Here is a 57,671-nt window from a genome sequence, read left to right on the forward strand (position 1 = left end):
CCTACATTGCCGAGGGATTAGGCCGGGGATGCACGCTGTACACCGACACCACCATGGCGATGTCGGGTATTAACAAAACGCTGCTGAAGCAAATGGGATGCGAATGCCGCTGCTATATCAGTGACCCGCGAGTGGTGGAAACTGCGCCCGCGCAGGGCATTACCCGCTCGATGGCGGCGGTGGATGTGGCGCTGGAGGAACCGGGCGAAAAGTTGTTTGTGTTCGGCAATGCCCCGACCGCGTTATTCCGTTTATTAGAGCGGCAAGCTGCACCCGTGGCGGTCATCGGCGTGCCAGTGGGGTTTGTTGGCGCGGCAGAATCCAAAGAGGCGTTGGCCGAAAGTCATTTGCCGTGCATTGCTGCATTGGGGCGCAAAGGGGGCAGCAATGTGGCGGCGGCGATTATCAACGCCATCCTCTACCAGTTGCGAGGTGCGCAGTTGTGAAGGGAGAAGTGGCGAGGCGAGCTATGAGTGACGGTCGGGTCAGTGATGATATTGCGCGGCAAAACCAGCAATTAGACAGCATTTGGCATAACGGCAAGCAATACCGCAAAGGCTATACCACTGGCTCCTGTGCCACGGCGGCGGCCAAAGTAGCGGCGCTGATGGTGCTGCGGCAACAAGTGATTGACCAGATTTCCATTGTCACTCCGTCTGGCATCACCTTGTGTCTGAATGTCGAGCAGCCGCTAATTGAAGGCCAGCAAGCCACGGCGGCGATTCGCAAAGATGGTGGCGATGACGTCGATGCTACCCACGGCATGCTGATTTTTGCTCGTGTAACTCTCACTGAACAGGCTGAAATCACCTTGCGTGGCGGCGAGGGGGTTGGAACTGTCACCCGCAAAGGCATTGGTCTGCCGATCGGCAGCAGCGCCATTAATCGCACACCGCGCCAGACCATCGAGGCCGGCGTGCGCGAGGTTATTGGCCCGTTACGCGGTGCAGAAGTCGAAATCTTCGCGCCGGAAGGCGAGGAGCGAGCAAAGAAAACTTACAACGGGCGGCTGGGGATTTTGGGCGGGATTTCCATCATCGGCACCACCGGCATTGTCACGCCGATGTCTGAAGAGAGCTGGAAACGTTCGTTGGCGTTGGAGTTAGAGATGAAACGGGCAGCCGGTGAGGATCGCGTCATTCTGGTACCGGGTAATCACGGCGAGCGCTTTGTCCGCGACCATTTGGGGCTGGATAGCCAGCAGGTGGTCACGATGAGTAATTTTGTCGGCTATATGCTGCAAGAAACCGTGCGATTGGGATTCCGCCAGGTCTTGTTGGTCGGGCACCCCGGTAAGTTAGTCAAAGTGGCCGCCGGTATCTTCCACACTCACAGCCACATTGCCGATGGGCGCATGGAAACGCTGGTGGCGAATTTAGCATTAATGGGCGCGCCGCATGCGCTATTACTCGAAGTTAATCAGTGCGATACCACTGAGGCGGCAATGGAACTGATTGCTGAGCAGGGGTGGCAGGGCGTGTATTCGCGTATCGCGGAGCGCATTTGTGAGCGTATTAGCGAAATGATGCGCTTTTCGGTTAATCCGCCCCAGTGCGATGCCATTTTATTCTCTTTTGATAATCAGGTGCTGGGTAGCAGCCGAGCACTGGATGAGATTGTGGAGGTATTTCGATGATAACTGTGGTGGGCATCGGCCCCGGTAATACTGATTATCTGACGCCAACAGCACAAAGAGCGATTGAGCATGCCGAGGTGCTGGTGGGGGGCAAACGCCATCTGGCGACATTGAGCTGCGGTATCAAAGAGTCGCGCTTGTTGGATGCCGACCTACTGGGGCTATTAGAGTGGCTGGATAACAATAAAAACCGCGCCATTGTGGTGTTGGCTTCGGGCGACCCTCTGCTATACGGCATCGGCAAATTGCTGGCGGCAAACTTCAGCGCCGATGAATTGCATATCGTCCCCGGCATCAGCGCGATTCAATATCTGTGCGCCAAAGTGGCGTTGGACATGAATGACCTTTTCCTCACCAGCAGCCATGGTCGAGAACCCGATTTTGACTGGATCTTCCAGCACGACAAAGTGGCGATGGTGACCGACAACATTATTGGCCCACGGGCTATTGCGGATGCGCTCCAGCAACGCGGCCTCGCGCGCACCTTGATTATTGGTGAAAACCTTTCGCAACCCGACGAACGAATTCATCGCCTGCCCGTTGAGTGCGTGGCGGCGAGTTATAACATGAATGTGGTGGTGATCCTCAATGAAAGATGAGCTGTTTATTCGTGGGCAAAATACGCGCGGACAAAAAGTCCCGATGACCAAAGAAGCGGTGCGAGTGTTAGCGCTGGAGCGGCTGGATTTGTCGGATGCGACTCACCTGATTGATGTTGGCGCGGGTACCGGCAGCGTGGCATTGGAAGCGGCGTTGCGTTTCCCTCATTTACGCGTCACTGCCATTGAACGCAACCCGGCCGCCCTTGAGTTGATTAATGAAAACTGCCAGCGGCTAGGGTGCAGCAATGTGAACATCGTCGCCGGTGTAGCCCCTCTTCCTCTGCCCGATAAAGCCGATGCCATTTTTATTGGCGGCAGCGGCGGCCATTTAACTGATCTTATCGACTGGTCGCTGAAGACGCTTAACCCCGGTGGTCGTCTGGTTCTGACCTTTATTTTGCTCAATAACCTCAATGAGGCGCTAAGCCATTTACAGACCTGTGCCGTTAGTGAATTGGATTGTGTGCAATTGCAACTCTCCACTCTGACCCCTTTGGGTAGCGGGCACTATTTTAAGCCGAATAATCCTACTTATCTTATTTCCTGCCACATGGAGGCGAGCAATGTCCGAGCATCCTAATACCGTATCGACACCGGTTATCCCTACCTCTGCTATACCCTCCTGGGATACGCAAAAGGTCTGGTTTGTTGGTGCCGGGCCGGGTGACAAAGAGCTGATTACGCTAAAAGGCTACCGCTTGCTGCAACAGGCGCAGGTGGTCATTTATGCCGGGTCGCTTATTAATACCGAGCTGTTGGCGTATTGCTCCCCCCAAGCGGAATGTCACGACAGTGCGGGCTTGAATCTGGAGCAAATCATCACCCTGATGGTGGATGGTGTGCGCGCGGGCAAGTTGGTAGTGCGGTTGCAAACCGGGGATCTCTCTTTGTACGGTTCTATTCGTGAACAGGGAGAAGTGTTGGGCGAGCACGGCATAGGCTTTGTTTCCGTACCGGGCGTCAGTGCTTTCTTGGGGGCCGCTGCTCAACTGGGGGTGGAATATACCGTGCCGGAAGTGGCGCAGAGCTTGATTATCACCCGTATTGAGGGGCGCACCCCGATGCCACCCTTGGAGCAACTGGAAGCTTTCGCCGCTCACCAAACCTCAATGGCGATTTTCTTGTCGGTACAAGAAATGGACAGAGTTGCCGAGCGCTTAATCGCTGGTGGCTATCCTGCCAATACGCCGGTTGCAGTGGTGTACAAAGCCACTTGGGCTGAAAGTCGCACGGTACACGGCACGCTGGCAGATATCGCCGAGTTGGTGCGGACAGCAGCCATTCATAAAACGGCGCTGATTTTGGTGGGGGCGTTCCTCGGCGATGAATACCACTATTCCAAACTGTATGACGCGGGGTTTAGCCATGAATATCGTCAAGCCTGAATCAATCGCGGTATTTTGTCTGACCCCCGGCGGAGTGCGGCTGGCGCGGCGCTTGCAGACCCACTTACCGCTGACTTGTTTTACCAGTGACAAGCTATTGGAAGCGGGTTTTTTGCCCTTCAACGGCAGCTTTGGCAATACCCTGCGCGAGGCATTCAAGCAATATTCAGCGCTGGTGGTGGTGGGGGCAATTGGCCTGACAGTGCGCGTTATTGCACCGCTGGTGAATGACAAAATGACCGATCCTGCGGTGGTGGTGATTGATGAGCGCGGGCAACACGTCGTCAGTTTGCTGTCGGGTCATGTGGGCGGGGCGAATACCTTAACCCGCTATTTGGCAGGAATTTTGGGGGCCGATCCGGTGATAACCACCGCCACGGATGTTAACGAAATGGCGGCGCTGGACACACTGGCGACCCAATTGGATGCTGAAATGCAGGATTTCCGCCACGCGGTCAAAGTGGTCAATCAAATGTTGGTCAGCAGCCAAAAAGTCGGGCTGTGGTGGGATGCACCGCTGTTGGCGGAGCGGGATCGCTGTGACACGCGAGGGTTCGTGCCGGTTGACTCTTTGGATCAATTGCCCGCGCTGGATGCATTGGTGTGCATCACGCTGCGCGATATTTTGCCGCTGCCCGCCGAGCAACTCGCCGCCTTACCGGTTTATAAGCTGGTGCCGCGCCGGGTGGTAGCAGGGATTGGTTGCCGCCGCGCGACCTCGCTGCAAACACTGGTTGAATTACTGCAACAGCAAATGGCTGAAAATCACTTCGATATCATGGCATTGAGAGCCATCGGCAGTGTCACTATCAAAAAAGATGAGCCGGCGCTGCATCAGTTGGCGAAATGCTGGCGGGTGCCTTTCGAACTGTTCAGTGTCGGCGAACTGAGCCGCCACGAGCAACGTTTTCCTGCTTCTGATTTTGTCCGCCAAACGGTGGGTGTCGGCAGCGTTTCACAACCGGTCGCCTGGCTGATGAGCGACGGTAAATTGGTTGGCAATACTCTGCGCCAGCAGGGCGTCACCATCACTCTGGGAGTATCGCATTAATGTTAACCGTGATTGGCATCGGGCCGGGCAGTGAATCAATGATGACGCCGGAGGCTATCGCCGCTATCCGCGAGGCGGAAATTATTGTCGGCTACAAAACCTATACCCATCTGGTCAAGTCCATGACCCTGGATAAGCAAGTGATCAAAACGGGTATGTGTAAAGAAATTGAGCGCTGTCAGGCGGCGATTGATCTAGCACTGGCCGGTCATAAGGTGGCGCTGATCAGCAGCGGTGACGCCGGCATTTACGGTATGGCGGGCTTGGTGTTGGAACTGGTCACCCAGCAACAGTTGGATTTGGAAGTGCGACTGGTCGCCGGTATCACCGCCAGTATTGCAGCCGCCTCTTTACTCGGCGCGCCGCTGATGCATGACTTTTGTCATATCAGTCTGAGTGATTTGATGACGCCGTGGGCCGTGATTGAAAAACGCATTATCGCGGCGGCGCAGGCGGATTTTGTTATTTGTTTCTATAACCCGCGCAGCCGTGGCCGCGAAGGGCATTTGGCGCGGGCGTTTGAGCTGATGCAGCCGTGGAAGAAAGCCGCAACACCGGTGGGTGTGGTGAAAGCGGCGGGGCGCAAAAAACAGGAAAAATGGCTCACTACATTAGGTGACATGGATTACGAGCCGGTGGACATGACCAGTTTGGTGATTGTTGGCAATCAGGCCACTTATTGCCGTAACGGGCTAATGATTACCCCCCGGGGCTATTCATTATGACGGATTATTCATTATGACGGATTATTCATTATGACCAAGGGCTATCCGCCTATTCATATTTTCGGTGGAACCAGTGATGCACGGCTGATTTGCCAATTGCTGGATGAAGCTGGCGAGCGCTACAGCCTGTCGGTCGCCACTGATGCAGGTAAACAACTGGCGGGTGATATTGGTGGCGAGATATTAGTCGGGCGGATGGATGCGGCGGAAATGGCCGATTTTCTTATCAATCGGCAAGTGCGGTGGGTGGTCGATGCTTCACATCCCTACGCCGACCTGCTCAGTGACAATGTTGCCGCCGCCTGCGGGCAATCTAAAGTGGCGCTGACACGTTATCAGCGCCCGAGTGAAATTGCAGCGCTCAATCACCCACTGCTCTACAAAGTCGACAGTGCAGCGGCAGCTTGTGCCGTGGCGCAAGACTTGGGGCCTCGAGTGTTATTGACCACGGGCAGCAAACAGTTGGCGGAGTATCAACAGGGGCTGACCGGTAAAACCCTATTAGCGCGAGTGTTACCGACGGCGGCAGTGCTGAGTCAATGTGAGGCTCTGGGGCTGGGGGTGGACAATATTATTGCGCTGCGCGGGCCATTTAGCGCGCAATTCAATCACGCGCTGTATGAGTTTTGTCAGCCTGATGTGGTCATCACCAAGGAGTCTGGCGCGCAAGGTGGCTATCAAGAAAAAGTGGCTCCCTGTCTGGCCCTGAATATTCCCTGCATTGTGGTGCGCCGCCCGGCTGCCGTGGTGTTGGGCAGTTTTGGGCAACAAGTGACTTCATTGGATGAATTCACCCAACATCTGATGCACTGGCAGCAATCTGACCCACTGACAAGAACAACGAGGACAATAAAATGAAAAAAGCACTGTTGGTGATCAGTTTCGGCACCAGTTATGAACACACCCGGCAAAAGAATATTGATGCTTGCGAGCAGCAATTAGCGGCGGCTTACAGCGATCGCGATGTGTTCCGCGCATTTACCTCAGAAATGATCATTCGCAAGCTACGCAAACGCGATGGCTTGCAGATCAATAATCCGCGAGAAGCGCTGAAACAACTGGCTGAGCAAGGTTATCAAGATGTCGCCATCCAATCATTGCATGTGATTAATGGTGATGAATACGAAAAAATCACCAATGAAGTGCGCAGTTTTAACGACTCTTTTCGTCATCTGGTGCTTGGTACGCCGCTGTTGAGCAGTTTTGCCGATTACCAGCAATTGCTGGTGGCGCTGCAAGCGCAAATGCCCCCACTGGCGGTGGATGAGCGGGTGGTATTTATGGGCCACGGAGCCAGTCACTATGCTTTCTCAGCTTATGCCTGTCTTGACCATTTAATGACCTCGCTGAACTTCCCTGCCTTGGTTGGTGCGGTCGAAAGTTACCCGGAAATCAGCCACATCATTACCCGCTTACAGCAGCAGGGGGTGCGCAAAGTGCACTTAATGCCATTGATGCTGGTGGCGGGCGATCACGCCATCAATGACATGGCTTCTGACGAGCCAGATTCATGGCGCACACAACTGGAGTCCGCCGGTATCAGTGCTCAGTCATGGTTGCAAGGATTGGGGGAAAACCCGTTGATTCGGCAGATGTTTGTCGGGCATTTGGGCCTCGCTTTACAGCAGAAACAGCAGGAGGCAGCGTAATGAGCGGCAGACTTTATGCATTGGGCGTCGGCCCCGGAGCCAGTGATTTAATCACGGTGCGGGCCTCCCGGTTGATAGCCAAACTGGATGTGCTGTATGCCCCGGCGGGGCGCAAAGGCGGCGATAGTCTGGCGCTGTCCATTGTGCGCGAATATTTATCGCCAAATACTGAAATTCGCACCTGCCATTTCCCGATGAGTGCGGATAACAATGAAAAACAAGCGGTCTGGGATGAAGTGGCGCAGCAGTTACAGGCGGAAGTCGCCAAAGGCCGTCAGGTGGGCTTTATCACCCTCGGTGATGCCATGTTATTCAGCACCTGGGTATTTTTGCTAGAGCGTATTGGTCGGCCAGATTGGTTGGAAATTGTGCCGGGTGTAACTTCTTTTGCTGCCATTGCCGCCCGCGCTGCATTGCCATTGGCGATGGAGCAACAATCGCTGGCGATTATGTCTTGCACCGCCCCAGAAGCAGCGCTGGAGCGCGCGCTGCAAGACCACGACTGCGTGGTGCTGATGAAAGTCTATGGCCGCTTTGCGCAAATTCAGGCGCTATTGGGCCGGCTCAATCTGTTCCCACACGCGCTGTTGATGTCAGAAGCCTCATTGCCGGGAGAAGTGTGTTGGCGGCAGTTGGATAGTATTGCCGCTGATCAGCCATTGCCCTATTTCTCGACCATTTTAGTGAATAAGCAGCAGAGAGTTATTTAAAAACAAATGATTATCTGATTCTACTTAGATGCTCAACGTGATGGGAGTCACTCATGGAAATGGAAAAAGAGTTAAAAAAACTTTCGTACACCGGGGTTGTTATGGCAATCCTGCTAACGATGGCCCCGAATGATGTTTTCGCCATGCACATCATGGAAGGTTTTTTACCGCCGATGTGGGCGCTGGCCTGGTGGGTGCTGTTCCTGCCGTGCTTGTTTATGGGGTTGGTGCGCTTAAAGCAGATTGTCTCCGAAGACAGCAATCAAAAAGTGCTGCTGGCGCTGTGCGGGGCGTTTATTTTCGTGTTATCGGCGCTGAAAATCCCATCAGTGACCGGCAGTTGTTCACATCCGACCGGTGTCGGGCTGGCGGTTATTCTGTTCGGGCCGGTGGTGGTGGCGGTACTGGGGGCCATTGTGCTGCTGTTCCAGGCGTTATTACTGGCGCACGGCGGCTTGACGACTTTAGGCGCTAACGGCATGTCAATGGCGGTTATTGGGCCGGTAGTGGGTTACATGGTATGGAAACTGGCCTGTAAAGCGGGGTTGCGCCGTGATGTCGGGGTGTTCCTTTGCGCCATGCTGGCGGATTTAACCACTTACTTTGTCACCTCGGTGCAGCTTGGTTTGGCCTTCCCTGACCCGCAATTTGGTGTCAGCGGTTCGATTATCAAATTTATGGGTGTGTTCTGCATTACCCAGATCCCGATTGCCATTGCTGAAGGTTTATTGACGGTGATGATTTATGACCAATTAACCAAACGGCAGTTAATTCCCGCAGGGAGTCACTAACATGAAAAAGACACTTATTTTGCTGGCGATGGTTATCGCGCTGGTCATATTGCCATTCTTTATTGACCACGGCGGCGAATTCGGCGGCTCAGACGGTGAAGCTGAAGCCCTGATCCAGGTGACGGCTCCTGATTATCAGCCGTGGTTCACGCCGCTGTATGAACCGGCCAGTGGTGAAATCGAAAGTCTGCTGTTCACCTTACAAGGTTCCATTGGCGCGGCGGTGATCTTTTATATCTTGGGCTATTACCGGGGGAAACGCGGTGAGCATGCTGGGGATTGATAAACTAAGTTATCAAAGCCGCTGGCGACAGGCCGACCCAATGGGAAAACTGGTGCTATATGCCGTTTTCCTCTTGTTGGCAATGCTTAGCCCGCCGATGTATCAGGCGCTGTTATTGGTGTTTATCGCCGGGCTGACATGTTATCTGCTGCGAGTGGGGCCGCGCCGCTATTTGCGCTGGCTGGCAATACCACTTTCTTTCCTGTTGGTGGGATTGGTGACCATTGTGCTATCCCTCTCGCGCCAACCGGAGAGTTTGTGGTGGGGCGTGCAGATCGGTCATTGGTGGTTTGGGCTGGATAGAGTCGGTTTAACCACCGCCAATCAAACCCTGTGGCGCAGTTTGGCGGCATTGGCAGCCACCTTCTGGTTTGTGCTGAATACGCCTTTCCCGCAGCTTATTCAGATACTTAAGCGCTGTCATGTGCCGCGTTTGTTGACCGAGCAAATTCTGCTGACCTGGCGTTTTATCTTTATTCTGATTGAAGAGGCGGCCGCGATTCAACAGGCGCAGTCTTTGCGATTTGGTTATATCTCATTGCGTACCGGCTACCACTCGCTGGCAATGTTGGTTGGTATGCTATTTACCCGCGTGATGATTCGCTATCAGCAGATGGTCATCTCGCTGGATATGAAACTCTATCAGGGCGATTTCCACCTGTAAGGCAGAATGTAATGTTAGCCACCCGGCAGCTAGGTTTCAGCTATCAAGATGAGCAGGTATTGCATGACCTGACACTGGATTTCAGTCAGCATGCGGTCACCGGTGTCTTGGGGGCCAATGGTTGTGGTAAATCCACGTTATTTATGAATCTGACCGGTATTCTGCAACCCCAGCAAGGTGCGGTATTGTGGCAAGGCGAGCCGCTTAATTATAAGAAAGCTAGCTTACGTGAATTGCGCCAGCGAGTGACGACGGTATTTCAAGACCCAGAGCAGCAGATTTTTTATACTGATATTGACAGCGACATCGCGTTCAGCCTGCGTAATTTGGGCATGCCAGAAGATATTATTGCCCAGCGGGTTGACCGGGCATTGACCTTGGTTGATGCACAGGGATTTCGCCATAAATCTATCCAACATTTGAGCCATGGGCAGAAAAAACGGGTAGCCATTGCTGGTGCGTTGGTGATGGAGGCGGAGTATCTGTTGCTGGATGAACCCACCGCAGGGCTAGACCCGGCAGGGCGGCAGCACATGATTACTCTCATTGAGCGTATTGTTGCAGAGGGAAAACGGGTTATTCTCTCCAGCCATGATATTGATTTGATTTATAAGGTTTGTGATTACCTTTATGTCTTATCCCATGGCCACCTGATGATTGCCGGTGAAACCACCGAGGTATTCCTGCAACAAGATAAACTGCAAGCCGCTGGGCTGGTTCAGCCGTGGTTGATCAAAATGCACACTGAGCTGGGTTTGCCGCTGTGTAAAACGGAAGAGCAACTTTTTGCGCTGATGCGTCAGCGGGAAACGGAGGAAGTGCGATGAGTCGCCCAGTGATGAATTTATCGATAATGGTGCAAGGCACCGCCTCTGACGTCGGTAAAAGTGTATTAGTGGCAGGGTTATGCCGCATTTTTATGCAAGATGGCTATCGCTGTGCGCCGTTTAAATCGCAGAATATGGCGCTCAATTCGGGCATTACACCGCAAGGTGAAGAGATGGGGCGGGCGCAGATTTTTCAGGCCGAAGCCGCTGGAATAGCGCCGGATGTCCGCATGAACCCAGTGTTGCTCAAGCCCACCAGTGACCGCAAGGCACAAGTGGTTTTAATGGGTAAAGTGGCCTGCAATATGGATGCGGTGGAATATCATCAATACAAGCCGCAATTACAACAGCAAATCAGCGAGGTTTACCACAGTCTGGCGCGCGAATATGACGTCATGGTGCTGGAAGGGGCGGGCAGCCCGGCGGAAATTAATCTGCGCGACCGTGATATCGTCAATATGGGTATGGCTGAAATGGCCGATGCGCCAGTATTGCTGGTGGCCGATATTGATCGCGGCGGTGTTTTTGCGGCTATTTATGGCACTTTGGCCTTGCTGCATCCACATGAAAAAGCGCGAGTCAAAGGGGTGATAATCAATAAGTTTCGCGGTGATATCGCGCTGCTGACTTCCGGCCTGGAACAGATTGAAGCCCTGACAAATGTCCCGGTGTTGGGGGTGATGCCGTGGTTAGATATTGATTTGGAAGATGAAGATGGTGTCGCGCTACAAAAGGGTAAATATCAGGATACGGCAGAAAAGGCACTGGATATTGCGGTAATCCGCTTGCCACATATCGCCAACTTTACCGATTTTAATGCACTGGCCGCTCAGCCCGATGTGCGCCTGCGCTATGTTTCGCAGCCATCGGCGCTAGGCCAGCCAGACCTGATTATCCTGCCCGGCAGCAAGAATACTCTGGGGGATTTGCAATGGTTGCACCACAGCGGGCTAGCGGCGGCGTTACTGGCGCAACATCAGCATAATGTGCCAGTGATAGGGATTTGCGGCGGTTATCAAATGCTCGGGAAACGCATTATTGACGGCGTGGAATCGGGTCTTGAGCAGATGGATGGCTTGGGGTTATTGGATGTAGAAACTGAGTTCGCGTCAGAGAAAGTGACCACGCGAGTGAGTGGCTATTGCCAAACTAACCTGCCGGGAATACTAGAAAATTGCGCTGATAACTCACTTGAAGGCTATGAAATCCACATGGGTGTTTCCTTGTTGGGCAGCGGCGCGATCCCTTTTGCGCGCTTAACCTTACGCAATGGGCAAGCCGAGCAGTGGGGGGATGGCGCGGTGAATTCTGAGGGCAGCGTCTTGGGCAGCTATATCCACGGGCTGTTTGACAGCCACCATTTTACCCGCGCGTTATTGGATAGCTTGCGCCAACGCAAAGGGCTGACCGCCTTCGACGGCGTAACAGTGAATTATGCTGAACATAAACAACAACAGTTCGATATTCTGGCATCAAGCATGCGGGAAAATATTGATATAGATAGAATTATTAAACTAATGGCAGCACATCAACAGGAGCGCGTGCAGTGATTTTAATTACCGGCGGAGCGCGCAGTGGCAAGAGTTCATTAGCCGAACGTTTGGCAGCGCAAGCTGCCGATCGCGTGTTTTACATTGCCACCTCGGTGGTGACGGATGCGGAAATGGCCGAGCGGGTTGCATTACATCGCGCCAGCCGCCCAGCACACTGGCGAACTTGGGAAGGTTATCAGGATTTGGGTGCGGTACTGGAGCAGCAGGTCGAACCCGGCGAAGCTGTGATGTTGGAATGCATTACCACACTTATCACCAATTTATTGTTTGAGCTGGCGGGCGATACGCCGCCGGAGCAGATGGATTTTGCGGCGCTTGAAGTGAATATTCAGCAGCAAATGACTGAGTTGCTGGCCGCTTGCACCCGTAGCCATGCACCCATTTATTTGGTCACCAATGAATTGGGCATGGGGATAGTGCCGGAAAACCGGCTGGCGCGGCATTTCCGCGACATCGCTGGCAGAGTCAACCAGCGCCTGGCCGCCGCCGCTGATGAGGTGTATTTAGTGGTGTCGGGCATCGAGGTAAAGATTAAATGAGCCTGCGTTTATTTCTCGCAACATTGCAGTTTATGACCCGCATTCCAGTGCCAGAGCGCTGGACTCAAGGGCTGGCGATGGATAACTATGAGCGCGGAATTATTGGTTTCCCCCTCATTGGCCTGATTGTCGGGGTGCTCGGCGCGATAGTTTTTAGCGTGCTGTCACCTTGGTGTGGCATACCACTGGCGGCTTTGGGGTATGTGTTGGCGCTGGCGCTCATTACCGGTGCTTTTCATCTCGACGGGCTGGCCGACACCTGTGATGGGGTGTTTTCTGCCCGCAAACGCGAACAAATGTTGGAGATCATGCGCGATAGCCGCCTCGGCACCAATGGCGGTTTGGCGCTGATATTTATCGTGGTGGCAAAAGTGCTGGTGGTCAGTGAGCTGGCCCTGCGCGATGCGCCTATGCTAATGATGCTCACCGCGGCTTCAGTGGCCGGGCGCACGGTGATTGTGCTGCTGATGTATCGCCAGCGCTATGCCCGTGAAGGCAACGGGTTGGGCAATATTTATATCGGCAAAGTGACGGGGAAACAAACGGCCGTCACATTGGTGGCTGGCGCGATATTAACCCTGTTACTCGGCAAAGGTGCGGCGCTATTAGCGTTGGTGATCAGCATGATGGTGGTGCTGTTATTGGCCGCTTATCTGCACCGCCGTTTAGGTGGGCAAACCGGTGACACGCTGGGCGCAGCGGCTGAAGTAGGCGAGTTGGTATTCTTACTGGCGCTGCTATGACATTGCCGATTTCTGGGAACTCTTAATGAGCCATTCTATGCGACTTTTTCTAGTGCGCCATGGGCAAACTGAAGCTAATTTACGCGGTGTTTTTTGCGGGCTGACCGATGTGCCGTTAACCCCATTGGGGGTAGAGCAGGCCGGTAATGTCGCGGGTTGGTTGGCGGAGGTGGAGTTTGCCCACGCTGCTAGCAGCCAATTGCTGCGCGCCCGCCATACCGCCGATATCGTGCTGGCGGGGCATTCACTCAATGCGGAAGTTGATAATAAATCAGTTGATAACAAATCAGTTGATAACAAATTAGTTGATGACCAATTAAATGAAATGAATTTCGGTGAATGGGAAATGCGCCATCATCATGATTTACAACATGAAGATCCTGATGCGTGGGCGGCATGGGTAGCTGACTGGCAACAGGCCAGCCCCACCGGTGGGGAGTCTTTTCCACAATTTTCAACCCGAATAGAAAGTGTGGTTCAGTCACTGCTTTCAACCAAAGATAACGAAAAAAATCAGTTAGTGGTGGCCCATCAAGGGGTCTTAAGCTTGATGCTGGCGCGCTTATTGGCTATGCCAGCGGTCGCCATGTGGCATTTTCATTTTGAGCAAGGGGCATACAGCGTGTTGGAAATCCATGATGGATTTGTCACTCTGCGTGCGTTCAACAGCCGGGCTGTTTGGCAGCCCGCAACACGAGGTTAAAGGCATGCAAACACTTTCATCCATTCTGCGCAGGATTGGGCCGTTGGATAGTAGGGCGATGAGCCGAGCAAAAGTGCGGCTAGATGGCCTGCTCAAACCCTGCGGCAGCTTAGGCCGTTTGGAGCAATTGGCTATCCAATTGGCAGGAATGCGCGGTTTATACGGCCATCAAGTTGATCGCAAGCAAATCATTGTCATGGCGGCCGACCATGGGGTTTTCGATGAGGGAGTGGCTATCTCACCGCGGGCCGTGACGATGATTCAGGCATTGAATATGGTGAAAGGCGTAACCGGTGTTTGCGTGTTGGCGACTAACGCGGGTGCGGAAGTGAAAATAGTGGATGTGGGCATCGATAGCGATACACTCCCCGGCGTGATCGATATGAAAGTGGCGCGTGGCAGTGGCAATATTGCACGTGAAGCGGCCATGACTCGCCAACAGGCCGAAGAGTTACTGGTTGCCAGCGCCACGTTAGCATTACAGCAGGCGGCGGACGGAGTGAAAGTGTTTGGCGTCGGTGAGCTGGGTATAGCGAATACCACCCCCGCAGCGGCGATGGTTAGTGTGTTTACCGACAGCGACCCACAATTAGTGGTAGGCATCGGCGCGAACTTCCCCAGCGAGCAATTACATCACAAAATCGCCGTAGTGCGGCGCGCGATTGAAACCAATCAACCGGACGCCAATGATGGTATTGATGTACTGGCGAAAGTGGGGGGGTTTGATCTGGTGGGCATGGCCGGGGTGATGTTAGGCGCGGCGGCGGCGGGTTTGCCGGTAGTGCTGGATGGTTTTCTCTCTTATGCTTCCGCATTGGCAGCTTGCCGTATCGAACCCAAAGTGCGTGATTACCTGATTCCGTCTCATTTGTCGGCCGAAAAAGGCGCGGTTATTGCTCTAAATCATTTGCAATTGGAACCTTATTTACAAATGGACATGCGGTTAGGCGAGGGCAGCGGCGCAGCGCTTGCTATGCATTTAGTGGATGCGGCCTGTGCGATGTATAACAATATGGGTTCGTTGGCGGAGAGTAATATCGAATTGCCCGCGCCCCCGTCGCCCTAAACATTGCAGGGGTGTTAGCTATATCTATCTGAAAATCCAATGGCTTTGAATCATTCGGGTGGTTTTTTAGTCATTGGGTAATCAGATAATGTTAGTATCAAAAACATAATGCAGGTTAAGCAGTAAAATAATTGGATATAATGCATGCAGAAGCTTCTTTTTTCCGGCCGTATCAATTTAAAAATGATTCGCTATTTTTTAGTCGTTTCAGAAGAATTGCACTTCGGAAAAGCCGCTGAACGCCTACATATCTCTCAGCCGCCACTCAGTTTACAAATTAAAGAATTAGAAGATGCCTTAGGATTCCCTTTGTTTATACGGGATAGCCGCAATGTTGTATTAACCCTTGCTGGCGAAATGATGCAGGCTGAAATGAAAGAAGTTTTCGAGAATATTGAAAATTCATTAAGCCGTGTCTCTTATATTGCTCGCCATGAACAAAGCCACCTTAATATCGGTATCATTGGTTCAGCTCTTTGGCATCAGCTATTAGAGAAGTTTAATAACTTCAATACACTTAATCCTAATACCACGTGGTCTTTGCATGAATTCCCGCCGAGTAAGCAGTATGAAGCATTATTAAATAAGAAACTTGATATCGGATTTTGGCGCTGTGCTGATTTGGAACAGAATCCTGCGCTAGTCTATCAGCGGGTCGAAAAGCAACGCGTAGCGGTGGCGGTATCTCATGAGAGTGAACTGGCCGAGAGTGAAATACTTTCTCTAAAAGACTTATCGGGTCAGAACTTAATCTTTCTCACCTTTACTAACTCCGGTTACTCAAAAAATATATATAATAGCTGCCTTAGTGCTGGCTGTAAGCCGCGGACTATTTACCAATTTGATGAGCCACAAACCCAATTGGCTTTTGTAAACAGCAATCTGGGTATCGCCTTAGTTCCTGAAAGCATGCAGGAAATTCCTTGGCCAAATATTAAATTTATCCCACTGAAAGAAAATCTCTCTGCCGATTTGTTTGCCGTTTATCATCCTGGCGCGATGACTCAGGCATTAGAGCAGCTGCTTGAGTTATTTTAAATGCGGGCTGAGTCAATATCACTTAGCCTTGACCAAAATAGCCATCGCGATAATGACTAAAACGGCTCCAACGGCTATCTCCTGCCAATTTATTACCTGTCCTAACATCACATTTGTCGCAATAACTGACAGCGGAATCAGATACACATAACCGGAGACTTTGGCTGGAGACAGCACAATACAGGCTTTTTGGAACAAAAAGAAACTTAATGCGGTAGCAAAAGTGGCAAGGTAAAAAACGCCACTCCAGGTTATTACGCTGATATTGCGCCATTCAATCTTAGGAAGTTGATAAACAACGATCGCCGTCAATAATAACGTGGCGCAAATTAAGCTCCAGCCAGTCAAAACCAGTGCGGGTTCACCTCGATGTAATTTTTTCACCACGATAGGATTCAGTGCCATACCCAGGCAACCAAATAGAAATAGATAATCAGATGGAATTAATGACAATTGCAATAACTGGGACAAGTCGCCTTTAAAAATGATGAGTAATGCCCCCAAAATACCCATTAATAAAGCTGTAAATACTGACCATGTGGATCTTGCTTTCAGTAATACCCCGCTCATTATCATGCTCATTAAGGGCACCGTGGTGTATAACGCACTTGAATTTAATGCACTGGTCGTCTGAAGTGAAAATATCATACAAGCAAAATAGAGCAGCGGTGGCAGGCTAATGAGAGTATAGCGGCCTAAGTCGCGATAGTTAGGTCGCTTTAGTAAACCCTGGCTTACCAGCAAAACAATAAAAAGCAGGCTGGCGATGGCATATCTCAGCCAAGTAATAACCATGGGCGGTAATGCATTACTGATGGTTGCGCTGGCAATAAAGGAACCGCCGAGTAGCGCGGTAAATCCCAGCATTTGTAAATGTGCTTTAAGTATCCTGGTTGTCATGTCTATCCCTATTACCATCTTGTGATCGACGATAATTACGTGGAAACAGACACTGAACCATTACCTTTTAAGTATCGATAAGCAGGTTTTTAGTATTGGTTACGTCATAACCCACTACGATAGATTACCTATGTCTCTACAATATTTATTATTTAACATGCTTATTTGATAGACATTAAATGAAAATAATTAAGGGTTATTATTATGACAACAGTAAATTCAAATATTGATGCTGATTTCAGTGAATTACCATTTCAAGCTGTCGATGTTATTCAGAAAATAAAACCCGGATTTAAGCCCCGAATTGCATTTATTTTAGGTTCAGGACTCGGTGATTTAGTCGCCCAAATTAGCAATGAAACCACCATTAGCTACGCTGATATCCCCGGTTTCCCCGTAAGCTCAGTTCACGGTCATGCCGGTGAATTAGTTTTAGGCACCCTATTTGGTGTTCCTGTGATGTGCATGAAAGGCCGTGGCCACTTTTACGAAGGTAAAGGCATGAGTATCATGATCAACCCAGTGCGCACATTTAAACTCATGGGTTGCGAATTCCTTTTCTGTACTAATGCTGCCGGTTCATTACGGCCAGAAGTATTACCAGGTTCAGTGGTGATGCTGAAAGATCATATTAATACCATGCCGGGCACGCCACTGGTTGGGCCTAATGACGATCGTTTTGGTCCACGTTTCTTTAGTCTGGCGAATGCCTATGATAAAGATTTGCGCGCCGATATGGCTAATATTGCCCAACAACTTGATATTCCTCTGACCGAGGGGGTGTTTGTCTCTTATCCTGGCCCCTGTTTTGAAACGCCAGCTGAAATTCGCATGATGCAAATTATTGGCGGTGACGTAGTGGGCATGTCTGTGGTGCCAGAGGTTTTGTCTGCAGCACACTGTGGTTTGAAAGTGATTGCATTGACCGCGATTACTAACTTGGCTGAAGGCCTTTCCGATGTGGTTCTATCCCATGAACAAACCTTAAAATGTGCAAAATTAGCGTCAGTTAACTTCACCAAACTGATTGAAGCTTTCTTGAAAAGCAAAGCACAAAGCTGATCGACAAACTCTAACCCTTTCGTATTTGGTGTTACCGCTCATAACCGCGCAATTTCAAGTACGAAAGGATATCTCTGAAGAGGGAAGTCCCCTACAAACTCAATAAGCAAAAATAACTCCCTCGACACGTTAGTATCACGGAGAATAAAAATGATAATAAAAAAACGGCTTAAAGTTATGTTCTTTTTGCAGTTTTTCATCTGGGGAGCTTGGTTAGTGACACTGGGCGCTTACATGATGAATACGCTGAATTTTACCGGTTCACAAGTCGGTTTGGTCTATGGGGCCAAGGGAATTGCCTGTATTTTAATGCCGAGTATTATTGGTATCATTGCTGACCGTTGGATAAAAGCCAATATTCTCTATGCTTGTTGCCATCTATTGGGGGCAATTGCATTGCTGATTGCGGCGAATATCACAGACCCTAATTTTATGTTCTTTGTTATGCTGTTCAATGCGATGGTTTATATGCCGACGATTGCATTAGCTAACACCATTTCTTATATTTGTTTAGAAAAAGCCGGGTTGGATACAATTAAAGATTTCCCGCCAGTGCGCTGGTGAATCCCCAGAAAAAAGGACAGGCATAGAGAAAATATGATCTACTGATTGTGCAACCAATTCAGCGAGATCAACTCTATGCCTGCCCGTAAAGTATGCCAGAACTTTTTCCGGGGCGCTTTAGCCCCGTTTCATCAATATCGTCAAAATGCCCTGATTGATGCAACCGTCGCATTGACGCGTGGCGCTTCTCTGACCCTGACCAGTATCGGACGCCATCTGCCGGGAACCGCTCAGGTAAAACACAAGATAAAACGGGTTGACCGGCTGTTAGGTAATACGGCTCTTCACCATGACATCCCTCTGATATTTCGTAATATTACTTCGTTACTTACGCGCCGACTTCCCTGGTGTGTTATTGCTGTTGACTGGAGCGGTTATCCCTCACAGGCATTCCACGTCTTACGCGCCAGCCTGATTTGTGATGGTCGTTCCATCCCGTTAATGAGCCAAATTGTTCCCTCGCATAACCAACAGAATGCATTGATACAAAAAGAGTTCCTGAATTCTATCGCCACCGCTATTGCGCCTGATAAAAAGGTGCTCATCGTCACTGACGCCGGTTTTCAAAATGCCTGGTTTCACCATATTAAATCATTGGGTTGGGATTTTATCGGGCGAGTCAGAGGCAATATCCAGCTCCGGCTGGATAAAAAAGGTGAGCACTGGTTCAGACGGCAGGAATTATCGGCCAGTGGCCAACCTGAATATCTGGGGCCGGGGACACTCGCACGTGCAGAATATGCCCGCTGTGATGGTCACTTTTACTTGCATAAAAAGGAACCCAAAGGGCGGCAGAATAAACGTGCCCGTTGCCGGATATCTCGCTATTCGCAAGAGCGGGACGGACGCGCCGCAGCAAAAGAACCGTGGCTTATCTTTAGCAGTACAGAGGAGTTTAAACCACGTGAAGTCATGAAGTTATACAGTCGCAGGATGCAGATAGAGCAGAATTTTCGCGATGAGAAAAGTGAACGTTTTGGCTTTGGGCTTCGCGCCAGTCACAGCCGCACAGCGGGGCGTATACTGGTGTTAAGTCTTCTGGCAACGTTAAGCACGGCAGTATTATGGTTACTTGGCTATCATGCTGAAAATAAAGGGTTACATCTGAGGTATCAGGCTAACAGCCTTAAGTCACGACGGGTTATATCTTATCTGACATTAGCGGAGAATATCTTGCGACACTCTCCGCTAATTTTAACGCGAACAGCACTGGATGCAGTTCTTAATCACCTCGCCAAAACCTACCGAAGTATGGTGTTGGTTTATTAGCGCTGAATTAGTGGGGATCCCTCAGCGCCAGTGCGCGTTTTTGGCACCATTGGTTTTATTTTTGCCATGTGGGCGATCAGTTTGTCCGGGTTTGAATTGAGCAATATTCAGCTTTATATTGCTTCAGGTGCTGCATTGATATTAGCGATGTACGCTCTTTCGTTACCCAGCTGTCCAACCTCTAATATTAAAAAAGACCGCACGTGGGTTAATATTTTAGGGCTTGATGCTTTCGTATTATTTAAACAGAAGAAGATGGCCATTTTCTTCCTGTTTGCTATGTTGCTGGGTGCCTCATTACAAATTAGTCATACTTTCAGTAGTCCATTCCTGCATGATTTTGCAAAAAATCCGATTTATCACGACAGTCTGGTAGTTCAATACCCATCAATTTTATTATCGATGGCACAAATCGCCGAAGTATTTTTCATTCTCACCATTCCGTTCTTCTTATCTCGCTTTGGTATTAAGCGCGTGATGATGATCAGTATGATTGCCTGGACTCTACGTTTCACCTTGTTTGCCTATGGTGACCCGTCTGCCACTGGCATCTTTTTATTACTGTTATCCATGGTGGTATATGGTTGTGCCTTTGACTTCTTTAATATTTCTGGTGCAATTTATGTCGAGAAAGAAGTGGATCATAATATCAGAGGCAGCGCACAAGGCTTATTTATGACGATGGTCAATGGCGTCGGAGCTTATGTCGGCGCGATAGCCAGTGGGCATGTGGTTGATTATTTTACTGTCAATGGTGTAAAGGATTGGAATAGTATTTGGTTATCTTTTGCCGCGTATACTGTTGTTCTGGTGATTATTTTTGTTTTTGCTTTCCAATATAAGCATGACCCAGTTGAGTTTAAAGAACGGCAGTTATCACATTGATTATTATGATTTTAAGTGGCGTTCTAAAGTGGAGCGCCATTGCAAAAAAAACCGGATCACTTAAAACTGATCCGGTTGGTATTTAAAAAAGAGTTACTTGTTCTTATCCTGAATCCCGCGCGCGCCCAAATTATTATTATCCACCTGTGGCAAACCTACCTCGGCTGAAGAAGATAATAACCCAGTGGTGGCGTAGCTAAAGAGTTTCTTACGGGTATCAGTGATATCCAGATTACGCATAGTCAACTGACCAATACGGTCATCTGGTGAAAATACAGAATCGCCTTTTTCCATGGTCAAACGCTCTGGCTGATAAGTGAGATTTTCAGACACAGTATTCAAGATGGAATAGTCATTACCACGACGCAGTTCTAGTGTCACTTCACCGGTGATTTCGCTGGCAACCCAACGCTGGGCCGAGTCACGCAGCATCAGCGCTTGTGGATCAAACCAACGGCCTTGATACAGCAAACGGCCCAGAACACGGCCATTAGCATGGTATTGCTCAATGGTATCTTCGTTATGAATACCGGTCAGCAGGCGCTCATAAGCAATGTGCAGCAATGCCATTCCTGGGGCTTCGTAAATACCACGGCTTTTAGCTTCGATAATACGGTTTTCAATCTGATCGCTCATCCCCAAACCATGACGCCCACCAATACGATTGGCTTCCATCATCAGTTCTACACTGTCTTCAAACACCACACCATTTAGCGCAACCGGATACCCGCGCTCAAAACGGACAGACACTTCTTCCGCTTTCACCACGACATTTTCGTCCCAGAATTTTACGCCCATAATCGGATTAACGATTTTGACGCTAGAGTTCAGGTATTCCAGATCTTTGGCTTCGTGAGTCGCCCCCAACATGTTGGAGTCAGTGGAATAGGCTTTCTCGGTCGACATTTTGTAGTCGAAACCGGATTGAATCATAAATTCGGACATCTCATGGCGGCCACCTAATTCATCGATAAAATCGGTATCCAGCCAAGGTTTATAAATTTTTAGTTCAGCATTAGTCAACAGGCCGTAACGATAGAAACGCTCTATATCGTTACCTTTATAAGTGCTGCCATCACCCCAGATATTCACGCCATCTTCTTTCATGGCGGCAACCAGCATGGTGCCAGTGACAGCACGGCCCAGTGGGGTGGTGTTAAAGTAAGTTACACCCGCGGTGGTATTGTGGAAAGCGCCACATTGAATAGCGGCAATCCCTTCAGCAACCAGTTGTTTACGGCAATCAATCAGGCGAGCTTTCTCTGCACCGTACTCCATGGCTTTACGTGGAATAGCTTCGTAATCTTCTTCATCAGGCTGGCCCAGATTGGCAGTATAGGCGTAAGGAATCGCCCCTTTTTTCTGCATCCATAATAGGGCCGCGCTGGTATCCAAACCACCAGAAAAAGCAATACCAACACGCTGATTAATAGGAAGGTGTTTGAGAATAGTTGTCATCAATTAAATCCTGTATAAATTAGGTCTGTCTGGCAAAGGTTTCAATGCCTACATTGATATCGCAAAACTAGGGGTAGAGTCAAAGAGATTTTGCATATTTATGTGTGTTTTATTGCATAACTATTTCATTGGTGTTTTTGTGAAATGATGTTTCATATAAATTAATTTACTGTTCTGTTATAATGTGTATATCGACTTTTATCGAGTATATACCTTAAATAATTCGAGTATATTAAGTTGAAAATCTTTTGCGAAAATGCATGGTATAAAAAGCGGAAATCCTATCGAGTGCTGTTTTGGCGAGAGATAACGCCGCTGGCGATCCCACTGTTTATTGAGGGTCTGTGTGTGCTGCTGATGGGGGTGTTTAGCACTCTGTTAGTCAGTTGGTTGGGCAAAGAAGCCATGGCCGCAGTCGGGTTAGCCGACAGCTTCAATATGCTCATCGCCGCTTTTTTTGCCTCTGTAGCGCTTGGTACGTCGGTGGTGGTGTCATTCAGTTTGGGGCAACGTAAGCGCAAACAGGCACAAACCGCAGCGCGCGAATCCATCTCTCTGCTGGTCTTAATCTCGCTATTATTGGTGCTGCTGGTACATTTTGCCGGAGACACCATTATCAATCTGATGGCCAGTCAGGCTGATCCTGAAGTCAAAAAGATGGCGCTGACCTATCTGCATTTGACGGTGTGGAATTACCCGGCAATGGCGATAACTCTGGTGGGATGCGGCGCATTGCGCGGTGCCGGTAATACGCGGTTGCCGATGTTTATCAATATCGCCATGAATATTCTCAATATTGCTATCAGTAGCGTGCTGATTTATGGCGTGGGGCGTTGGCCGGGACTGGGCTTTGTCGGGGCGGGTATCGGCATCACGCTTTCCCGTTACTTAGGCGCTTTGGTGGTGGTGTTAGTGCTGATTTTCGGGGCAAATAATACGCTGCGGATCCCCTTTAAAGCCTATTTTATGCCCTTTACCTCAGCCATTATGTTTGAGGTTTTAAGTATTGGTATTCCTGCCAGTGTTGAGTCGGTGATGTTTAACATCGGCAAACTAATTACACAGCGTTTTGTCGCTGGAATGGGCACCGAAGTGATAGCGGGTAACTTTATCGCGTTTTCCATCGTCGGGCTGATTAACTTACCGGGTAATGCGCTGGGATATACCTCGACGATCATTATCGGGACTCGCTTGGGGAAAGGGCAGATCTTGCAGCCTATTCGTCAACTCAAACATATCTTTTGGTTATCGACTCTTGGGGTGTGTTTTATTGCCCTGCTGTCGATCCCCAGTGCCGGATTTCTGGCGTCGTTATATACCCATGAACCGGGGGTTATCGCGGTCGTTAAGCACCTAATTTGGATTAATGCGCTATTTATGCCGATTTGGGCGGCGGCTTGGGTGCTGCCCTCAGGGCTGAAAGGGGCGAAAGATGCCAGTTACACCATGTGGGTGGCACTCGCCGGAATGTGGGGATGCCGTATTGTCGCTGGTTATATTCTGGGGGTGACATTAGGGTTTGGTGTTACCGGCGTTTGGATGGGGATGTTCCTTGATTGGATAGTGCGCGGCGTGTTGTTTTATCGCCGCATGTCCACTGGCCGTTGGTTATGGCGTTATCGGCCAAAGGCTTGATTATGATGGCAGTCATGGCGGCTTATTAGCCGCTATCGATTATGTCTGCAATAAACCACTCTGCATTCTTCTGTTTGATTTCCCTCTTTAAGTGACGATCGTCACTAATATTTGAACTTCATCACGAAAACAACAAAACAAAATAAAACAACAAAAAGCAACTTTGTGGCTTTTAATGTTGACCTATCTTAATTTTAAAGAATATTGGTTTAAATTGTTGAGAGTTTTACTTTCTTGATGAAGTTAATAGCTATTAGGTTAATGGGGCTAATAAGTGATGTTATGTTGTTTAATGTTGCTTTGAATTGTTATTTCTGTGATTGTGAATTGCAGTTAAAAACATAATAACACTTTATAACATTTCTTATCTTTTGAGGCCCGACATGAAAAATGTAGCAATACTCGGAAGCAGCGGGGGAAATCTGTTCAATCTCGGTGGTGCATACCCCGAAAGACTTCTACAAGAAATCTATACTCAACTTCACTCTGTGGGGTTAGGTGTCAGTGCGGTGCAATTTATTGCAGCGGAAGAATCAATGGATGTGGCAAAACCGACCACCGCCGCTGCTGTGTATTCAATTACCGCAGAGGACAGCGATAAACCTCAGATTAGCTTTCAGGGAAAATTGTCAGAGGTGAATGACGCGGTAAAATCCTCGGATGCAGCCATTGCGGCCCAAATCCGAGCTGGTGCTATCGACGGCATCATCATTATGAGTGCTGATCCTGATCGCAGTAATAAAGAAGCTATTCTGGCGGCGATAGAAAAGAAAATCCCAATTGTCGGCACTGGCGGCACCTCAATGGCGATTATCACTTCCAAAGGTGCCAATGTGATTGCCACCTCCGGCACCACTGGCACCAATAGCCGTACCCGGGCCATCTCTTTTACTGCCTCTTTGTGCAAATACTGGCAGATAAAATATACCCCAGTATTGGGCAGCGCCGATGCCAATATGCCGGGTAGCGATAAAAGTCTGTTAAAAAGAATCAATATTCGCAGCATCATGATCCCGGCTTTACCCGGTTTTATCGCCATGGCTATTGTGTTGGCGCTCAGCCATATCCCAGGGCTGCAATCACTGAATGCTATCTTTGAATTGTTGCTCAAGGGACTGCCGGTGATTGTCGCGGTTATTGCGGCCAAACAGGTTTCCGAGCTAGATGAAGTGTCGATTGTGGCGGGTGTGGTTGCCGGTGTGCTATCAGTTGAAGGCGGGTTAATTGGCGGTATTCTGGGCGGGATCGGCGCGGGTATTATGGTGCGCTATCTGTTCGGGCTGTGTCTGAAATGGCAATTCCCAATGACCACTACCAACATTGTGGCGGGCGGTTTGTCCGGTTTATTCTCCGGTTTGGTGATGTATTACCTGCTTAGCCCACTGGCCTTAGCTGCGGGCGACTATATTAAATTAGCTATCGAAGCCACCCTGGCTTTCAGCCCAATTTTAGCGGGATTACTGGCAGGTTTGGTTATTTGGCCGGCTATTCTGGGGGGAGTTTATCACGCAGTAATATTGCCACTGGTCTTGCTGGAAATGGAAAAATCCGGTGTCAGTTTCCTTGGTGCCGTGGATATGGTCGGGCTGGTGATGGTTGCGGCCGGTATTAACCTGGCAAACGTCATTGCACCACGAGAAAAAAGTGAAGCTGCGGTTGCCGCCCCAGGATTATTAATTAACTTGGGTTTCGGGACGTTCGTCGAATCAGCTTATCCGTTTATGTTCTCTAATAAAGTCGTCTTCGCTGGCGCGATATTCTCAGCCGGTGTCGGCGGAATGTTACTGGGATTCTTAAATATTAAAGGTGTGGCTTATGTCCCTGCTTTCGCCTCACCATTCTTATCAAATAACGCTTTTTATATGGCGATAGTTATGACGGTAACACTGGTGTTGACCTGCGTTATCACTCTGTTAGCTAATAAATTTGTAGCAATTAAAAAGGCTGTACCCGAATCACCAACACCAGGGATTTCGGCTAAAAGTTAACAATTAAAAAAGCAGTTTTATATAAATCAAGTAGAGGTAAATATGTTCAACGCTGATATGAGTAAAAAACGTTCCGTCGCTATGGATAAAGTACGCAACGCAATTGCGTTACATGGCGGTCAAACTATTCTGAGTACCGGAATAACCGGAGATGATGCTCGCTTAGCGAAAGCAGTATGCGATTCAGGTGTTAAATTATTAGAACCGAATCACCCGGCATTAGCATTGGCGCGTGGCCATAATGGTGTGACGAATATGCATGCTGCCGAGCGTATCCGCCATGAAATAACTATCGGGCAAATGGCGGAAGCGGTGCAGGGGGTGCGCAATGTGGTGGCGGACGATATTTTCATTACTGTCGGAATTGCCGGAGGCTTTACTGAAACAGTGCCCACTCCGGTGACTGAGCAGGATATTTTATTGATAGCTCAATCTGGTGCTGATGGTTTACATACCCATAAATCCAGTTTTGAAGATTTAAAAGAATTGGTCGATTTAGCCCATAAATATGGCCTGACAGTGGATGCTTATATTGGTCACCCGAGTGATTTGCATACCTTCGGTATTGCGGCTGAAACCCCGGCGGATGTTGCTGAAGTGGCGAAAAAGATGGAGGAATTAGGTGTTGATATGATTGGTTTAATGACCGGCATGAGCTATGAAGGTGTTGGCGCTGGCGATATTCCTGATGTTATCAAACAGCGCCTGTTGGCATTGGTCGGCGCGGTTTCTGTCCCGACGTTAGCCGAGGGCGGTATTAACTTGGAAAATGCCAAAGCATTTAAAGATACCGGCGTTAATATTCTGGTGGTGGGTACCGCGATTGATAATGTGGTCTGCAATGCGGCCAAAAATGTGGTAACGCAGTTTATTACTCACTGATGGTAGGATATTAGCCAGGTGGGAGAATGTATTAGCAATAATATTTTCTCCCTTTTTATTGGAGTTAAAATATGTATAGGTTATTGGCTCTTGATCTTGATGGCACTTTACTCAATCAGGAAAACCAAATATCAGCTGAGAATATCCGTGCAATAAAGCATGTTATTCATCATCAGGGCACGGTGGTTTTATGTTCAGCCCGGCCGGTTAAGGCTATCGCAGCTGTTATTCATAATACTGAGTTAGAACCTCTGATTCGCTACTTTATTTCGTTTAATGGCGCATGGATATATGACGCAGTTGAGAGGAAAGATATTTGTTTTACACCGTTGAGCTGCGGGGCGGTGCAAAATGCAATAACCATGCTGGCAGAAAATGAATTCCCACATCATTTTTTTACCCGCGATAATATTATATCCAGCTCAGCGAATGTCAGTGATTACACGCGCTATGAATCTCAACTCTTTGCTATGAAATTGGTGTCTATTGAACCTAAGGATATTACTCAGCGAGATGATATTGTTAAAATCTCTATTGTCGGTTCGGCTGATTTTATTAATAGTGTTGCCGATAAAATAGATGAAGATTTTCACCACCAATATTCACTCAGTAAAACCAGTCACCATTATTATGAAATAATGAAACAGGGCATCACTAAGGGTGAAGCATTGCATTACTTATCTCAGCACTTAAATATTAGCTCAAAATTTGTGGTCAGTATTGGCGATCAGGAGAATGATGTCAGTATGTTTCAGTTTTCTGCTGTCGGCGTGGCCATGGGCAATGCCAGTGATTTTGTCAAATCTTGCGCAGATAGAGTCAGTCAGGATAATAACCAGCACGGGGTTGCTTTTGCCATTAATCAACTCTGGCCACTGTGACTGAATCGCCTTTTTTTTCATGAAATTATTGCGTAGAATGACACGAAATATATTGCACAGCTTCGGGCCTTTATTCTTATGAATCAGATCAAACGTAAACAGTTTATTTTGGAAAAGCTGGATAGTCTTGGTGAGGTTTCTGTTATTGGTTTGTCCGAGGAATTGGGTGTGACGTCTGAAACGATCCGCAGAGATCTTTCCTATTTGGAAAAGAGTGGCGAAGTGACTAAAGTCCACGGCGGTGCGATAAAGGTTCAGAATATACAAGAGGGCAGTTTTGCCCAAAGAATGGATTTAAATCGCCAGGAAAAAATGTTAATTGGCCAATATGCCGCCTCACTGGTGACTGAAAACGATAGCTTATTTATTGATTCGTGTACTACCACACTTATTTTCGCTTCATTCTTACCATTAGTAAAATTCACCGTTTTTACCAATTCATCCTTAATTGCCGATCAAATAAAAAGTAAAAATAATATGGCTGCCGTGCATGTCTTAGGCGGCGAATATAATCATACTTATAAAGCGAATTTAGGTATTCAGACAATTGAACAAATGAATGACATTCATACTGATTTCACCTTTGTTGGGGTGGGCGGAATAGACAGTGACTTTGGTGTGATGGTGAAAAATCTGGATGAAGGGCGTATAGCTAAGAAAATGCTGGCAATGGGCCGACAGAAAGTGATTTTATGTGATACCAGTAAGTTTGGTCAAAGCGGGTTAATGAAAATAAGTGATATCAACGATATTGATATTATTGTCACCGACAAAAAGAAAAATATGCATAAGCAAGCAATTGAAGCACTTTATTCCGATAAAATTATCTACGCCAATTAATTCTATTTAAAACACCCACCGAATAGTGGGTGTTTTATACCCGTTATACTTCAAGCCGCATGTGTGTTAGCTGCTCCCATTCGCTTGCCGCCTTCCTGCAACGCGAATTATTTAGGGTATAGACTTATCACTTCAACATTTTGCAGCGCGCATTGCGCTACGAATGCCCGGCTTGAAGCCGTATTGCTGAGCTTGCCACACAATAATTAACCCCAGGAATAATAACCCTAGCACCGCCCATGGGAAACTGGCTGCACCGGCGCTTTGTAGCAGCAAGCCACCGACTATCCCACCGCCCGCAATCGCCAGATTCCACGCCACCACAATCATTGACTGCGCCACATCAGCATCTTGCCCTGCGGCGTCCGCCGACGCAGTTTGCAATAAGGTGGGTGCGCCGCCAAAACTCAGCCCCCACAACACCATGCTGCCGTAAATAGCGGCGGGCGTTCCTCCTTCAATAGCCAATATCAATGCCGCCAAAACAAAGGTGCCAATGCTCAGTAATACCGCGCCACGCAACCAGCGATCCACCACTAACCCGGTCAGCCAAATTCCCGCCAGCGCACTGATCCCAAAGACTAACAGCACTTTATCGACCTGATTTCCTAACCCTGCGGGAGCGATAAAAGGCGCAATATAGGTATAAAGAATATTGTGAGCCAGCATCCACAGGACGATAACCGACAAAACGGGGCGCACGCCGGGGGTGATGAAGACTTTGCGCACGGGTTGCTGCTGTTTGGCCGATTGCCCCGGATAATCAGGTACTTTCACGATAACCCAGGCAATCAGCAGCAAAGTTAATCCTGACATAATGGCGAATGCGCTGCGCCAACTGAGGACTGTGCCCAACCAGGCTCCCAACGGCACACCCAGCGCCAATGCCAGCGGTGTGCCGGTCATGGCAACCGCCATTGCGCGCCCTTGTTGATGAGGTTGCACCATGCGGCGAGCGTAACCGGCAATCAGTCCCCAGGCCAGTCCTGCCGCGGCACCGGCCATAAACCGGGCCAGCAAGGTTAAGCTGAACCACGGCGAAATAGTCGTCAGTGTATTGAATAAGAAAAACCCGACAATAGCGCTGAGTAAGGCTTTACGCCGCCCCCAACTGCGGGTCAGCGCAATCAATGGGATGGCCGCCACTAACGAACCCAGAGCATAAAGAGTGACCCATTGGCCCGCCAATGCTTGTGAAACGCCCAATTCCTGGCTGATTTGTGGCAATAATCCGGCGGGCAATGTCTCGGTCATGATGGCAATAAAGCCGGTCATCGCCAGTGCCAATAAGGCCGCGAGAGGAAAGGGTGCTGTTTTCATTATTGGCCTCCAACACCATGCTCTCCAACACCATAGACAGCATCACGCAGGTCGTTAACAAACTGTCCGGACATCCCTTCGTAGAGAGTATTGGTCAAAGCGACGACGCTTATTCCTTGAATCTTATCAACAAACCATGAGTGGCCATACGCGCCGCCCCAGCTCCATGTACCGACGGACTCGGGGGAGTTGGCCTCGAGTGGCGAGCGCAGGACGGAAAAACCTAAGCCAAAGCCCAATCCGGGGGAATCCGGTAAGGTCATACCGCGAGTTTGATCCTGGCCCATCTCATCAACCCATTCAGCCGGAAGTAAGGGCGAACCGCCCTGACGCAGGGTTTCCAACAGGCGCAATAGATCGCTGGCACTGCCCACCATCCCGGCACCGCCAGAAGGAAAAGCATCGCGATTGAGCGCGCGAGCAGGGGAAAATTCAATACCTACGGTATCTGGAAACACCACGGCAATTTCCCCTTCCTGCAAGGGGTGGGGCGCAGGAATGTCATTGACATAAGGTGTCGCTAACCAGCTGACATCATGGGCAAAAAAGTCAGTATCATCCATCTGTAGCGGCCCGGTGACCAACGCCCGCACGGCTTTATCTAATGGCTGACCATAAACTTGCTCAATCACTGCGCCTAAAACATCAATTGCCAATGAATAAGCCCATGCGGTTCCCGGCGCATAATACAGCGGCACCTGCGCCAATCGACGTAAATTTTCACTCAGTGTGATGGTTGATTGGTCCATGCCATCGGAGATGCCCGCGCGCGCATAAGGCCCATTTTCATCCGCTTCAACAAAACGATAGCCCAAACCGGCGGTATGGCTGAGTAATTGGCGCACCGTAATTTGGGGTAATTCCCCGTCAGCCAGTCGTGGTTGAAAGTCAGGTAACCAGCGGCGAATATCGCCATCAAGGTCGAGTTTACCTTGTGCGACTAACACCATGGCGGCGGTGGAAACAATCGGTTTGCTGATGGACGCGAATCGAAACAGAGTGTTGGTCGCCATGGGATGTTCGTTTTCGCGGTTCGCCCAACCCGCTGCTCGGTTGAAATGGGTTTCGCCATTAAGCGCCACCATGACCACAGCACCGACCAAGCGCTGTTCGGCGAGCGCCTTGTCAATCACGGCATTAATTCTGATTGCCAGCAGTTCTGGCTGTGTTGGCGCTAACGAATTGGCAAACATAGTAATTCCTTAATCTGAATGAATGATGACTTAACTCTGGATTGCAATCTAACAATAGATAGCTACGCAATCCGGATAAAGTGGGGTAGATTTCCAGTGTTAAAGGACAAGAATGTCCGCAATAGGAGATGTGATGGATAACTTGAGCAGTCTGGCGGTGTTTGTCCAAGTGGCCGAGACCCGCAGCTTTGTGGTGGCAGGGCGTGTCTTGGGCGTTTCTGCTTCAGCGGTCGGTAAAAGTATTGCCCGGCTTGAAGCTCGGTTGGGGGTAAGGCTGTTTCACCGCAGCACTCGCAGTATTGCACTGACTTCTGAAGGCGCACTTTTTCTTGAGCGCAGTCGGCGAATTTTAGCCGAGGTCGAGGCCGCTGAGCTGGAAATGTCGCAATTAGCTGATAAGCCACGCGGTAAATTGCGGGTCAGTTTTCCCTTGGTAAGCACCTTGCTGTTGCCGGTATTGGCTGATTTTATGTTGGCTTATCCCGATATTGCACTGGATCTGGATTTCAGTGACCGGATTGTTGATGTAGTCGAAGAGGGGTTTGATGCGGTGATCCGCACCGGTGAACTGACAGATTCCCGTCTATCTGCCCGTAAGTTGGGGCAGTCCAACGTGCTGCTAGTGGCTTCACCCGCCTATCTGGAACAGTATGGGGAGCCGATGCACCCGAGTGAGCTGGCTAACCATATCTGCCTGCACTACCGCTATCCCAACAGTGGCAAATTGGAAACCTGGCCGTTGCCCAATGAGCCGGATTTGCAAATCCCCATTTCGATGGTGTGCAATAACATTGAAACCAGAATGTGTTTTGCTCTGCGCGGCTTGGGGATTGCTTGCCTGCCGGACTTTTCTATGGGAAATACACTGGCGGAAGGTAAGTTGCGCACCTTGCTGAACGGCTATATGAAACGCACCGTCAGCTTGCATGTCGTGTGGCCCTCCGGGCGTTATATCACGCCTAAGTTACGGGTATTTATCGATTTTCTTAGTGAAAGAGTGTTTGCGGGTCAGTAGCAGTTTAGCGCGCGGATTGAAAAGTTTTCTCGGTTTCATCAGTCGAATGATTAAGCATTTTCTACCCATTGCCGATAATAATAGAGAGACAAGTTTCTCTATCTTAGAAAAAAGGTACCGGGGAAAGTATGGATAATTTTCAAAAAGAGATTGAAGAGAGAACGAATCTCACCTCCTCTAACAGATTTGAGTTGTTACTGTTTCGTTTGGGGGAATCTCAGGAGGAACAACAGTCTGAACTGTACGGTATTAACGTATTCAAATTACGTGAAATAGTCCCGATGCCAAGCTTAACCAAAGCGGCGGGTATGGCTTCACCCATGATGGGCATGGCGAATATTCGTGGGGAAATCATTCCTGTGATTGACCTCCCGGCTATCGTCGGCTGTGTACCCAAAACTGGGTTGAACATTTTACTGGTGACGGAATATGCCCGCAGTACCCAGGCATTTGCGGTGGAATCTGTTGATGATATTGTCCGCTTGGAATGGAGCCAGGTGCTGGCGGCCGACGCGGGGGTCAACAGCCGCAATATCACCAGCATCGCGCGTCTCGACAATGATAAAGCCAGTAACCGGCTGGCGCTGGTATTAGATGTTGAACAGATTTTATATGACATTATTCCGGCCAACCGCAATGTTCAAATTGATAGCGAGAAGACCAAAACTTTCGATTTGAAACCGGGCGCGGTGGCCATAGTTGCTGAAGATTCTAAAGTCGCCCGCTCCATGCTGGAACAGGCGCTAAAAATGATGGATATTCCCGCAGAAATGCATATCACCGGCCTGGAAGCGTGGAATAAAATCAAGAAGATAGCGGAAGAGGCAAGGGCCGAAGGCCGCCCAATTTCGGATAAAATCTCATTTGTGCTAACCGATTTAGAAATGCCGGAGATGGATGGCTTTACACTGACGTTGAATATCAAACGGGATGAGTTCCTGAAGAATATCCCGGTCATTATCCATTCTTCGTTATCGGGCAGCGCGAATGAAGACCATGTCCGCAAAGTAGGGGCCGATGCCTATGTAGCGAAATTCGAAGCTAACGAATTGGAAGCCGCTATCCACAAGGCGTTGGATGCCAAAAAAGCCTTGAATCAGTAATATGAGCATTATCCTCGATGGCCTTTCTCTGCTGGTGAGTTCAGTAGGGCGGGGCTGTTGAGCATTTATTGGTGGCTAACATGCTATTTTTTCACCCCATAAAGCTTTTTTAGCCGCATCAAGAAATTCATCCCCAGCAGTCGCGCGTGCCAGCATGTTGGCAATTTGATCGTGCGGTGTTGTCGTGACGGTATTGAGCGCTGAAATAGAAAACGCCCCGGAATTCAAAAGAATTCCAGGGCGCTAAAATTTGGCTCCTCTGACTGGACTCGAACCAGTGACATACGGATTAACAGTCCGCCGTTCTACCGACTGAACTACAGAGGAATCGTGTGAACGAGGCGAATAATAGCGGGGGTGGTGCCGTTTGTCAAAGTAGAAAAACATTAAAAATGCGCGTTTGCTGAGAGAATGAGCTTATTGGCTTGTTTTTCAGCAAACTTGTGCATTTTCTAGTCTTTTATTGAATTTTGATTCAGATTCATTGGTCAGTGTTACGGTGTCACTTTTACTAACTGACTGTTTTTTACTTGGTTACCAGCATCATCAAAATATATATAGTCCAAGGTGAGTTCACCGCTGAGTGATGTGGGGGGATGCTCAAATTGATATTGCCGCAGGGTGAATGGAGTCATCATCATGTTCATCTCCTGCGCGATGATATGGCTTTTCTGGCGGTCTTTTAGCTGAATCTGACCGAATGAAACGTGATATGGCGTGGGGTTATGAGCAGTGAGAGCATATTTTTGATTTTGTTTTTGCAGGGTAAAACTGACCTTTTTCATTGCTTCATCGGGTTTAGGTGTTAATCCATTGGGACGATAGAAAATCTTCATCTGGGTGTTCATTGCTATCGCCACTTGAGCATAAGCCTCAGCATTGCGGTTTGATTTTGGTGGGATTTCATACAAATTAAGCCAGTACACGGATTCCCGATCCGTGGGCAGATTGTCACCTTTATTAATGATTCGCAGCCCTTGTGCGGCTCCGGGCTGCATTTTAAATACCGCAGGTAACACCATAAAGGGCGCTTTAGCTTGATCTGGTGTGCTGTCCACATCCCCATCATCTATCCAAGTTTGTACCACGACTGGGTAATCATTGGTATTCGCCAGCATCAGCGTGCGTTCGCGTGACTCTGGCTGATAAATGACTCGGGTTGAGGCTGCAACCAGGCCCGCGATAGCCGGTTGATTAACACTGAATATAAGCAAAAATAGACAAAAGTATCTCATTGTATTTTCACCAAAACATAGGCGGTGGCATCCACTTTACCGGCTGTCGGAGTGCCGTTAGGCAGTTTTTTTAATGTCGCGGTAAAGTGATGTAGATAATTGTTGAATCCCGCAGCGTTACTGCCATTGGCACTGGCTCCTGTGAGAATCGGGTACCAACCGGCACTGGTCGTGGCGGCACAATTGCTGATACACCCGCCCCAGCCGACAAAATTCATGGCATTTCCGTTGCTGTCACTGAGACTGATCCCAACGCCAGTGGCAATACGGCTATCAGTGCCATAATGATCGGAGAGTAAGTAACTGACCCCGCCAGCAGAATTGACCAACCCTAACCCTTGCGCTATCAAATACCCCGGTAATGATGTTTGGATACCCAGCGCTGTTTGTCCACGATTAATACCCGATTCTGTGCCGGATTGGCATTCGATATCGACGGTGATTTCTGTGCTACGTGTTTGATTATCATTGAGTTCATTGACGGTGATAATGGGGAAAACCACATAAGGCGTAACATTGCGCACCACACAGGTATTTTTACGTGTCAGGATAGAAACCGGCGAGGTATTCATACCAAATGCCATATAGCGACCTGTTCCCCAAGTCTGATAATTAGTCGCTGAATCATATCCGGTTTCCGGCACTGGCATGCCGGGGCCTTTGAATACCACATAACCATTAGGCTGATTACAGGTGTAGCTGCCGGAATAGTTGTCTGCCGCAGGTCCAGGGCACCCCCAACTGGAAGGGCCTGGAGTGCGATCCACCGAACCCACCTTTTTCAACTCTGCACGTATTTGACTGAAATGCTTGCCTTTAATCTGAATTTTATTACCCACTACATCGTATTTTTTTAGCGGGACTTGCTGCCAGATTCGGTTGAACTCGATGCCACTCTCGACGTGAATCAGTTTTAATGCGGTATAAGGGAAAAAGGTCTGAAAATAGTTGTCGCCCATATTGGTGTAGCCACCGACATTGCTGTCGCCATTAGTGGCAAACACTTCAAATAAACTGTCTTTATCGGCCACATCACACTCATAGATAACAGCTTCAGGGTCTGACCAGAAGCGGGCAGGGACTAGGCTGATGATGCTGGAAGCCAAAATTGAATCAACGGGTTGAATGTAATTGCTGGTTATATTGACGCTGCCGAGTTGCAATGAAGCGCCGTAGTTATCGCCGCCGATATTGGCACCTTTCCAGACGCATTGAGCATAGCCGGGCATCGCGAAACTCAATAAAACGAGTGAGAAAAATAATCGCAAGCGACGAGAGAAAAGGGGCTTATCTCGGTAGAGATGAGTGCGGTGGCGTATCATAGGATTCATACTGTTTCTCTGCTTCAATGCTGGGTAACGACACACAAGGCATCGAGTTTATACAGCTGTTTATCATTGTTCGGCGTGCCTAAATCGTAATCTAACAGGCAACTTTCATTGACGGCATCTCCCCATACCAATAACAGCGTCCCACTGGCATGTTCAGCGCGTAAATAGGCCTGACTGGCTTGGCCTACCATCCCGATCTCCACATGTTGAGGGGCATCGCCGTCCTTGTTATCAGCGGTGCCTATGGTGCTGTAAACCACCGCCCCCATAGGCACTTGGCTACCATCAGACAATTTGACCGTCACTAAGAGGGGGTATCCGCTGAGGGTACGGAACTTAACTTTCACCGCTGAACCCGCGTAGGGAGCAATTTGCCGCTCGCCATCCTGAAGTTCAGTATTGAAATCCATCCCATCGGGATCGAGGGTGATGGTATTGTAGCGATACGGCGTCAAGGTTGGGACCAAGGCATAACCGAAACGGTCAATTTTCGCCCCTTGTCCATACATCACTTTGGCCCCACTGGCACCTTTGGCCTCTATCAGCGCAAAAGTATCACTCAGATATGGCCCCAACGTGACACCGCCGCTGTGGAAGGCCACCGCACCTCGCGCACTGGTGGAACCTTGCCAATAACCAGGGCTGCGTGATGCACTGCTGCTTAAGCTAGTACTTGGCAAACGTTTTTGTAAACTGCCACTAAAGGTGTTTTCTTTGGTTTGTTCACTGCGCGCGAAGTCCATACTGTAACTGGAAGACTGATCGTCACCCATCACGCCGGCGAGGGAGGTTTGATAACTCGCACCACTGACCCGGCTGTTAACCGCTCCAGCGGAGATATAAGGTGCTTGTGGGCTGCCCCCTAATGGGAATGAAATGGACATTTGCACCACAGTCTCATTAGTCGCGAGCTGATTCGCTCCGTTGGCTGCTGGCATACCGCTGCCGGGGTCGACAAAGTAAATTTCATTGTTGCCGCCACCGGTTTTTTGCTGTGAAACCGCAAGGTTAAAGCTGGTATTGCGCCATAGGGTATTGGCATAACCCAGTTGCAACTGGGTATCCCGCTTGCGCGAATTACGATAATCCTGCGAAGAGGCGGTTAAATACAGCGAACCGTAATTGTTGAGATTCTGGTTAAGTGATATCTCAGCCCGGCTGCGCTGTTGGTAAGTCCCTGAGCTCCATGCTTTGCCATGACTTGCCGCCCGTATGCCCAAAACATCACTTAAATCACGATAACCTTCAGTGGAATAGCGGTAGCCTGCGACGGATAATGTGGTGTTGGTCGCTTCAAAGGTACGGCTGAAAGAAGCACGCGCCATCCAGCCATTCTGTTTTGTATTGCGGGATGAATCGCTATTATCGGGTGAATTGATATTACCGGGGAGGTTGGCATGTGAATAGGTCGCATCCAACCCCAAGGCCCCAATATAGTGAGTGAAAACGCCTCCCAGCATAACGGCCTGATATCCAGAGGCTATGCGCACCCCAGTATTGGCCGTAATAGCATTACTGACCCCCTGTTGGTAAGTCAGTTCGCTGAATACCTCATGGCTACCAAGATCACGAACCTGGCCGACTGCAAAGTTGTAGCGGGAATATCCGGGGCGTAATGATTCGGGTACAGAGGAGAAAGGCACTTGGAAGGTACTGATACTGCCATCGGCTTCCTGAATCTCAACAGTGAGGTCGCCACCAAAATTGGTGGCAGATAAGTCATTGAATTCAAAAGGGCCGGGTGAAACGGTGCTTTGGTAAATTGACCGATTATTTTGATATACCGTGACTTTTGCATTAGTCCTGGCAATCCCTCTGACAACAGGAGCATAGCCCCGTTGCGACTCCGGCAACATGCGGTCATCCGTGCTTAGGGCTATGCCGCTAAACCCGAGACTGGAGAAAAATTGGCCTGAGCTGAATGTCTCACCCAAGGTTATTTCACTGCCAATAGTGGGCAGGGCGCGTTGGCTGTACAACCGGTTAGATGTCCAGCCTGCTCCACGAATATCGTCGTAGCGCAAAGAACCTTGCTGACGAAAGCGCCACATCCCAGCATTGATACCACTGTTCAAACTCAAATAGCTTGAATTGGTGCTGCGTTTAATTCCCTCTTTGTTATAGCTCACATGATATTGGTTTAAGTTGTAATTGCTGAAACCAATAGTTTCTCCCGCCGTAAGATTACGGGGGTCAACATAGCCGCGCGGGACATGCTTAACAAACAGTTGCGGAACCGATAAATCAAAACGCAATTTGGCATAATCGAAGTGATAGTCACTGGCTGGCAGCAGGGATTTAAAATCCAGGCAGTTATCTTCCGGATTGGCATTTTCTAGCGCATTTTCATTAACGCCAGCTTGTAGCAGTTGTGACACTGATAAGCAGGGAACAACAGCATCACCTTTGGTGATAAACATCAGCTCGATACGATCAACAAATTTGCTGTTCATATAGATATCAACCTGGTATTTGCCTGCTTCATAACTGTCTTTTTTATTAAAGCGGGAGATGGAACCCAAGCCGAGGGTTGAGCCGCGCAATAGCGCATCTTCAAACACATATTCGTCTTGTTTGCTCTCATCTGCCGCTGACACGGAATGACTGACTAACAGACTCTGTGTGAGCAAATAGGATAGCCAAGGAGCAAACCTCACGGGTTATCTCTGTCGTCAGGCGCGTTCAGGGTCATTATCACAGCAGCATTACAAATGGTAGTCGTAGGAGATGCTGGTGCCATAATCATTAACCATGTTCAGCGTCAACAATTCGCCTTTTTTGGCTTTCACCCCAGAAGGAAAAGCCAGGTCAGTGGTTGAGTTAGGAGCAAACATCTCATTGGTAGCAAATGAAATAGTTTTCCCATCACTGACCAGTTTGGCATCGCGCAGGCTGATATAATAAGCTGTGGGATTATCTATCTTGATTTTGTCGCTGCTGGTACTTTCCACACTGACACGAATCTTTTCACCTAAGGTGTCGACATTTTCTTTTAATGCTGCTGGGCGATAAAAGACTTTCAACCGGTTATTAACGATCAAAACAAGCTTGTTCTCAGATTGTGTATTTTCTTTTTTTAAGGCGGGAATTTGTAAGAAATTCAGATAGAAAACCGATTCGCGATCTTTAGGTAAATTATGCTCGATATATGACAAACGGACTACTTGCCCACTTTGTGCTTCCATACGGAATATTTGTGGCGTCAATGCAAAAGGGACATCACTTTTTGATGGCGAAGACTGATTATTTCCGTCATCCATCCATAATTGGACCAAATTGGGGTGGTTATCTTTATTACTGAGCTGTAACACTTTCTCCCGTGTACCCTCAGGATAAATGATTCGTGTCCCTGTCATGACAACACTGGCTTGCGTCCATAAGGGTACGCCGCTAAGCAGCAACAACGAGCAGGCGATAATTTTGTGGGCAATCAGTGTCATAGTGCTTACTTATCCTTATTTTTTCTAGTTTGTATCGGCTCCGTTACCGGTTGGCCAACATATTCATGAAGTCGTTCGGATTTCACGAATAGTCAGGGGTAGGTGATCGCATATTGAGCTGAAGCGATAACGCTCCCAGCAGTCGCGCGACCTTCTTCCGTAATATATTGAGCAGCTAAATCCTGTGATGCGGATGTCGCGCCAGTGACCAGCGTAATTCCAGGAACTGAAACACTGCCTCCAGACATACGGATTGGTGCGCCATTAGTGTCAAGTAACTGAATAGCGACGTTTTTTGCTGTCCCAACATTGCCCAAATTACCTGCGGGTGTGACATTCATCCCTTGAAAAACGGAACTAATTTTGGTGTCTTGTATGGCGATGTTGCAGCCAGTAAGGTTGATAGTGAAATTAGTTTTACCGGCGATTGAGTTAACTTGATTCAAGTTACTGGTCGAGACGGTTGGTAACAGAACAACGGGGGTGTTGGCTGTGCCATTGATATCAACCATACAAGTTTGTTCGGCAACTTCTCCCTGAAACTTGATAGTGTTATTTGAAGTCGCAGCTAACGCTATGCTCGGTAGGGTGAGTAGCGCCAACGCTATTAGTGTTTTTCCCATGAGATTCCCACTTAAATTTATGATGTTTCTCCCCATCATTCTTCAAGCTGCATGTGTGTTGACGGCAACTCGAATTATTTAGGGTATATTTTTTTGTAAACGGCGATCTTTATCATTCAACAAAATAAGCGATTATTACGTTGAAGATGATCCTCCATTATGTGTATTCACTACCCGGTTTTGGGGCCGGTGGTAGTGTAAGGGGAAAGCCTGAGCGACAGAATGAGAGGCGTCCTTGTTTTATATGTGAAATTTCCCACAAAACCTGTAGGAACTTGTCCTTTTAAAATGAGGTTGAATTATAATTTTCACTTATTACAATGAGTTATGATGGATTCTTATATAAAGTTATATTTTCGTCATTAAATATAAATAATCAGAAATTAAAAAAGCCCGTCAAAATTCTGACGAGCTTTCAGTAATAACATCATTTTAATTTCTATTTTATGGCGACGGGCTGTCTATCTCAGAGTATGAAGCTATCAAATTTACCAATAATTGGTTCATCTCAGCCAATAGCGCCAGATAGCCAGTACCATGAGCCAAAGCAGCATGTCTATCTTGTTCGTGCAGTAAGGATTCGAATTTAATACAACTATCTACCAGTATCTGGGCATCAATTAATTGTACACCACCCTTAATCCGATGAACCAAACTCGCCATTTCTTTATAAATATCAGCAGAAACTGTGTTGTCATCATCAACAGTGAGGCGCGTATACAGTTGTGTCAGCACCCCGGTATCGTGCATATTGCTTTCCAGTAAAAATTGTAATAATTGCAACTCCACTTCAGCATTGCCTCCCGATAGGGATTTTAGTTTATCCTGCGCTGCTACTAGAGGAGATTGTTGTTTAGTAACAACAAGATATTCGCTCTCACCTGAATTTATCTCTTCCTGCTGACCGCGATTCTGCACTGTAACATCATTAATCACAGTGTGATGATGTCCCGTATCCACATAACTGCCAATAATCTCCTGACGCAGCAAAGTGGTGCGCAGCGTATCGATAGTCACGGGTTTAACCATGCAGTCATTCATCCCTGCATCATTGCAACGGGTGGCACTTTCTTCCCGCGCATCAGCGGTGCAACCAATGATGATCATATCTTTCATCGTCGCACTATTACGGATGTGGGTGGCCAGTTCGTAACCATTCATCAGCGGCATATTGTAATCCGTGATGACAGCATCAAAACTATAATGCTGCAATATTTGCCAAGCTTCAGCGCCATTTTCGGCACTCATGACTTGCTCGATACCAATAAAGGCTAATTGTTGCTGTAGCAATTGGCGGTTAGCGGGTAAATCATCCACCACCAAAATACGCAAGTTTTTCAACTGATTAAGTTGATTTTCATCTACGTCAATAATGATTGAATCTGGTGGCAAATCACTGATTGTGGCAATTTCCAGCGGCAATGCAATAAACAGACTGGTTCCTTTGCCAAGCTGACTTTCTAATGTTATTTCCCCACCCATTTTGTGAATCAATTGATGACAGATCCACAGCCCCAGACCGGAGCCACCGAAACGCGGTGATTTACCCTCGTTAGCTTGGCTGAATGGCTGGAATAATGTGGCCTGTGCCGCAGGGGAAATGCCAATACCGGTATCTGTAATATCGATATTCATTACGCCATGTTTCTCGTCAATGGCCTCCCAGGTGATATCCACTGACACACCGCCCTGTTCGGTAAACTTCAGGGCATTACCCAATAGATTGCCCATCACCTGCCGTACCCGCAGCATGTCAACCATCACCAAATCAGGGATATGGTCATCCAGCCAGCCAGAGAATCTTAGATTGCGTTCATCGGCGATAGGCTGATAAATCGTGAACATCCGCTCTATTTCCTGACGGAAATCCACCACAGTAGGGTGAACACTCAACTGCCCGGCTTCGATTTTGGCGGAGTCGATGATGTCATCCAGCAGTAGCATCAGTGATTGAGCTGATTTGGAAACTGTCACCAGCGTGTTTTTATCCACCGGCTGGTCGCTGCGTATTTCCAGCTCCAATAACCCCATAATGGCGTACATTGGTGTGCGCAGTTCATGGCTAATCGTCGCCAGGAACGTACTCTTAGTGCGGTTAGCACTTTCGGCTTCGACACGGGCGGCTTCCAGTTCGCGCTCAACAGTTTTGCGTTGGCTGATATCCAGCCAGCCGCCCAGCAGACTGCGTTCCGCATTATCCAGTGGAATAATCCACAGGAAAATATCACGCAATTCCTTGTTGATCTCAAGAGACAAATCCACCATTTGGGGCTGTCTGTCTCGTAAGACATAACGACAATATTTATCTATCTCACGATCAAGTGGGCTGGTCATTGGCCAGTGGGCTTGCTCAGTCTTCTGATTGAGCATGTCGTTCAGCTTATCTTGATGTGCAGCGGCAAAGTGACTGTTATAAACCGCTAATTCACCTTTTTTAGTGCGAATAAAAACAGCGAGTGGCAGGGCATTAATAATGGATTCTTGTTGCCGTAAACGAGCCTGTAACAACTTGGCCTGGCGGCGTTTATTGAACACCAGATAACAAAGATACAAGCCGAAGACCAACAGCAGACCGGAGCTTATTTTTAGCGCCAACATTAGCCATTCATTCTCCAATGAATGCTCATCAAAGGAGGTCGGTTTAGGTTTGAATGTACTCCACTCACTGATCAGATTGTCTAACTCTTCCGGAGGAATTGACTCAATGACTTTATCAATGATGGCTTTTAATTCAGGTAATTTCGGGCTGATGGCAAATGCCATCATCAAAGGTTCTTCTCCGGTGACGGCCACCGTTTTAATATTGGGAGTGAAGTTCTGTGCCGACAGGTAGTTAGCGGTCATCATATTCTTGATAATCGCATCGACTTTTCCTTGTTGTAACCAACGCACTAATGTCATGGTATCAGGCGCGTCTACAAAGGTGATTTTTTGGGCTAAAAGAGGGTTGCTAATAATTCCACCGGAAGTGCTGCCCGCTTGTATACCGACCCGTTTGCCCGCTAAATCCGCTACGTTGTTGATATCAATGCGATCTTCTCGCGTCAAGATGCCCCACAAAGATTGGGCGAAAGGCAAGGAGTAAAGGTTGTTGCCGTATTGCCCATTACGGACTGCCACAATGGGCAGCATATCTATTTTCCCAGCAATAAAATCACGCATCGACTCACCGGTATCTTTGCTATAAACCGGTTTAAATTTAATCCCGGTTCGGCGTGAAATAATATCAATGAGATCTATAGAAAAACCGGCCATTTCGCCTGTTTGGCGATCACGAAAAATCAGCGGAGCCAGATCCAATGGCGCCACATAACTCACCACCGGATGATGTTGAATCCAGGCAACTTCTTGTTCTGTCAAAAGTAATTTGGCATCAATATTGTAATGATGCTTACTGCCAAACCAGCGCTGTTGAATATCACCCGTGGCCCGGCTGGGCAGTAATTCCAGAATCTGATTAATGTAATCGATCAGTTTTTGATTTTTTTCCAGCGCCAGAAAGGTGTAAGGGGCGGGGTGATAAGGGGCAAAATTACGAATTTGCAATGTCAGCAGTTGCAATTGGTCAATCAAATAGTTGGCTGATGTGGCGTTGGAGACAAACACATCGGCATTACCATAGGCTACAGCCAGTAATCCTTGCAATTGATTCGGATAAGCAACGATTTTATCGGCATGATAATTAAACAAAAACTCCGGTGAGAGTGGCTCATTATTCACGATGGCCACCGTTTCCGGATGGGTGCGTTTGGTGGGATCCCAATTTTTGCTGCGAACCTCCACATGCCGGTTAGTAAAGAAAGCATGGGAAGCAATCAGCCCTGGTTGAGCGGGCATCGGGGTGCCAGCCATTAAATCAACCTGACCATTTTCTAATGCATTCAATACCAAGCCATAATCACAATAACCAATCATCTGAAAAGAGAGTTGGCTGGCATCACTGATGATTTTTAGATAATCCGCAACAATACCTTCAATAGAAGTATCATCGCGATTCACGACAAAGGGTGTATTAGCATCAATAACCACCCCCACTTTCACAGTACGCCGGCTTGATTGGCGCGCGTCAGTGGACGGGGGCAGCAGTAAGTCTTCACTGTAACTGTTCGCGATACTGTGTATTGTCAATGGTTGACCAGTATCACATCCCTGACGGCTTGTCATTGGGGCTGCATAAAGTTGCCCACTTAGTAATAGCAAACAGCACAGTAAAATGCGTAAAGAGAACAAACGATATAAAGATAACGCGGTACGCGGTAAATTAGACCAGTCTGAGCTAGACCAAATTATGGGTATGCGCATAATCCGCCAGTTCAATTACAGAACTTAGTCCTAGTTTAGTTAGGATACGTGTTTTATAGGTACTGACAGTCTTGTTACTGATAAACATCTCATCGGCAATCTGTTTATTAGAGAGACCATTGACCAGGTAACGTAAAACATTAATCTCGCGTTCTGACAACAAGCGAGCCCGATTGACAGGATCATGACTTGAGGGTTGCCCAGCTAATTGGGTCAAAGTCTCAGATGGGAAGAAAGAATACCCACGTAATACGTTCTGTGCAGCAAAAAGAATTTCACTAATATCTTTATTTTTACTAATGAAGCCATTCGCGCCGGCTTGTAATGCTCGCACAGCAAAAACCTGCTCATTTTTAGCGGACAAAAATAATGACTTACCGGTAAAACCACGTTGCTGTAGTTTTTTCAGCAATGAAAAACCATCAAAGTTCGGCAGTTCAATATCGATAATAACCAGATCAACAGGATTATTTTTTAATGTTTCTAGGGCTTCACTGCCGTCAACTGACTCGTAAATAGTTGAAAACTCATTGCTTTGTGACAGTAAAGCACGAATAGCGACACGAATTGCTGGGTGGTCATCAACTATCATTACTGATTTTGTCATGTTATCTCCGTAAACCGTTATATCTTGGGATTCGCAGAGTTAATTCACTGCTGCTCGTTAGCACCGATCGACTTTAAATGATTACCCAAGATGAGATAAACAAGAACTGCTACTGCCGATGCTCAAACTATTATTATACCCGCCATACTACAAACTGTATGTGCGTTAGCTACCTTTAATCACCCAAATCATTGACTCATCAGAGTTCTCTTGCTTGCCGCTTTCCTGCCACACGAATTATTTAGCGTATATGTAAGGTACTATTTCGGTGATTTTAATCTCTAATTATAGATTATCAAGAAAAGATTCTTACTCATGTAGCGGCTGCTTAACCAAATTCATACCATCAGCTTTATTCTGCTTAGTGAATTGATTATAAAAGAGTTGGGATTTTTTTTATTAAAATTCGAATTAATCATTCAAAAAAAGAGAAAAAATAGTCAAATAATCATTCTAACTGTAAAAATATCCGATTTTTCATTACTGCATGTAGGAAACTTCCATGATATGTCGTTTATCCTATTCCAGTATAAATATCAGATAGATAGCAAATTATTTTATAATGGATTAATCAGGGCGAGGGAATGAAAAATTCATAATGGTGCTTTAAGAATCTCGCTATTACGATAAATGGTGAGATCAAAACCAAAGCAAAAAGCCCGCTTAGTTTCCTAAGCGGGCTTCTCTAATATGGCTCCTCTGACTGGGATCGCCTTTGCCAGTAACTGGCTAACAAATAAGCTAAACCTGCATTCATATACTGTCAAGACCACCATAATGACCACCAATCGACGCTGATGAGAGAATGGCTGGGATGTAGTTATTTATTGTTGGAATACGGGGCATGCAGCGGCATCAGTTCAACGATCCAGTCAATAAAAACTCGCAGTTTGGCGTTGACATGGCGGTTCGGCGGAAACGCCAGGTGCAGGGGCATGGGGCTGATACGCCATTGTTCAAATAGCGGAATTAAAGCGCCAGCAGCCTGATGCGCTGCCGCCATGTAGATTGGCAGCGCAATCACGCCTAAGCCGGCTAATCCGGCCTCGAGGTAAGCATTGCCATCATCCACGGCGAGTACATAGCTGCCCGTGATTTCAATACGTTCACTCTCACTGCGCAGTACCAGAGGATCAATCTTACCGGTGCGCGAAGACAAAAATCCCACGATGCGATGGCCGCTGTTTTCCAGCTCCCGCGGGTGCGCAGGGACACCAAGGCGTTCTACGTAGCTCGGCGCGACGTACACACCGATTGGCAAATCGCCGACGTGGCGTGCGATCAGGGACTGGACGTTGATTTCGCCCCCACGCAGGACGCAATCCACGTTGTCGCCAATCAAATCCACCACCCGGTCGCTCACGCCCATGTCGAACTGGATATCGGGGTAGCGGGCGTGGAAAGCCGGTAGCGCCGGCACCAGGACAAGGCGGGCCAGCGGACTGGGCACATCCACCCGTAGCCGCCCCCTGGGCGTATTCGCCGCACTGGACAGGCTGTTTTCAGCATCCTCCATGTCCGCCAGCAGGCGGATGACGCGTTGGTAGTAAACCGCGCCATCGGGAGTGACGCCGAGCCTGCGGGTGGTGCGATGGAGCAACCTGACGCGCAGGCGCGCTTCCAGCTGCTGAATGAGCTGCGTCACCGTGGTTTTACTCATATGCAGCGTTTGGGCAGCCTTTGTGAAGCTACCGGCCTCCACCACGCGAGCAAAGGCGCGCATCGCATCGAAACGATCCATTCCTTATCCTCTCTTTTCGGCGATTGTTTGGATTTTACAAACAATGATGGACAAAGTCGCTTGTTTATCCGCCCGATCTGGCTCCTGTAAAGTGTCTTTATGTTCAGCGGGCAGATTTCGCCCCATTGCAAAGGTACAAACATGACGGCACGCGAAGCAGTATTTCCCATCGGTAGGCAGGCACTCTATGAGCGCAATCGCTATTCGCCGGCCATCAAATCCAACGGTTTCCTGTTCGTTTCGGGGCAGGTAGGTAGCCGTGAGGATGGTTCGCCCGAGCCCGATCGACAAGCGCAGGTCAGGCTGGCATTTGATAATCTTAATGCCGTTCTCTCGGCGGCGGGCTGCACGTTTGATGACGTGGTTGACGTCACCCTCTTCGTCGTCGATCCTGAGTCGAACCTCGACGCTATCTGGAGCGTCCTGCCAGAATATTGGGGGGAGGCGCCTTACCCCACGTTGACCGGGATCGGCGTGACGTGGCTTTACGGATTCCAGTTTGAGATTAAAGTGATTGCCAGGCTGCCGTAAGCATTACGCAGCCATGCGGCAGTGGTGACTGCCGAGCGGTCAGAGAGACGGAGGAGTACTTGTGAAAGCAGCGGTTTATGATGCGGAAGGCGCGCCCGGCGTCCTGAAATATGTCGATATCCCCGATCCGGTCGCAGGGCCTGACGACGTCCTGATTTCTGTCGAGGCCATCTCGATTGAAGGGGGGGATCTGATCAACCGCCGTTCAACGCCGCCGCCTCATCCTTCATGGATCGTCGGCTACGCGGCCGCGGGCGCGGTGATTGCGGTCGGAGCGAACGTCCGTAGCCGCAGGGTTGGGGACCGGGTCGCTGCTTTTAACATGCAGGGCTCGCATGCGGAGCTTTGGGCCGTGCCCGCGGAACGAACGTGGCTGATACCCGATGGCGTGGAGGCGGCAGAAGCGGCGGTGCTACCGATCTCTTTCGGCACCGCACATCACTGCCTTTTCACGCGGGGTATGCTTCGCCGCGGAGAAACCGTCCTTATTCAGGCGGCAGCGGGCGGCGTGGGTCTCGCCGCCGTGCAGCTTGCCTCACAGGCGGGCGCGACGGTCATCGCCGTGGCAAGCGGAACACAGCGCAGGAGCCGGCTGCTTGAACTGGGTGCCGACCATGTCGTGGATCGCGCCGCGGATAACGTGGTGGACAGCGTCCGACAGCTCACCCGCGGCGCCGACGTTGACCTCGTCATCGATCCCGTGGGGACAACGCTGCCTGCTTCACTTTCTGCGCTTGCTGCGGAAGGTCGTCTGGTCTTCGTCGGTAATGCGGGTGGCGGCAGCCTGACTGTCGACCTGTGGCCACCCATGCAGTCTAACCAGACGCTGATGGGGGTATTCATGGGACCTCTTTTTGCAAGGCCCGCAGTTCGCTCAAGCGTGGACGACATGCTGCAGGCCGTAGCGGCAGGGCGCATCAGGGTTGTCATCGACCGCGTATTCCCCCTGGCCAACGCTGCCGAGGCTCACGAATTCGCCGAGACCGCAAAACCGCTGGGCCGCATCGTGATGAAGCCATGAGGCGGGTTTGAGCTGCCTGACGTCAGGCAGGGAGGCTGTTAGCATCCCGCTAAAATGAACCATTCATTTTTAGCGATCTTTTGTCATGGTCATCAGTTTTATTGCTGAAATAAGAGTTTTATTATCAACATCTCTCATCGGTATTAAATCGGTTGAGACGATAATAGTGACATGGTTAGTAAATAACGGTAATGACTTTGTCTGTATCGAGTTGATAATAACCGGTGCGCTGGAATCCCGCTGCAAGCGCGGGCGTCAGGGCGTACGTCAGCTGAATACAGAAGGTTTGATTGCGCGTGTTTATATCGGTAATTATAGCGCTGTCAAAACCGAAAACTTTCCTCACCTGAGGATATAGCGCCTTATAGAGACTCTCTTTTGCCGAAAACGCGATGTGTAATGCCGTGTTATAATCTATTTCACTTTCCCTCAGGCGTTTCCGCTCACTTTCTTGAACGATCGTTTCGGCTATTTCCTCCAGCGCTTCGGGGTTAAAATTCTCAATATCAATACCGAGCAGGTATACTTTATTTTGCGGGGCGATAACCGCTATCGCACAGCGTTCTGTATGAGAAATAGAACCAAGCCATCCCTCTGGCCATATGGGCGCCCCTTCCGCTGATTGGGCGACCTGCGCATAGATTTGCCTTTCGTTTAATAGCGTTTGCGCGGCAAGACGCCCGCACAGATATTCGCAGCGACGCTTTACTACCGCGGCGAAGAGCTTTTCTGGAAACGGAATCGAATGCTCCGTGAATAGCTCATCGCGATAGTTGCTTGTTTGAAACGCTACCTCACAGACACCTATTGAGGGTTGACGAATTAGATGGCCGGTTTTATGTGAGCGCATGAATTTGCCATCAGGTAGCTTTTTTGTAAATACAAACATGAGTGAAATGAGACCATGGTTGAAGCTGGGGATATATTCTATTTAGGCTATACGGAGCAGCATGTTTTAGCAATTTTATTGTGGTTTAAGATGTCAGGCGTCGGCTGGGGAAAATTAGCCTCTGTGCCAGGCAGGGCATTTGTCGGGGATACGGCGAACACTTATCCACGTCATTGCAATGGATCTCCGGCGCCTGCAGCGCTGAGCGGAACGGTTTTGAGTTTCACAACTTTTCAGAGTGAAGAGCACATATTCGGTGCTGTTATTTGGCCCTTCGCATATTCAAATGTCTTAAGGCATAACTTATAACGCATGACGGCAGACAGTGATTAAAACCAACATATCTCCTCATCGGCAAGGAAATAGCCGAAACCTGTTTTCGGCTATTTACAGGAGATATCACCACCATGAGTTCGCCAGAAGCGCTGTTAAAAAGTCTGTTAACCCGACTGTTAGGTGTGCCCTCAAAGCAGTTGCATGACGAAAGTGACTTAATCTGTCACGGCCTGGATTCGATGCGCACTATGCGTGCGGCCAGCGAACTGCGCCGCGCAGGTATATCCGTCAGGTTTACCGAGCTGATTGGAAAAAGAACGCTGGCGGAATGGATTGCCGTTGTGCGGGCGGCCAATAGCATTACCGAGCCTCCAGCCACGCACGTCAACGCGGGCGAAGCCCCTTTTGAACTGGCGGCGATGCAACATGCCTTCTGGATCGGTCGCCAGGAGCAACAGCAACTTGGCGGTGTCTGCGCCCATTTTTATGCCGAGCTTGATGGGGCGGAGCTGGAACCTGAGCGTCTTAATCAGGCGTTTAAGCAGCTTATAGCCCGCCATCCGATGCTACGGATGCGTATCAATAGCGAAGGGTTACAGCACACCGTCGCGGTTTCAGATTGTCAGCTACAGGTGAATGACTTAACCGACCTCTGCGCGACGGAAGTGGCGCTACGGCTGGAAAAATATCGTCGACGCTACACCCACCAGCGGCTGGATATCGAACAGGGCCAGACGATGATGCTGGCACTGACGCAACTGCCCGGACGGCGTAGCCGGCTGCATCTGGATCTCGATATGATCGCGGGTGACGCCGCCAGTCTGCGCATCCTGCTGCGCGAACTGGCCTCGCTCTATGCCCGGCCCGACGCATCCCTTCCTGAGCTAGATTTCAGCTACCAGAGCTATCTCCGGCAAAAGCGTGAAAACCAGCAGTCGCAGTGGCAGGAAGATCGCCGCTGGTGGCAGCAGCAATTAGCCGATTTAGCCGGTCCGCCGGCCTTACCGCTGCGCACCACCAGCGCTGTTCCCCGTACTGAACGCAAACACTTTTGTCTTAATGAAGCTCAAAGTCAGACGCTGTCGCAGCTGAGTCAACAGGCCGGGCTGACCGTTCCGGTCGTGTTGGCAACGTTGTTTTCTGAGGCAGTGGGTTTGTGGAGCGGAGCCGCTCCCTTCGTGCTTAACCTACCTGTATTTTCCCGCCACTCCGACCATCCTCAGGTCGATCTGCTGGTCGGTGATTTCTCCAGCTCGGTGCTGGTGACGATTGAACCTGCCAGTCAGCCTGACTTTATTGCCCAGGCGCGAGGATTCCAGGGAAAGCTGCATCAGGCAATGGCGCATTCGACCTACGGCGGCGTGGAGGTGCTGCGCGATCTGGCCCGCCAGCAAAATGGCGAACAGGTACTGGCTCCGGTGGTTTTCACCAGCGCGCTGGCGCTGGGTGAATTGTATGAACCCCAGGTCAGGCAGACGCTGGGCGACCCGGTTTGGTCAATCTCGCAGGGGCCGCAGGTGTGGCTGGATGCCCAGGCCACAGAGTATCAGGGAGGTATCCTGCTGAACTGGGATTTCCGCGCCGATCTGTTCTTACCCCAGGCTATTGACGCGATGTTTGACTGGTTCCGTCAGTGTACGCTTGCGCTGCTGGACGATCCCGCCAGCTGGCGGAAACCGCTTGCCACGCCGGTTCCGCTGGTCTCATTCCCTCAGCCCGAAGCGCCTGTCGCATCGGATATTCCGCTCCATCAGCGCTTTTTCGACCAGGCTCAACGGCGGCCCCAGGCGATTGCGCTGATGTGGGGGGACAAGCAGCAGCTGACCTATGGCGAGCTGGCGCATCAGGCGCTATGCGTTGCCGGATATCTGCAGCAGCAGGGCGTGAAGGCAGGCGACTACGTTGCCGTCAGCATGGGGAAGGGCATCGGCCAGGTTATCGCCGCGCTGGGTATTTTGGCCGCCGGCGCAGCCTATGTCCCCTGCGGGATAGATGTGCCGTTACAACGCCGCCGGCAGGTGTATCAGACGGCTGACGTGCAGTGGGTCCTGAGCGACGATCGGCCCGGTTGCCAGCCGTCATGGCCAGAAGGGGTCGCCGTGGTGCCGCTCAGCGCGGCGCTCGCCAGTCCGCCATTGCCATCGTGCCTGCCGGTTTCGCCTCAGCAGGCCATCTACGCGATCTTCACATCCGGATCGACGGGGACGCCAAAAGGCGTGGCCGTTTCACATGGCGCGGTAGCCAATACCATTGATGCCGTCGACGGCCTGTTCCGGTTCACGTCGGCGGATCGCACCATCTCGCTTTCTGAGCTGGATTTTGACCTGTCGGCTTACGATATCTTCGCCAGCCTGAGCCGCGGGGCGGGCCTGGTGGTAGTCGATGAATTCCAGCGCCGGGACGCCCACGCGTGGGTGGCGTTGTTACAGCGCTGGCAGGTCACGATCATCAGCTGCGTTCCGGCGCTATTGGATATGATCCTCACCGCCGCGGCCGACACCCCCCTGCCATCGCTGCGTCTGGTGATGATGGGGGGCGATCGCATTCCGGCGGAGATGGCCTCGCGCTGGTGGTCGCTGACCGGGCAGGCCGCATTTGTCGGGCTGGGCGGGATGACGGAAGCCGCTATCCACTCAACGGTGTTTGTCCTGCAACCGGATGATACGCGATGGTCAGCGGTGCCTTTCGGGCAGCCGCTGGCAAATATGCATTGCCGTATCGTCGATGACCGCGGTCGCGATTGCCCGGCCTGGGTCGGCGGCGAGCTGTGGGTTAGCGGACCCGGCCTGGCTCTGGGTTATCTGAAGGATCCCGTCCGTAGCGCGGAAAAGTTTGTTGAGGATGCTGGCCGCCGCTGGTATCGCAGCGGCGACCGAGTTCGCTACTGGCCTGAAGGCATCATTGAGTACATTGGGCGTACCGATCAGCAGATTAAAATACGCGGCCACCGTATTGAATTGGGTGAGATTGAAACCGCGTTACTCAGCCATCCCCAGGTGCTTCAGGCAAGCGTTGGCATCGTATCGCCGGCGGCCAGACAGCTGTGCGCCAGCCTGGTGACCTTGCAACCCCTGAGCCATGCCACGCTGCGCAGCTGGCTACAGGCGCAGCTGCCGGCCTATGCGGTGCCGGAACACTATCAGTTCCTCGCAGAAATGCCGCTGACGGCGAACGGTAAACTGGACCGTCGCGCGTTGCAGCAGCAGGCAGAGCGGCAGCTGGCGAGCGCTGAACGACAATTTCTGCCTCCCGAAGGGGAGATTGAGCAACGGGTCGCCGCCCTATGGCAGCAGTTGCTGCAGGTCGCGCAGGTGGGGCGCGAGGACAATTTCTTCGTGCTGGGTGGCGACAGTCTGATCGCCACGCGCTTAATCGCCAGAATGCACGAGCAAAGCCTTACCGCCCCCCTGGCCGAACTCTTCGCCACGCCAACGCTGGCGGCATTTTGTGGCCATGTCCGACGCCAGCATCAGGTGCCTGACCAGCCGCTTAGCGCCGATGAAGCCAATCGTTATCAACCGTTCCCGCTCAGCGATATCCAGCGCGCCTTCTGGATCGGTCGCTCCGGGGAAATGACGCTGGGGGCGGTAGGGTCGCACTTCTACATTGAATTCGACGGCCAGGGCCTGGATGTCGTGCGGCTGGAACAGGCCTGGCGTCAGCTGATGCTGCGTCATGACATGTTGCGCGTTCGCGTAACGGAGGAGGGGCAGCAGCAGGTCGCGGAGCAGCTTCCGGCGTGGGAAATTGAGCAGCACTGGTTGAATGAAGATGCGCAGGCTGAACTGGCAACCCTGCGCGAAACGCTGTCGCATCAGGTTTACGATCCCTGTCGGTGGCCGCTGTTCGCCATCCATGTCGCCCATTATGCGCAGCGCCAGCGTTTATTCGTCAGCCTGGACAGTATGATGCTGGATGGCCGCAGCATCATGGTGCTGTTTACTGAATGGGATCGGCTGTATCGCGATCCCCGCTCCAGCCTGCCGGAACTGGCTATCCGCTACCGCGACTATGTCGTGCAAAATCAGCCCGCTGCGGAGCGCGAGCGGCAGGCACAGGCGTGGTGGCAGCAGCATCTCTCAACGTTACCGGAACGTCCCGCGCTGCCGCTGGCGATCGCGCCGGAAACCCTGCAACAGCCGCGTTTTCGCCGCTGGAGTCACGAGCTATCTCCCGACCGCTGGCAGCAGTTAAAGGCGGTGGCGAAAAGTTACGGCATTACGCCGAGCGTGGTGCTGGCCGCCGCCTATGGCGAAGTGCTGGCTCGCTGGAGCAACCAGTCCGCGCTGGCCATTAACCTGACGATGTTCGATCGTCAGCCGCGCCACCCGCAGATTAACCATGTGGTCGGTGATTTTGCCTCCATTCTGCTGCTGGGTTATCAAAGCAGCGCCGGAGGTGATTTCCTCGCCGCGGCCCGTCGCCTGCAGCAGCAGGAAGGGGCGGCTCTGGCGCAACGCGGCGTGTCCGGGATCTGGGTATTGCGCGAACTGGCCCGCCAGAAGGGTCAGACCATGGCCTCAATGCCGGTGGTGTTTACCAGCGTTATCGGGCTGGATAAAGACGCGTCTCTCGATCTTTCGGATGCCTTCCCCCAACAAATCTATGCCATCACGCAAACGCCGCAGGTGTGGCTGGATGCAAAAATAAGCGAGTCGCGCGGGCGTCTGCTGCTGGAGTGGGATGCGCTGGAGGCGTTATTCCCGGCGGGCATGATCGAGGCGATGTTCAGCGGCTACTGCCAGCTGGTGGCGCAGTTAACCCAATCCGACTGGCGCCAGCCGGTGGCGCTCCCCTTACCGGAGAGCCAGCAGCAGGTGCGCCGGCTCATCAATCAGACCGCTTTCTCCTTCCCGGATTCGCGACCGCTGTACCTGCGCTTCTTTGCCGAGGCCCGTCAACGTCCGGACGCCGACGCGCTGCTCTGGGGCCAGGAAGGGCGGATGGATTACGGCACCCTGGCGCAGCAGGCGCTGGCGGTTGCGGGGTATCTGCAGCAACAGGGGGTGCAACCCGGCGACAGAGTCGCCATTACTCATGCCAAAGGCTCCCGGCAAATTGTCGCGGTGCTGGGCGTGCTTGCAGCGGGGGGCTGCTATGTTCCCTCCGGCATCGGTTTACCGCAAGCGCGCCGCGCGGTGGTCTATCGCGATGCCGGGGTAAAGCGGGTGCTGTGCGATGAAAACAGCTTGCACCAGCTCAGCTGGCCGCAGGGCGTAGCGGTAACCAGCCTGAGTGAGGCATTGCGGGCGCCCCCCCTGGACGCGCCCCTTGTGCAGCCCGCGGAGGCCGCGAAGTACATTATCTTTACCTCCGGTTCAACCGGTACCCCCAAAGGGGTGGTGGTGAGTCATGGCGCGGTGGCGAACACCGTTGATGCCGTCGCGGCGCGGTTTGGCATCAGCGACAGCGATCGCTCCATCACCCTGTCGGCCCTCGATTTCGATCTCTCAGCCTACGACATTTTCACCTTCCTCGGGCGCGGCGCCTCGCTGGTGGTGGTGGACGAGGCGGAGCGCCGTGATGCCGCCGCCTGGGTAGAGTTAATTAACCGCTGGCAGGTCAGCGTCATCAGCGCCGTACCCGCATTGATCGAGATGATTACCGTTGCGGCTCAGGCGCATGGACTCACTCAGGCGCTGCGTCTGGTGATGGTCGGGGGCGATCGCGTGGTGCGCCAGCTGCCGCAGGATTTATGGCAGCTGTCGCCGCAGGCGCGTTTTGTCTCCCTCGGCGGGATGACCGAGGCGGCGATTCACTCGACGTATTATGAGATCCAGTCTGACGATCCCTGGTGGGCATCGGCGCCGTACGGCGTCCCGCTGGCGAATATGCAGTGCCGGGTGGTGGACCAGCAGGGAGGTGACTGCCCGGACTGGGTCAAAGGCGAGCTGTGGGTCAGCGGGGCCGGCGTGGCGACGGGCTACCACGGTGATGAACAGCGCAGCGCAGAGAAGTTTGTCGCGTGGCAGCAACGCCGCTGGTATCGCACCGGCGACGTCGCCAGCTATCGTCCCAACGGCGTGCTGGAGTTCTTTGGCCGGGCCGATAATCAGGTCAAGATCCGCGGCCACCGCATTGAATTGGGCGAGGTGGAAGGCGCGCTCAGTCGTCTGCCGCAGGTGGAGAGCGCCGTGGCGGTGGTGTTAACCGGCACAACGCGGCAGCTCGCGGCGGCGCTGGTCGCCTCCAGGCCGATCGACCTCGCAGCGGTCAAACACGCCGCGCGGGCCAGCCTGCCGGATTATGAGGTGCCTGAGCACCTGATTCAAATCAGCCAGATTCCGCTTACCGCCAATGGCAAAGTCGATCGTGAAGCTATCAGCCGACAGATTGCCGAGCGGCTGGAGCAGGCAGCACATGCCGGTGAGCCACTGCCCATCAGCGGCGAGGCGGAGATCCTGCTGGCGCAGCTGTGGCGTGAGCTGCTGGCGGTGCCGCAGGTTGCCGTGAGCGATAACTTCTTCAGCCTTGGCGGCGATAGTCTGGTGGCAACCCGCCTGATGAGCCGACTACAGCAGGCTGGTTTCCGTGGGGCGCTCTCGTCCCTGTTTAGCACCCCTGAGCTACGCCCGTTTGCTGCCAGCCTGAAACGTGAAGCAACGGCGCAGCAGCCGGTGCTAACGCATGATGCAACCTGCCGCTACCAGCCCTTCCCACTGACTGATGTGCAGCAGGCGTACTGGCTGGGCCGCCAGGAGGCGTTCACGCTCGGTGATATCGCGGCGCAGTGCTACAACGAATATGAACTGCCGGGTATGGACCTCGCGCGCATGGAGCAGGCATGGCATCAGCTGGTGCTGCGTCATGACATGCTGCGTTGTCGCATCACCGCAGACGGCCAGCAGCAGATTATGCAGGAGGTCCCTTTCTACCACTTCCGCCAGCATCATCCGGGCGCCGCTTCTTTGGATGAACTGCGTCAACAGATGGCGCGACAGAAACTTGCCCCCGACAGCGGGCGTCTCTACGACGTCCAGGTCATCCATTACGGCGATCGCCAGCTGCGGCTGGCCGTGCTGCTCGACAACCTGATTGTCGATGGTCTCAGCATGCTGACGCTGTTCACCGAATTGTTCCATTACTACCAGCACCCTGAGCAGCCTTTGCCGCCGCTCGGCGTAGGGTTCCGCGATTACCAGTGCCTGCGCCAGCAGCAGGGGACCGCCGCGGAATCCCGGCAATACTGGCAGCAGCGGCTGGCTTCGTTGCCTGCCGCGCCGGCATTACCGACGCAGGTTGAACCGGAGACGCTGGCTCAGCCTCTATTCCATCGCCTGCAGGCCAGGCTGGCAACGCCGCAGTGGCAAAAGATCCTGCAGCGGGCGCGCCAGGCGCAAATCACCCCCTCGGTGCTGCTGTTGACCTGCTTCTCCGAGGTGTTGAGCCGCTGGAGCGGGCAGCGCTCGTTGGTGGTTAATATGACGCTGTTTGACCGCAAGCCGCTCCATCCTGATATCAACCGGGTTATCGGCGACTTTACCTCGCTGATACTGGCGGAGTACCACGCCCGGGCGGATGAGAGCTGGCTCAGTCATGCCCAGCGGATGCAGGCGCAAATCTGGCGCGATTTGGATCATCAGGAGGTCTCCGCTGTCAGCGTGATGCGGCAGCTGGCGCAGCATCATGGCGGGGAAACGCGCGCGGTTCCGGTGGTGTTCACCAGTATGCTCGGCGTGGCCGATGCGCTGGCGAAAGCCGCGCCCTGGCCCGATTTTACGCTGTCTCAGACGCCGCAGGTGTGGCTGGATCATCAGGTGATTGACCTCGAAGACGGCCTGCTGCTGAGCTGGGATTATCTGGAGGACCTGTTCCCGCCGCAGATGGTGGAGCAGATGTTTGCCAGCTATTGTGCGGCCCTGCAGCGGCTGGCCGACGACGACTGGCAGCTGCCGCCGCCGCGCCAGCTGCCGCTCGCTCAGCGGAGCGTTCGCCAGCGGATCAATGCCACCGACGCACCGCAGCAGGGCCCGGTACTGCTGCATCAGGGCTTCTTTGAGCAGGCGCGTCGTCACCCGCAGCGGATAGCGCTGTGGGACGGGCAGAGCGGCGCCATCAGCTACGGCGAGCTGCGGGAAAGCGCGCTTGCGGTGGCGGCGGGTCTTCAGCTGCAGGGGGTTAACGAAGGCGACTGCGTGGCGATAGGTCTGCCGCGCGGCGTCGGACAGATAGCGGCGGTGCTGGGCGTGCTGGCGGCGGGCGCCGCCTATCTGCCCGTCAATGGCAAACATCCGCCCGCCAGGCAGGCACTGCTATGCCGTAAAGCGCAGGCGAAGCGGGCGATTGGCTGCGTGGACGGCTCCATATCTCTTCCCCTGCAACAGCTACTCAACTGCGCGCCGCTGCCTGAACCGGTGCTGCCTGATGCGGCCAGCCTGGCCTACATCATCTTTACCTCCGGATCGACCGGTGAACCCAAAGGCGTGGAAGTGGAACACCGCAGCGCCAGTAACACCGTTGACGACATTTGCCAGCGCTACGCCATCTGCAGCCAGGATGTGTTTTTGGGGGTGGCCGCGCTCGATTTTGACCTGTCGGTTTTCGATATCTTCGGCGCCTTGAGCCAGGGCGCGCAGCTGGTGCTCAGCGCGGAAGAGGAGCATCGTGATGCCGAGGGGTGGCTGGCGCTAATGCAGCAGCAGCGGGTCAGCGTCTGGAACAGCGTCCCCACGCTGATGGAGATGACGCTCGAAATCGCGCAGCTGCGCGGGGCTG

Annotated in this window: 46 protein-coding genes, 1 tRNA gene and 2 pseudogenes (2 of these 49 running past the window's edge); 34 read left to right on the top strand and 15 right to left on the bottom strand. The window is 50.9% G+C overall.

The features are described from left to right. The 20 genes from DXZ79_RS07915 to DXZ79_RS08010 all read left to right on the top strand — a co-directional run. Positions 1-446, top strand: partial view of a cobalt-precorrin-8 methylmutase gene (locus DXZ79_RS07915; protein WP_038634109.1) — the 3' portion only. 190 nt of this gene lie to the left of the window's left edge; 446 of the gene's 636 nt are visible here — the last part of the coding sequence; its start codon lies off the left edge, out of view; the stop codon is at positions 444-446. A 23-nt stretch (positions 447-469) separates the two neighbouring features. Then, positions 470-1,636 (top strand): cobalt-precorrin-5B (C(1))-methyltransferase CbiD, encoded by a 1,167-nt coding sequence (gene cbiD, locus DXZ79_RS07920; RefSeq protein ID WP_038634106.1) that lies wholly within the window; start codon positions 470-472, stop codon positions 1,634-1,636. Then, a complete protein-coding gene (locus DXZ79_RS07925) occupies positions 1,633-2,235 on the top strand; it encodes a cobalt-precorrin-7 (C(5))-methyltransferase (protein ID WP_038634103.1) in 603 nt (200 codons plus the stop codon). Before cbiD ends, DXZ79_RS07925 begins: the two co-directional genes overlap by 4 nt. Beyond that, positions 2,225-2,818: a decarboxylating cobalt-precorrin-6B (C(15))-methyltransferase gene (locus DXZ79_RS07930; protein ID WP_050291651.1), complete on the top strand. Its 594-nt coding sequence runs from the start codon at positions 2,225-2,227 to the stop codon at positions 2,816-2,818. Before DXZ79_RS07925 ends, DXZ79_RS07930 begins: the two co-directional genes overlap by 11 nt. Then, complete coding sequence (locus DXZ79_RS07935) at positions 2,802-3,623, top strand: cobalt-precorrin-4 methyltransferase (RefSeq protein ID WP_038634096.1); 822 nt, start codon at positions 2,802-2,804, stop codon at positions 3,621-3,623. The genes DXZ79_RS07930 and DXZ79_RS07935 overlap by 17 nt, the downstream gene beginning before the upstream one ends. Then, positions 3,604-4,674, top strand: a complete 1,071-nt coding sequence (gene cbiG / locus DXZ79_RS07940; protein ID WP_038634093.1) for a cobalt-precorrin 5A hydrolase — start codon at positions 3,604-3,606, stop codon at positions 4,672-4,674. The genes DXZ79_RS07935 and cbiG overlap by 20 nt, the downstream gene beginning before the upstream one ends. Next, on the top strand, positions 4,674-5,399 hold the full coding sequence (locus DXZ79_RS07945; protein ID WP_050291653.1) for a precorrin-3B C(17)-methyltransferase: 726 nt from the start codon (positions 4,674-4,676) through the stop codon (positions 5,397-5,399). Before cbiG ends, DXZ79_RS07945 begins: the two co-directional genes overlap by 1 nt. A 30-nt stretch (positions 5,400-5,429) precedes the next feature. Further along, positions 5,430-6,257 (top strand): cobalt-precorrin-6A reductase, encoded by an 828-nt coding sequence (locus DXZ79_RS07950; protein WP_050291654.1) that lies wholly within the window; start codon positions 5,430-5,432, stop codon positions 6,255-6,257. After that, on the top strand, positions 6,254-7,048 hold the full coding sequence (cbiK, locus tag DXZ79_RS07955; protein ID WP_038634086.1) for a sirohydrochlorin cobaltochelatase: 795 nt from the start codon (positions 6,254-6,256) through the stop codon (positions 7,046-7,048). Before DXZ79_RS07950 ends, cbiK begins: the two co-directional genes overlap by 4 nt. Next, positions 7,048-7,758 carry a cobalt-factor II C(20)-methyltransferase gene (locus DXZ79_RS07960; protein ID WP_038634083.1) on the top strand — a complete coding sequence of 237 codons (711 nt, stop codon included), beginning with the start codon at positions 7,048-7,050 and terminating at the stop codon, positions 7,756-7,758. The genes cbiK and DXZ79_RS07960 overlap by 1 nt, the downstream gene beginning before the upstream one ends. A 53-nt stretch (positions 7,759-7,811) precedes the next feature. Next, positions 7,812-8,549, top strand: a complete 738-nt coding sequence (gene cbiM / locus DXZ79_RS07965; protein WP_038634080.1) for a cobalt ECF transporter S component CbiM — start codon at positions 7,812-7,814, stop codon at positions 8,547-8,549. Between the two features lies 1 nt (position 8,550). Then, on the top strand, positions 8,551-8,832 hold the full coding sequence (locus tag DXZ79_RS07970; RefSeq protein ID WP_038634077.1) for an energy-coupling factor ABC transporter substrate-binding protein: 282 nt from the start codon (positions 8,551-8,553) through the stop codon (positions 8,830-8,832). Then, positions 8,819-9,496: an energy-coupling factor ABC transporter transmembrane protein gene (locus DXZ79_RS07975; RefSeq protein WP_050291655.1), complete on the top strand. Its 678-nt coding sequence runs from the start codon at positions 8,819-8,821 to the stop codon at positions 9,494-9,496. The genes DXZ79_RS07970 and DXZ79_RS07975 overlap by 14 nt, the downstream gene beginning before the upstream one ends. An 11-nt stretch (positions 9,497-9,507) precedes the next feature. Continuing rightward, on the top strand, positions 9,508-10,323 hold the full coding sequence (locus DXZ79_RS07980; RefSeq protein ID WP_038634072.1) for an ATP-binding cassette domain-containing protein: 816 nt from the start codon (positions 9,508-9,510) through the stop codon (positions 10,321-10,323). A gap of 11 nt (positions 10,324-10,334) precedes the next feature. Further along, positions 10,335-11,873 (top strand): cobyric acid synthase, encoded by a 1,539-nt coding sequence (locus DXZ79_RS07985; RefSeq protein WP_038639613.1) that lies wholly within the window; start codon positions 10,335-10,337, stop codon positions 11,871-11,873. After that, on the top strand, positions 11,870-12,415 hold the full coding sequence (gene cobU / locus DXZ79_RS07990) for a bifunctional adenosylcobinamide kinase/adenosylcobinamide-phosphate guanylyltransferase (RefSeq protein WP_038634069.1): 546 nt from the start codon (positions 11,870-11,872) through the stop codon (positions 12,413-12,415). The genes DXZ79_RS07985 and cobU overlap by 4 nt, the downstream gene beginning before the upstream one ends. Then, on the top strand, positions 12,412-13,158 hold the full coding sequence (gene cobS / locus DXZ79_RS07995; protein WP_038634066.1) for an adenosylcobinamide-GDP ribazoletransferase: 747 nt from the start codon (positions 12,412-12,414) through the stop codon (positions 13,156-13,158). Before cobU ends, cobS begins: the two co-directional genes overlap by 4 nt. Positions 13,159-13,195: 37 nt before the next feature. Further along, entirely contained in the window at positions 13,196-13,861 is a 666-nt protein-coding gene (locus tag DXZ79_RS08000; RefSeq protein WP_053012579.1) for an adenosylcobalamin/alpha-ribazole phosphatase, read from the top strand. Between the two features lie 4 nt (positions 13,862-13,865). Beyond that, positions 13,866-14,927, top strand: a complete 1,062-nt coding sequence (cobT, locus tag DXZ79_RS08005; RefSeq protein WP_038634060.1) for a nicotinate-nucleotide--dimethylbenzimidazole phosphoribosyltransferase — start codon at positions 13,866-13,868, stop codon at positions 14,925-14,927. Between the two features lie 144 nt (positions 14,928-15,071). Then, positions 15,072-15,965, top strand: coding sequence for a LysR family transcriptional regulator (locus DXZ79_RS08010; protein ID WP_120011196.1), 894 nt, complete (start codon positions 15,072-15,074; stop codon positions 15,963-15,965). Positions 15,966-15,983: 18 nt separating this feature from the next. Here the strand turns inward: DXZ79_RS08010 and DXZ79_RS08015 are convergent, their stop codons facing one another. Further along, positions 15,984-16,832 (bottom strand): DMT family transporter, encoded by an 849-nt coding sequence (locus DXZ79_RS08015; RefSeq protein WP_038634053.1) that lies wholly within the window; start codon positions 16,830-16,832, stop codon positions 15,984-15,986. Positions 16,833-17,069: 237 nt separating this feature from the next. Between DXZ79_RS08015 and xapA the strand changes: the two genes are divergently transcribed. The 4 genes and pseudogenes from xapA to DXZ79_RS08035 all read left to right on the top strand — a co-directional run. Then, positions 17,070-17,927, top strand: coding sequence for a xanthosine phosphorylase (gene xapA / locus DXZ79_RS08020; RefSeq protein ID WP_038634050.1), 858 nt, complete (start codon positions 17,070-17,072; stop codon positions 17,925-17,927). Between the two features lie 150 nt (positions 17,928-18,077). Then, positions 18,078-18,485, top strand: a pseudogene (locus tag DXZ79_RS08025) (MFS transporter); the annotation flags it as partial. An 81-nt stretch (positions 18,486-18,566) separates the two neighbouring features. Next, positions 18,567-19,760 (top strand): IS4 family transposase, encoded by a 1,194-nt coding sequence (locus DXZ79_RS08030; protein WP_120011132.1) that lies wholly within the window; start codon positions 18,567-18,569, stop codon positions 19,758-19,760. Positions 19,761-19,790: 30 nt separating this feature from the next. After that, positions 19,791-20,645: pseudogene (locus tag DXZ79_RS08035) on the top strand (MFS transporter); the annotation flags it as partial. Between the two features lie 93 nt (positions 20,646-20,738). Here the strand turns inward: DXZ79_RS08035 and argG are convergent. Then, positions 20,739-22,103: an argininosuccinate synthase gene (gene argG, locus DXZ79_RS08040; RefSeq protein ID WP_038634044.1), complete on the bottom strand. Its 1,365-nt coding sequence runs from the start codon at positions 22,101-22,103 to the stop codon at positions 20,739-20,741. A 237-nt stretch (positions 22,104-22,340) separates the two neighbouring features. Between argG and DXZ79_RS08045 the strand changes: the two genes are divergently transcribed. The 5 genes from DXZ79_RS08045 (at position 22,341) to DXZ79_RS08065 (ending at position 28,329) form a co-directional block, all read left to right on the top strand. After that, a complete protein-coding gene (locus DXZ79_RS08045) occupies positions 22,341-23,738 on the top strand; it encodes an EmmdR/YeeO family multidrug/toxin efflux MATE transporter (protein WP_050291662.1) in 1,398 nt (465 codons plus the stop codon). Between the two features lie 383 nt (positions 23,739-24,121). Continuing rightward, complete coding sequence (locus tag DXZ79_RS08050; RefSeq protein WP_038634034.1) at positions 24,122-25,726, top strand: PTS sugar transporter; 1,605 nt, start codon at positions 24,122-24,124, stop codon at positions 25,724-25,726. 42 nt (positions 25,727-25,768) lie between these two features. Beyond that, positions 25,769-26,608, top strand: coding sequence for a beta/alpha barrel domain-containing protein (locus DXZ79_RS08055; RefSeq protein ID WP_038634032.1), 840 nt, complete (start codon positions 25,769-25,771; stop codon positions 26,606-26,608). 71 nt (positions 26,609-26,679) lie between these two features. Further along, positions 26,680-27,489, top strand: coding sequence for a Cof-type HAD-IIB family hydrolase (locus DXZ79_RS08060; protein WP_038634029.1), 810 nt, complete (start codon positions 26,680-26,682; stop codon positions 27,487-27,489). Between the two features lie 78 nt (positions 27,490-27,567). Continuing rightward, positions 27,568-28,329 (top strand): DeoR/GlpR family DNA-binding transcription regulator, encoded by a 762-nt coding sequence (locus DXZ79_RS08065; RefSeq protein ID WP_038634026.1) that lies wholly within the window; start codon positions 27,568-27,570, stop codon positions 28,327-28,329. Positions 28,330-28,461: 132 nt separating this feature from the next. On the opposite strand, the gene DXZ79_RS08070 is transcribed toward DXZ79_RS08065, so the two are convergent. Together DXZ79_RS08070 and DXZ79_RS08075 are read right to left on the bottom strand one after the other, a co-directional pair. Then, the gene (locus DXZ79_RS08070; RefSeq protein WP_038634023.1) at positions 28,462-29,649 is read right to left on the bottom strand and encodes an MFS transporter; all 1,188 of its coding nucleotides are present in this window, start codon (positions 29,647-29,649) and stop codon (positions 28,462-28,464) included. Continuing rightward, a complete protein-coding gene (locus DXZ79_RS08075) occupies positions 29,649-30,842 on the bottom strand; it encodes a serine hydrolase domain-containing protein (protein ID WP_050291663.1) in 1,194 nt (397 codons plus the stop codon). Before DXZ79_RS08075 ends, DXZ79_RS08070 begins: the two co-directional genes overlap by 1 nt. 133 nt (positions 30,843-30,975) lie before the next feature. Here DXZ79_RS08075 and DXZ79_RS08080 point away from each other — a divergent pair, with 133 nt between their 5' ends. Then, positions 30,976-31,857, top strand: a complete 882-nt coding sequence (locus tag DXZ79_RS08080; RefSeq protein ID WP_038634018.1) for a LysR family transcriptional regulator — start codon at positions 30,976-30,978, stop codon at positions 31,855-31,857. A 128-nt stretch (positions 31,858-31,985) separates the two neighbouring features. Beyond that, entirely contained in the window at positions 31,986-32,960 is a 975-nt protein-coding gene (locus DXZ79_RS08085) for a chemotaxis protein (protein ID WP_038634015.1), read from the top strand. A 75-nt stretch (positions 32,961-33,035) separates the two neighbouring features. On the opposite strand, the gene DXZ79_RS20800 is transcribed toward DXZ79_RS08085, so the two are convergent. From DXZ79_RS20800 to DXZ79_RS08130, 10 genes are all read right to left on the bottom strand, one after another. Beyond that, positions 33,036-33,188, bottom strand: coding sequence for a hypothetical protein (locus tag DXZ79_RS20800; RefSeq protein ID WP_155409525.1), 153 nt, complete (start codon positions 33,186-33,188; stop codon positions 33,036-33,038). Between the two features lie 23 nt (positions 33,189-33,211). Next, positions 33,212-33,287: transfer RNA gene (locus DXZ79_RS08090), tRNA-Asn, on the bottom strand. 167 nt (positions 33,288-33,454) lie between these two features. Further along, positions 33,455-34,195 carry a fimbrial biogenesis chaperone gene (locus tag DXZ79_RS08095; protein WP_120011198.1) on the bottom strand — a complete coding sequence of 247 codons (741 nt, stop codon included), beginning with the start codon at positions 34,193-34,195 and terminating at the stop codon, positions 33,455-33,457. After that, positions 34,192-35,526 (bottom strand): fimbrial protein, encoded by a 1,335-nt coding sequence (locus DXZ79_RS08100; RefSeq protein WP_038634009.1) that lies wholly within the window; start codon positions 35,524-35,526, stop codon positions 34,192-34,194. Before DXZ79_RS08100 ends, DXZ79_RS08095 begins: the two co-directional genes overlap by 4 nt. A gap of 14 nt (positions 35,527-35,540) precedes the next feature. Further along, complete coding sequence (locus tag DXZ79_RS08105; RefSeq protein ID WP_038634006.1) at positions 35,541-38,183, bottom strand: fimbria/pilus outer membrane usher protein; 2,643 nt, start codon at positions 38,181-38,183, stop codon at positions 35,541-35,543. Positions 38,184-38,231: 48 nt separating this feature from the next. Then, positions 38,232-38,966: a fimbrial biogenesis chaperone gene (locus tag DXZ79_RS08110; RefSeq protein WP_038634004.1), complete on the bottom strand. Its 735-nt coding sequence runs from the start codon at positions 38,964-38,966 to the stop codon at positions 38,232-38,234. A 92-nt stretch (positions 38,967-39,058) separates the two neighbouring features. After that, entirely contained in the window at positions 39,059-39,589 is a 531-nt protein-coding gene (locus DXZ79_RS08115) for a fimbrial protein (RefSeq protein WP_038639610.1), read from the bottom strand. A 444-nt stretch (positions 39,590-40,033) separates the two neighbouring features. Beyond that, positions 40,034-43,753, bottom strand: a complete 3,720-nt coding sequence (locus DXZ79_RS08120) for an ATP-binding protein (RefSeq protein WP_038639607.1) — start codon at positions 43,751-43,753, stop codon at positions 40,034-40,036. Positions 43,754-43,865: 112 nt separating this feature from the next. Continuing rightward, a complete protein-coding gene (locus DXZ79_RS08125) occupies positions 43,866-44,498 on the bottom strand; it encodes a response regulator transcription factor (protein ID WP_004391176.1) in 633 nt (210 codons plus the stop codon). An 820-nt stretch (positions 44,499-45,318) separates the two neighbouring features. Next, positions 45,319-46,239, bottom strand: a complete 921-nt coding sequence (locus DXZ79_RS08130; protein WP_038634000.1) for a LysR family transcriptional regulator — start codon at positions 46,237-46,239, stop codon at positions 45,319-45,321. Between the two features lie 141 nt (positions 46,240-46,380). On the opposite strand from DXZ79_RS08130, the gene DXZ79_RS08135 reads away from it, so the two are divergent. Then, positions 46,381-46,770: a RidA family protein gene (locus DXZ79_RS08135; RefSeq protein WP_038633997.1), complete on the top strand. Its 390-nt coding sequence runs from the start codon at positions 46,381-46,383 to the stop codon at positions 46,768-46,770. 61 nt (positions 46,771-46,831) lie between these two features. Continuing rightward, positions 46,832-47,791 carry a quinone oxidoreductase family protein gene (locus DXZ79_RS08140; protein ID WP_038633995.1) on the top strand — a complete coding sequence of 320 codons (960 nt, stop codon included), beginning with the start codon at positions 46,832-46,834 and terminating at the stop codon, positions 47,789-47,791. A 175-nt stretch (positions 47,792-47,966) separates the two neighbouring features. Here the strand turns inward: DXZ79_RS08140 and DXZ79_RS08145 are convergent, their stop codons facing one another. Continuing rightward, complete coding sequence (locus DXZ79_RS08145) at positions 47,967-48,680, bottom strand: 4'-phosphopantetheinyl transferase family protein (protein WP_038633993.1); 714 nt, start codon at positions 48,678-48,680, stop codon at positions 47,967-47,969. Between the two features lie 407 nt (positions 48,681-49,087). On the opposite strand from DXZ79_RS08145, the gene DXZ79_RS08155 reads away from it, so the two are divergent. Further along, positions 49,088-57,671, top strand: the 5' portion of a protein-coding gene (locus DXZ79_RS08155; RefSeq protein ID WP_038633988.1) for a non-ribosomal peptide synthetase. 995 nt of this gene lie beyond the right edge of the window; only the first 8,584 of its 9,579 coding nucleotides appear in the window; the start codon lies at positions 49,088-49,090; its stop codon lies beyond the right edge, outside the window.

The organism is Yersinia rochesterensis (assembly GCF_003600645.1).
Lineage (GTDB): Bacteria > Pseudomonadota > Gammaproteobacteria > Enterobacterales > Enterobacteriaceae > Yersinia > Yersinia rochesterensis.

Bases quoted from the DNA above. Each gene is read 5' to 3' on its own strand.
- DXZ79_RS07985 (WP_038639613.1), top strand. From the start codon at position 10,335: ATGAATTTATCGATAATGGTGCAAGGCACCGCCTCTGACGTCGGTAAA.
- DXZ79_RS08070 (WP_038634023.1), bottom strand. From the start codon at position 29,649: ATGAAAACAGCACCCTTTCCTCTCGCGGCCTTATTGGCACTGGCGATG.
- DXZ79_RS07945 (WP_050291653.1), top strand. From the start codon at position 4,674: ATGTTAACCGTGATTGGCATCGGGCCGGGCAGTGAATCAATGATGACG.
- DXZ79_RS08030 (WP_120011132.1), top strand. From the start codon at position 18,567: ATGCCTGCCCGTAAAGTATGCCAGAACTTTTTCCGGGGCGCTTTAGCC.
- DXZ79_RS08060 (WP_038634029.1), top strand. From the start codon at position 26,680: ATGTATAGGTTATTGGCTCTTGATCTTGATGGCACTTTACTCAATCAG.
- DXZ79_RS07950 (WP_050291654.1), top strand. From the start codon at position 5,430: ATGACCAAGGGCTATCCGCCTATTCATATTTTCGGTGGAACCAGTGAT.
- DXZ79_RS07970 (WP_038634077.1), top strand. From the start codon at position 8,551: ATGAAAAAGACACTTATTTTGCTGGCGATGGTTATCGCGCTGGTCATA.
- cbiM (WP_038634080.1), top strand. From the start codon at position 7,812: ATGGAAATGGAAAAAGAGTTAAAAAAACTTTCGTACACCGGGGTTGTT.
- DXZ79_RS07930 (WP_050291651.1), top strand. From the start codon at position 2,225: ATGAAAGATGAGCTGTTTATTCGTGGGCAAAATACGCGCGGACAAAAA.
- DXZ79_RS08065 (WP_038634026.1), top strand. From the start codon at position 27,568: ATGAATCAGATCAAACGTAAACAGTTTATTTTGGAAAAGCTGGATAGT.
- DXZ79_RS07980 (WP_038634072.1), top strand. From the start codon at position 9,508: ATGTTAGCCACCCGGCAGCTAGGTTTCAGCTATCAAGATGAGCAGGTA.
- DXZ79_RS08135 (WP_038633997.1), top strand. From the start codon at position 46,381: ATGACGGCACGCGAAGCAGTATTTCCCATCGGTAGGCAGGCACTCTAT.
- cbiG (WP_038634093.1), top strand. From the start codon at position 3,604: ATGAATATCGTCAAGCCTGAATCAATCGCGGTATTTTGTCTGACCCCC.
- DXZ79_RS08010 (WP_120011196.1), top strand. From the start codon at position 15,072: ATGCAGAAGCTTCTTTTTTCCGGCCGTATCAATTTAAAAATGATTCGC.
- DXZ79_RS07935 (WP_038634096.1), top strand. From the start codon at position 2,802: ATGTCCGAGCATCCTAATACCGTATCGACACCGGTTATCCCTACCTCT.
- DXZ79_RS07960 (WP_038634083.1), top strand. From the start codon at position 7,048: ATGAGCGGCAGACTTTATGCATTGGGCGTCGGCCCCGGAGCCAGTGAT.
- DXZ79_RS08075 (WP_050291663.1), bottom strand. From the start codon at position 30,842: ATGTTTGCCAATTCGTTAGCGCCAACACAGCCAGAACTGCTGGCAATC.
- DXZ79_RS08130 (WP_038634000.1), bottom strand. From the start codon at position 46,239: ATGGATCGTTTCGATGCGATGCGCGCCTTTGCTCGCGTGGTGGAGGCC.
- DXZ79_RS08125 (WP_004391176.1), bottom strand. From the start codon at position 44,498: ATGACAAAATCAGTAATGATAGTTGATGACCACCCAGCAATTCGTGTC.
- DXZ79_RS08015 (WP_038634053.1), bottom strand. From the start codon at position 16,832: ATGCTGGGATTTACCGCGCTACTCGGCGGTTCCTTTATTGCCAGCGCA.
- DXZ79_RS08100 (WP_038634009.1), bottom strand. From the start codon at position 35,526: ATGAATCCTATGATACGCCACCGCACTCATCTCTACCGAGATAAGCCC.
- DXZ79_RS08000 (WP_053012579.1), top strand. From the start codon at position 13,196: ATGCGACTTTTTCTAGTGCGCCATGGGCAAACTGAAGCTAATTTACGC.
- DXZ79_RS08050 (WP_038634034.1), top strand. From the start codon at position 24,122: ATGAAAAATGTAGCAATACTCGGAAGCAGCGGGGGAAATCTGTTCAAT.
- DXZ79_RS08055 (WP_038634032.1), top strand. From the start codon at position 25,769: ATGTTCAACGCTGATATGAGTAAAAAACGTTCCGTCGCTATGGATAAA.
- cbiK (WP_038634086.1), top strand. From the start codon at position 6,254: ATGAAAAAAGCACTGTTGGTGATCAGTTTCGGCACCAGTTATGAACAC.
- DXZ79_RS07925 (WP_038634103.1), top strand. From the start codon at position 1,633: ATGATAACTGTGGTGGGCATCGGCCCCGGTAATACTGATTATCTGACG.
- DXZ79_RS08145 (WP_038633993.1), bottom strand. From the start codon at position 48,680: ATGTTTGTATTTACAAAAAAGCTACCTGATGGCAAATTCATGCGCTCA.
- xapA (WP_038634050.1), top strand. From the start codon at position 17,070: ATGACAACAGTAAATTCAAATATTGATGCTGATTTCAGTGAATTACCA.
- cbiD (WP_038634106.1), top strand. From the start codon at position 470: ATGAGTGACGGTCGGGTCAGTGATGATATTGCGCGGCAAAACCAGCAA.
- DXZ79_RS08115 (WP_038639610.1), bottom strand. From the start codon at position 39,589: ATGGGAAAAACACTAATAGCGTTGGCGCTACTCACCCTACCGAGCATA.
- DXZ79_RS08095 (WP_120011198.1), bottom strand. From the start codon at position 34,195: ATGAGATACTTTTGTCTATTTTTGCTTATATTCAGTGTTAATCAACCG.
- DXZ79_RS08085 (WP_038634015.1), top strand. From the start codon at position 31,986: ATGGATAATTTTCAAAAAGAGATTGAAGAGAGAACGAATCTCACCTCC.
- argG (WP_038634044.1), bottom strand. From the start codon at position 22,103: ATGACAACTATTCTCAAACACCTTCCTATTAATCAGCGTGTTGGTATT.
- cobT (WP_038634060.1), top strand. From the start codon at position 13,866: ATGCAAACACTTTCATCCATTCTGCGCAGGATTGGGCCGTTGGATAGT.
- DXZ79_RS07975 (WP_050291655.1), top strand. From the start codon at position 8,819: ATGCTGGGGATTGATAAACTAAGTTATCAAAGCCGCTGGCGACAGGCC.
- cobS (WP_038634066.1), top strand. From the start codon at position 12,412: ATGAGCCTGCGTTTATTTCTCGCAACATTGCAGTTTATGACCCGCATT.
- DXZ79_RS08080 (WP_038634018.1), top strand. From the start codon at position 30,976: ATGGATAACTTGAGCAGTCTGGCGGTGTTTGTCCAAGTGGCCGAGACC.
- DXZ79_RS08110 (WP_038634004.1), bottom strand. From the start codon at position 38,966: ATGACACTGATTGCCCACAAAATTATCGCCTGCTCGTTGTTGCTGCTT.
- DXZ79_RS08120 (WP_038639607.1), bottom strand. From the start codon at position 43,753: ATGACAAGCCGTCAGGGATGTGATACTGGTCAACCATTGACAATACAC.